Consider the following 57,671-nt stretch of genomic DNA (forward strand, 5'->3'; position numbering starts at 1 on the left):
GACGAGCCGGCCGCGCTGTGGAGCAAGCTGAACTTCCTCGCTCCGCTCGCGCTGCTCACCACCGCCGCACAGGCGACCGCCGGCGAGGTCCGCGAGTCCCGGCGGGAGGACCTGGTCGCCATCGTCGGCGAGGTCGCCGCCGTCGCCCGCGCCGAGGGTGCGCCCGCCGACGAGGAGCAGGTCGTCGGCTTCTTCGACGGCGTCCCCGAGGGCATGCGCTCGTCGATGCAGCGCGACGCCGCGGCCGGCCGCCCGCTCGAGCTCGACGCGATCGGCGGGGCCGTGGTGCGGGCCGCGACCCGGCACGGGATCGCCGTCCCGGTCACCGCCCGCTACGTCGACGAGCTGCGGGAGCGCCACCCGGGCAGCTGACCGTCCTCCAGGGTCAGCGTGAACAGCACCCGGTGCAGGCCGGGCCCGTCGTGGTCGCGGTGCACCGGGACGCCGTCCACGACGTCGTCGCCGGGGACGACGGCGAAGCCGAGGCCCCGGTGGAAGCGCACCGAGGTCGTGTTGCCCGGGCTGGTGAGGCAGGACAGCCGACGGGCGCCCCGCCCCGCGACGTGCCCGGCGAAGCGGCGGTACAGCGCACCGGCCACGCCCAGGCGGTGCAGCGCCGGGTCGACCCCGACGAAGTGCACGTAGCCGACGTCGGGCTGCGCCGAGGACACGAACCCGACGAGGAAGGCGCGCAGCTCGCCGCTGGCGTCCTCGACCACCCAGCTGCTGTCGGAGAAGTGCTCGAAGAACAGCCGCGGCATCAGCAGCGCACGCTGGCGGGCGCCGTCCGGACCGCCGAGGCCGCCCCACCACGAGTCGAGCACCGCGACGACGCGGCCGTGGTCGTCGGGCACCGGGTGGCGGGCACCCAGGCCCGACGGGAGCTCCCCGGTCACGGCACCTCCAGGGACGACGGCGCGACGTGCGCGGCCAGCCAGCGCAGGAACACCGGCTCGAGGAGCGCGGCCAGACGGGCGTAGCCGCGGGTCGAGGGGTGGTAGGCGTCGCCGGCGGCGACCTCGGCGACCCACACCGGGTCCCGAGCCAGCCCGGTGGTGTCGACGAAGGGCACCGCCCGCGCGGCGCACTCCGCCGCCATGCCGGCCGACAGGTCGGCGGCCCGGGCACTCGCGTCGGCGTCCGACACCGGCGGCGGGCCGACGACCAGTGCCGGCCAGTCGTGCGCGGCCGCGCCGTCGAGCACGCCGGCCACCGCGGCCAGCGACCGCTCGCGGGACACCCGGGCCCGCCCGTCCTGCAGCACGACGTCGTTGAGCCCGACGGCCAGGACCACGCCGTAGCGGTCGCCGTCGCGCAGCCGCCACGACGCCTCGGCCGGCCAGCGCCGGGCGACGTCGACCGAGGTGTCCCGGCGCACACCCAGGGCGTAGGCGGTCAGGTCCCAGCCTGCGCCGCGCGCCGCGGTCGCGACCGGGCCCACCCATCCCGCACCGGTCGGGTCGCCGACGCCGACGGTGAACGAGTCACCGAGGACGCACACCCGCACGTCCATCACGCCACCAGGGGACGACGCCCTCCGGGACGGCCGCCACGGCGTCGCGTCGCCACGGGGGACGCCACGACGGGACGGACGACGGTGACGGCGGTCATGGGCTCAGTATGCCCATGCGCTGTTGTGCATGCTGGACCGAGATTCCGCGGGCCCGAGGCCACGCCGCCTTCCGACGCGGATCCCAGGGGGTGCCGCACCGGGCCTGCCAGGTCCCGTGCCGTGTGCGCGCGGACGACACCGAGCCTGGGACCCCGGACGACGGGCCAGGCCTGCGCGGGGAGCACGTGGTCGCCGACGCGCTCGGTGGACGGGCACAGCGAGCGGCCAGCGGGGAGCACGGCCGCAACGTCTCCCCCGGGTCCCCGACGAAGCAGGCGATCGAGACGCCCGCGACCGGCGTCGAGACGAAGCCGACCGGGTTGACCGCGTACAGCACGCCCCGGCGGAACTCCGGCGCCTCGGGCGAGATGCGGAGCCGGTACTCGTCGACCGCGATGCCGCAGTTGGCCGTGGGAGCCGAGGATCGTGCTGAGGGAGTCGAACGTGCCGGTCTCCATCAGCACCAGCGCGATGGCCCGGTCGACGGCCGGGAACACCAGGCGGCCCGGGTTTCCCGGCGCCGGACGGCGGACCGCGGACCCGCGCCGCCCCCGGGTCAGGCGCGGCCGAGGGCGGCCGACGGCTCCTGGCGGGCGGCGTGCGACAGCGGCACGAGGCGGGGGTCGTGGAGGTCCTCGGCGCCGCACCAGGTCGGCGACCTCGGGGGCGAGCCGGCCCAGCAGGACGTCGAGGTTCCCGACGCTCACCGCGACAGTGGACCACCCCGGGGCGGACCGCCCACGTCAGACCGTCAGGAGCAGCTTCCCGGTGGTCCGGCGCCCCTCGAGGTCCTCGTGCGCCCGCCCGACCTCGGCCAGTGGGTACCGCCCGCCGATGCGGACGTCGAGCTGGCCGGCGGCGACCATCCCCAGCACCACCCCGGCCCGCTCGCGCAGCATCTGGGGCGTGCGCGTGTAGGTGCCCAGCGTGGGTCGCTGGACGTACAGCGAACCGTGCGAGGCCAGCTGCTGCAGCTGCAACGGCTCGGGCTGCCCACTGGCGGCGCCGTAGAGGATCATCCGGCCGGTCGGCCGCAGCGCGGTCAGCCCCGCGGCGAACGTCGTCCGCCCGACGCCGTCGTAGACGGCCGCCGCACCCTCGCCACCGGAGAGCTCGCGAACCCGCTCGGGGAAGCCGTCGTAGCCGACCACGACCTCGTCGGCGCCCGCTCCCCGCGCGAGCTCGGCCTTCTCCTCGGTGGAGACGGTGGCCAGCACGTGCCCGCCGCGGGCGCGCACCAGCTGGGTGAGCAGCAGCCCGACACCGCCGGCGGCGCTGTGCACCACCACCCAGTCGCCCTCGGCGACGGGGTACGAGTCGGCGGCGAGGTACTGGGCGGTGCAGCCCTGGAGCATGACGGCGGCGGCCACGTCGAGCGGCACGTCGTCGGGCACCGGGACCAGCTTGTCGCGCGGCGCGGCCACCCGGGAGGCGTAGCTGCCCGGGACGTCGAGCCAGGCGACCCGCTCCCCGGTGCCGACGACGGTGCCCGCGCCCTCCGCACCGGCGACCCGGGGGAGGTCGCCGCCGTAGGGCGGTCGGCCCTCGCGCTCGTACACGTCGCGGAAGTTGACGCCCACGGCCTCGACGTCGACCAGCACCTGGCCCTCGCCGGGCTCGGGATCGGGCACCTCGCGGACGGTCAGCACCTCGGGGCCACCGGCCCGCTCCATGAGCACTGCCTGCACATCGCCTCCTGTCGTCGGCACTGGTCGGTGCCTACCACGGACGAGGGAGCCGCGCCCCGCGAGCGGAGCGCGGGTCCGCGGTCAGACCGCGGCCGCGAGCGCCCGACGAGTGCCGGCGGCCGGCCGCCGCCCGGGAACAGGTGCCGTCCGTCGGCTCCGCAGGACCGCGCAGGTGACGACGGCGCAGACCAGCCCGAAGCCGGCCGACAGCCACACCGTCGGCTGGCCGAGCAGCCAGCCGTAGGTCGCCCACGAGGCGCACGAGCCGGCACCGAGGTACCAGCGCGCCGGGGACATCCCGGACAGGTCCTGGGTCCGGTCGAACAGGATGGCGAGGAGCTGGGGCAGTGCGGCGACGATCCCGACCAGGGTGACGACCGCGCTGAGCACGGCCGCGACTGCGGCCGTCGCCGCACCGAGGACGACGGCGGCGACGCTGCCCGCGGCGAGCGCGGCCAGGGCGGTGGCTCCGGCCGCGGTGCGCTGGAGCACCTGCCTCGAGCGCAGCCGGGGCTGGGTGTGCAGCAGGGCGGCCAGGACGGCGGTGTTGCCCGCGCCGACGACGGCGTGGGTGGCGATCTGCGGCCCGTCTCCGACGAGGAGGCCGAAGGTGAGCCAGCAGAGGTTGAGTCCGACGGCGAGCCAGCTGCCGCTCGGGGAGAGACCGAGGGTGCGGCCGTGCCGGCAGGAGAGCCAGACCTGGGGCCAGACGACGGTGATGCTGAGGGTGGCCGCGGCGAAGCCGAGGGCGGCGATCATGGTGGAGCGGGGTTCCGTTCGGGTGGACTGCGATGGGCGCGGCCACCGGCGGGCTGTCGAGCCACACGCCGGTTCGGGGCGCTCGTCGATGAGCGGCAGCGCAGGGCGCTGCAGGATGACCAGAGGAGTCATCGGCGCCCCGGACCCGTGACGGGATGCGATCCGGCGTGATCGTCCTGTGACCTCGCTCATCGCCGTGGCCGGGGCCACGTGCCCGGAAGCGCCGCGGCGGCGGCCCGGTTCCCTGCCTAGGGGCGAACGGCTGCGCCGGCTGTGCGCGGGAGGGCGAGGGCGGCGCCGAGCCCGGCGGCCAGCACCGCCGTCGTGACGGCGAAGGCGGCCTGGTACGAGACGGCGTCGGTCAGCCAGCCGGCCACGAGCGGCCCGACGATGGCACCGAGGTCGGCCGACATCTGGAAGACCGCCACCACCCGGCCGCCGCGGGCCGGGCTGACGTCGGCGACCAGCGCCGCCGGCACGCTGGCGAGGAAGGACGCAGCCAGCCCGAACACCGCCATCGACAGCAGGAAGGCCCACAGCGCCGGGGGCAGGACCAGTGCCGCGGTCGACGCCGTGGCGAGGGAGGCACCGAGGACCAGCGCCGGACGCCGTCCCCACGTGTCGGCCAGCCGGCCCGACCGCAGCAGGCCGAGCGCCTGCGCCACCGAGCCGACGAGCAGCCCGGCGCCTGCCCAGGCGACGGTCCGACCCAGTTCCTCGGTGACGTAGAGGGGCACCAGCGAGTTGCGGACGCCGAAGAGCACCCAGCCCACGCCGAGGTTGGCCACCAGCGCGGCCAGGTACACCCGGGAGCGCAGGGCCGTCCGCAGGCTGACCGGGTCGGCGGCGAGGTCCGGCCCGGTTACCGCGGGGGCTGCGGAGCGGTCGACCGTCGCGGACGGGCGCAGCAGGACCATGGCGACCGAGCCGGCCATCAGCAGGAAGGCGGCGTAGAGCAGGAAGGGCAGGCGCGGGGAGAGCTCGGTGAGCAGCCCGCCGGCCGCCGGCCCGGCGATCCCGCCGAGGATGAACCCGCCCTGCCACGTCGCCGCGGCGCGACCGCGGTGCGAGGGCGGGGCGACCCGCAGCAGCAGCGACAGCGCGGCGACGGTGAACATGGCGCTGCCCACGCCGCCGGCCGCACGCAGGACGAGGAAGAGCGGGAAGGACGCCGCCAGACCCGCCAGGCCGGTGGTGACGGCGACGATGGCGAGGCCGGAGGACAGGACGGTCCGCTCGCCGAACCGCTCGACCAGCGAGCCGCCGCCGAAGGCGGAGACGAAGCGGAAGAACGCGAAGGCGCTCACGGCGAGCCCGACGGCCGTGGTCCCGACGCCGAAGGACCGCGCGTACAGCGGGATGGCCGGTGCGACGATGCCGAAACCGAGGGCCACGACGAAGGCGACGACGGCGAGGATGCCCACCTCACGGGGCAGCTCCCCCCGCCCCCGCCACAACACGCTCCGGATGTTCGCACGGCCGCGGCCGGCGCCCGTCGAGGGCCTGGGCAGCCGCGCATCGCGCGATCGTGGCCGCGATGCTCGGTGCTCTCCGGACGTGTGGCGCGATGAGTCCCGGCCACCGGCCGGGTCAGAACGGGGAGGACGACGAGGAGGTGCGAGGTGACGGCGACCCACCCAGCTGCCCCCGGCGGGGCCTTCCAGGTCAGCAGGGTCGTCGCGGCGCCGCCGGAGGCCGTGTGGCGGGCGTGGCGTGAACCGGAGCTCGTGCGCGCGTGGTGGGGCCCGACCGGGTTCACCTGCCCGCGCGCCGATCTGCGGTTCGCCGAGGGGGAGGCCAGCGTGGTGACGATGCGCGCGCCCGGCGGCACGGACGTGCACAACCTCTGGACGTACCGGTTGATCCGGCCGTACGCGCGGATCGAGTTCGACTCCCGGTTCTGCGACGAGGACGGCAGCGCGGTGTCGCCGTCCGACGTCGGCCTACCGCCCGCCGTACCCGAGGTCGTGCCGCACGTGGTGACCCTGGCTCCCCGCGGCGACACCGGGACGTTGCTGGTGGTCGAGGAGTCCGGTTACCAGCCCGGCCCGGTGCTGGAGATGTCGCGGCAGGGTCAGGAGCAGTGCCTGGAGAAGCTGGCGGCCGCGGTCGAGGAGCGGTGATGCCGCCCGTTCCCGCTGTCGCCGGTCACCGTCGACCGACGGAACGCGGACCGGCTCGCGGAACCCCGTGTCGGGCGATCAGACCCGCCCGGCGAGGTAGTCACGGCGCCGGTCGGCGGGCAGCCGTTCGATCGCGTACCGGAGCATCGTGCGCGGCATCCGTCGGTAGCGTGGGGCGAGGAAGGTCTCGGCCCGGACGCGGTCCCGGTTCGCGACCTCCCGCAGCATCCACCCCACGGCCTTCTGCACCAGGTCCGCGGGGTCGGTGAGCAGCCGGTCGGCCAGTCGCAGGGTCGCCTCGGGACGGCCCGCCCGGACGCCGGCGAACGTGGCCATCACCGCGATGCGGCGGTCCCACACCGACGCCGACGCGGCCAGCTCGTCGAGCAGTGCCCCGTCGTCGGCCCGGTCGCGGACGAGCAGCCAGGGGCCGAGCAGGTACGGCGCCGAGGCGTCCACCAGGTCCCAGTTGTCCACCCGGTTCCGCCGGGCGAGGTAGAGCTCCACGATCCGGTCGCGCTCGCCGTCGTCCGCGCGCTCGAAGCGGTGGACGAGGACGAACAGCGCGGTGAGCCGCTCCTCGTGCCACGGGCTCCGCAGCAGCTCCTCGACGTCGGCCGGCGTCGCCGCCGCGTGCCGCCGGGCGATCCTCCGCTGCGGCGGCACCGCGATCCCCAGGAACCGGTCGCCCTCCCCGTAGCCGCCTGGCCGCGCCTGGAAGTACCGGGCCATGGCCGTGGCCCGCTCCGGATCGGCCAGCTCGGCGCGGATCGCCGCGGCGGATCCGACGTCGGGCGGGGTGCGTGCGCGCGGGCTGTCGGTCACGGCGCCTCCCGGGTGCCGGCGCAGCGCGGCGCCTTCGTGCTGGAGCTGAGGGTAGGGCAGACCTGCTGGCCCCCTTCGTCGCGCGAGACGCCACCGGCCCGGCATCCCGGGAGAGGAGCCGGGCCGGTGCCGACCTCAGTGGTCAGGAAACGTCCCGCTGGCCGAGTCCGGGACATCGCTGTCCGACTCAGCGGGACATCCCCTGGCCGTTCACATCAGCTGCAGCCGCTGGTGGAGCCGCAGCCCTCGCAGACGTAGCAGCTGCCGGCCGGGCGCATCTTCGTGCCGCAGGTCATGCACAGCGGCGCGTCGGTGGCGGTACCGGTGACCAGCTCGAGCAGCTCGGCCGAGGAGTGGGCCTCCGTGACCGGCTTCTCGACCTTCGGCTCCGGCTTGGCCGGCCCCTCGGTCGGGGCCGAGCTGCGCAGCGCCTCGAGGTCGACCTCCTCCTCCTCGACCACCGCAGCGGTCGATGCGGAGGAGCCGTAGCCCGACACCTGCGCAGCCCGCTCCTCGGCGCTGAAGATGCCGAGGGTGGCGCGGGTCTCCACCGGCAGGTGGTCCAGCGCGAGGCGACGGAAGATGTAGTCCATCACGGACTGGGCGATCCGGATGTCCGGGTCGTCGGTCATGCCGGCCGGCTCGAACCGCATGTTGGTGAACTTCTGGATGTAGGTCTCCAGCGGCACACCGTGCTGCAGCGCGATCGACAGCGAGATCGAGAAGGCGTCCATCACACCGGCCAGGGTCGAGCCCTGCTTGCCCAGCTTGAGGAACACCTCGCCGAGGCTGCCGTCCTCGTACATCCCGGCCGTCATGTAGCCCTCGGCACCGGCGACGCTGAACGACGTCGTCATGCTCTGCCGCTTCTTCGGCAGCCGGCGGCGCACCGGGTGCGACAGCGCGGTCGCCGGGGCGGCGGCCTCGACCTTGGTGTCGGCCTTCTTGGCCTTGGCGTCGGACAGCGGCTGGCCGACCTTGCAGTTGTCGCGGTAGATCGCCAGCGCCTTGAGGCCGAGCTTCCAGCCCTGGAAGTAGATGTTCTCGACGTCCTCGACGGTCGCCGTCTCCGGCATGTTGACCGTCTTGCTGATGGCACCGGAGATGAACGGCTGCACCGCGGCCATCATCCGGACGTGGCCCATCGGGGAGATGGCCCGCTCACCCATCGCGCAGTCGAAGACCTCGTAGTGCTCCGGGCGCAGGCTGGGGGCGTCGACGACGTGGCCGTGCTCGGCGATGTACTCGACGATCGCCTCGATCTGCTCGTCCTGGTAGCCCAGGCTGCGCAGCGCCCGCGGAACCGTCTGGTTGACGATCTGCATGGAGCCGCCGCCGACCAGCTTCTTGTACTTGACCAGCGAGAAGTCCGGCTCGATGCCGGTCGTGTCGCAGTCCATCATGAAGCCGATCGTGCCGGTGGGGGCCAGCACCGAGGCCTGCGCGTTGCGCCAGCCGAAGTCGGCGCCGAGCTCCAGGCACTCCTGCCACTGCGCGGTGGCGGCCCTGAGGACGTCGGCGTCGTCGGCGCCGACCGGGCGGATGGCGTCGTTGGCCGCCGCGTGCTTGCGCATGACGCGGGCGTGGGCGTCGGCGTTGCGGGCGAACCCCTCGTAGGCGCCGACGATGCCGGCCAGCTCCGCCGAGCGGCGGTAGGCGGTGCCGGTCATCAAGGAGGTGATCGCCGCGGCCAGGGTCTGGCCGCCCCGCGAGTCGTACGCGTGCCCGGTGGCCATGAGCAGCGCACCCAGGTTGGCGTAGCCGATGCCCAGCTGCCGGTAGGCGCGGGTGGTCTCACCGATCGGCTCGGTCGGGAAGTCGGCGAAGCAGATGGAGATGTCCATCGCGGTGATGACCAGCTCGACGGCCTTCACGAAGTTCCGGGTGTCGAACGTGCCGTCGTCCTTGAGGAACTTCATGAGGTTCAGCGACGCCAGGTTGCACGAGCTGTTGTCCAGGCTCATGTACTCCGAGCAGGGGTTGGACGCGTTGATCCGCCCGGTCTCGGGGTTGGTGTGCCAGTCGTTGATCGTGTCGTCGTACTGGATGCCCGGGTCGGCGCACTCCCAGGCGGCCTGGGTCACCTTGCGGAACAGGTCCTTGGCGTCGACGGTCTCGATCACCGTGCCGTCGAGGCGGGCGCGCAGCCCGAACTCCGTGCCGTCCTCGACCGCGCGCATGAACTCGTCGGAGACCCGGACGGAGTTGTTGGCGTTCTGGTACTGGACGCTGGTGATGTCCTTGCCGCCGAGGTCCATGTCGTACCCGGCATCGCGCAGCGCGCGGATCTTGTCCTCCTCGCGCGCCTTGGTCTCGATGAACTCCTCGATGTCGGGGTGGTCGATGTCGAGGACGACCATCTTGGCCGCGCGGCGGGTCGCGCCACCGGACTTGATGGTGCCGGCGGAGGCGTCGGCGCCGCGCATGAAGCTGACCGGGCCCGAGGCGGTGCCGCCGGAGGAGAGCAGCTCCTTGGAGGAGCGGATGCGGGAGAGGTTCAGGCCGGCGCCGGAGCCGCCCTTGAAGATCAGCCCCTCCTCCCGGTACCAGTTGAGGATCGAGTCCATCGTGTCGTCGACGGCGAGGATGAAGCAGGCGCTGACCTGCTGCGGAGCGCTCGTGCCGACGTTGAACCACACGGGGCTGTTGAAGCTGAAGTACTGGTGCAGCAGCATCCAGGTCAGCTCGTGCTCGAAGATCTCCGCGTCGCCCTCGCTGGCGAAGTAGCCGTGCTCGCGGCCGGCCGCCCCGTAGGTCAGCACGACCCGGTCGATGAGCTGGCGCAGGCTGGTCTCGCGCTGCGGGGTGCCGACGGCGCCGCGGAAGTACTTCGTGGTGACGATGTTGGTGGCGTTGATGCTCCACTCGGCGGGGAACTCCACGCCGCGCTGCTCGAAGTTGATCGAGCCGTCCCGCCAGTTGGTCATGACGACGTCACGACGCTCCCAGGTCACCTCGTCGTACGGGTGCACCCCGGCGGTGGTGAAGACGCGCTTGACCTTCAGGCCCTTTCCCCTGGTCGGCGCCTTGGCGGCGCGACGCGTGCGGCCCGACAAGCGATCCTCGGTCTCGGTCACGGAGCTCTCCCTGTGTTGTGGGCCCTGTTTCGAGGGCATTGCGGCGGCTGGGGAAGAGCCGCACTCTGTCTAGCGGGTGGTGCTGACGGTTCTGGCGACAGCGGCGGGCGTCATCGACCGGGGCTGGCGTCGGAGGCGGCCTGGCCGCGCCCCCCACCCCGCCGGCGGACCGGCGGGTCCTGCATGCCAGGCAGTGGCGGGGTACCGGCGGCGATGTGCCGGGCCCGCAGCTCGGTGATCTCCTTCTCGAAGTCCTCGACCGAGGTGAAGGCGCGGTAGACGCTGGCGAAGCGCAGGTAGGCGACCTCGTCCAGCTCCCGCAGCGGCCGGAGGATGGCCAGCCCCACCTCGTGGCTGGGCACCTCCGCCGCGCCCGTGGCCCGGATGGCGTCCTCGACCTGCTGGGCGAGCTGCTGCAGCTGGTCCTCGTCGACCGGCCGCCCCTGGCAGGCGCGGCGGACGCCGGCCACCACCTTGCTGCGGTTGAACGGCTCGCTCACGCCGCTGCGCTTGACGACGGCGAGGACGGCCTCCTCCACCGTGGTGAAGCGCCGCCCGCACGCGGGGCACGACCGGCGGCGGCGGGTGGTCGCCCCCTCGTCGGCCTCGCGCGAGTCGATGACGCGGCTGTCCGGGTTGTGGCAGAAGGGGCAGCGCACGGCAGATCCCCTCCCCTCGTGACGCGCTCCGGTGCTCGTCCGCCCGGACGCCACGGCGACTGCGCGAGCGGTCGGAGCGACGGGCCGGGAGGCCGGCTGTGGACCTCCCTGGGGACATCCGGTGGACGTCGTGGGGAGGACCTGAGGACCGGCCTGTGGACGGACTCACAACGGTGCAACTACTAGATGTAGGGGAACCCTAGGTCCGCCTCCACTAGATCTGCAAGCCGGAACGCAAGGCGCGTCGTCCGTCGAGACGACTTCGTGACCACCCGCGCTCAGTCGTCACAGCCGTCCCGGCGACACGCCGGGAACGCGCCGCAGCGGTCGCGCGACACGTCGGTCGGGTGTAGCGGGCAGCCGGCAGCGGCCGGCGCTCCGCAGGAGGACGGGGTGCGCATGTGGAGGCGCAGGGACGACCGGCGTCAGGCGCGGAGTGCCCCACCGGGTCGCGGGAGCCGAGGACGGGCCACGCGGTCGCCGAGGCGCAGCGGGCGGGTCAGGCAGTCGGCCTCGGTGGCACGCGGCATGAGCACCGTCGCGTCACTCGGCTCCGCGTCACTCGGCTCCGCGTCACTCGGCTCCGCGTCCCGCGTCTCCTCCGGCTGCACTGCGCCGTCGGACGCCCGGTGACGCCCGGCGCGGTGCCGGCCGGCGGACGGGCCGTGGACGGCGGGCTGCTCGGCGGTCACGTCGCCACCGTGACGGCGGCGACGGCGTCCGGCGGCCGGAGCCGAGCCGGGGACGACGCCGGCCACCCGCTGCTCACGGGCGGCGGCCTCGCTCAGCGACAGCAGCGGAGCGGCCGAGGCTCCGGGCAGCAGTTTCTCGCCGAGGCCCGCGAAGGGGTCGACGCCGCCGTCGGGGCCCAGCGCCGGCGCCGGCCGGGCCTCGGGCAGGCGCACCTCGGCCAGATCGGTCCAGGTCTCGCGGTCGACGCCGGCCACGGTCACCCGCACCCACATCCGGCACGCGCCCTCACCGTCGTGACGCCACCCCAGCAGCGAGCCCGGCCACCAGGCGCCGTCGACGAACACCTCGCAGTTCTGCGACTGCTGCGTGAAGACGGCGGCCCGGCTGCCTGAGATCGCTGACACGGACCCGACCGTAGATCGATCACCTGCCACCGAGCGTCAGCGACTCGGCACGAGGGGTTGACGAACATCGGCGCCGCCCCTTGTCGCTCCTCGACCGAGCCCTGACCGGACGACCCGGCCGTGCCGGTCAGGGCAGCTCCAGAACCTGACCGGGGACCACGACCGAGCCCTCGAGGTCGTTGAGCTCCTCGATGGCGTCGACCACCGTGCGCACGTCATGGTCGGTGCCGGCGACCTCTCCCGCGATCGACCACACCGTGTCGCCCGGCTCCACGACGACACTCCTCTCGCCGGCCAGCCGCAGCCCGCTGTCGCCTCCGCCGCCGAGGGGCGCGACCACCGAGCCGAGCGCGACGGCGCCGCCGAGCACCAGGGCGAGCACCAGCCGGCGCCCCCGACGGGTCAGGCGCAGCCGGGGGGACGCGGCGCGTCCCGGAGAGGCGCAGCCGCCGCGCACCGCGCGTGCCGGCACCGCCCGCGACGGGGTAGGAGGGCCACTCGGCTCCCGGCGCGCCGGGGCCCGGCCCGCGCCCCGGAGCGGCCCCACCGGCTCCGCGGCCCGCGACTCCGGGCCCGCCGGGCGGTCGGGGACCGGCCGCAGGTGGCCGGCGACGCGGAGTCCGGTCCCGGCCAGGCCCGGCGCGGCCAGCATCCGCGCGGCACGCCCGGACGGGACCGCGGTCCGCGCCGCCCGGTCGGCTCCGGCTCCGCGGCCGCCGTCCGGCGACACGAGCAACGGTCGCCACGGGACCTGCACCGCGGCGTCGAACTCAAGCACGGCCTGCCGCACGCTCGCCATGACCACTCCTCCTCCGTCGACCCGGGCACCGATCGAACGCACGTTCGATCGAACGCATGTCCGATGTCTACCGCATCCCGCCGACGGGGTCGACACGACACCGCACCTCGTTTCGAACACACGTTTGAACTACCGCCGCCGAGGCGCTACCGTCCCGATCAGCACCCGTCCGCCGTCGCCGCGAGGGCGTCGGCGGGGCCGGGGCCGGCCCGTCCGGCTCCCCGGGCGGGCGCAGGACGACGGGGCCGTGGCGGCACGGCCGGCGAGGAGGAGACGTGGCGGGCACCAGGGGGACGTCGGGCAGCGGTGTCCGGGGCAGAGGCGGCTCGTCGCGTCGCGCGTCGGGCAGCCGGACCGCCCCACCGGAGGCGGCCGAGGCGGCATCGGTGCGCACCTTCCCCGACCGGGGCGAGGCCGGCGACGGGCTCACCCAGCGGCAGCGGCGCGTCCTCGAGGTGATCCGCGACTCGATCGAGCGGCGCGGCTACCCGCCCTCGGTGCGTGAGATCGGCGAGGCAGTCGGACTGTCGTCGGCCTCATCGGTGGCCCACCAGCTCAGCGTGCTGCAGAAGAAGGGCTGGCTGCGCCGCGACCCGAACCGCCCGCGCGCGCTCGACGTGCGCCTGCCCGGCGACACCCCGGGCGGCCCAGCGCCCACGGTGGTCGCCCCCGCCGGCGCCGAGGAGACCCCCGTCCCCACCTACGTCCCGCTCGTCGGCCGGATCGCCGCCGGTGGCCCGGTGCTGGCCGAGCAGGCGGTCGAGGACGTCTTCCCGCTCCCCCGCGAGCTGGTGGGCGAGGGCACGCTGTTCATGCTCAAGGTCACCGGTGACTCGATGGTCGAGGCGGCCATCTGCGACGGCGACTGGGTGGTCGTGCGGCAGCAGCCGACCGCGGAGAACGGCGAGATCGTCGCCGCCATGATCGACGGCGAGGCGACGGTGAAGACCTACAAGCGGCGTGACGGGCACGTGTGGTTGCTGCCGCACAACCCCGCGTACGAGCCCATCCCCGGCGACGACGCCACCGTGCTCGGCCGCGTCGTCACGGTGCTTCGCCGGGTCTGACCCGGTCCCGCCGGCGCGGCGACGGTCGCGGGCGGCCGGCCCTCTCAGTCGCGCCGGCGGACGAACACGCCGCCGAGCCACACGATCAGGCCGGCGACGACGGCCGCGGCGACCGCGGCTGCGACCGGCGGCGGCCCGTGCCCGCCCGAGCGCAGTCCGGAGACCGTGCCCTCCGCGGACGTCGTCCCCGGCGGGGGAGCCGCCTCGGCCGGCAGCGGGACCACGGTGACGTCGCTGGGCAGGCCCTCCCCCGCCACGACGAGGCCCGAGGAGTCCCCTGTGAAGCTGATCGCCTCGCCCTGGGCCGCCTCGGGCAGCGCGACCCGGCGCGGCTCCCCCGCCAGCGCACCCACCACGTCGGAGCCGGTCAGCGACCAGACGTAGGCGTCGGTGTAGGTCCGCAGCGCGATCCACCGCTCGTCGGGCGAGACCGCGCCGCCGGTGACCATGAGCTGTCCAGCGCGACCGACCGGGCCACCCGGCGTCCCGGTGAGCACGAAGTCCACGCCGCCGACCTGGGTGAGGCCGACGGTGCCGTCCTCCACGAGGGCCGACACCGGCCGGTACACCGCGCTGGCGCCGAGCACCTCCTTGGTCACCAGGTAGGGCGTCCCGTCGGGCGCGAGCAGCAGTGCCTCGACGTCCCGTGGACCGTCGGGGTAGGCGAGCCGGTAGACGGAACTGCTGCTGTCGGCGTGCAGGGCCAGCAGCGCCACCGTCGTCCGGGTCCCGTTGTTGTCGCCGGTGTCCGCGAGCCACACCGTTCCGTCGACGGCCAGCGCCAGGTCCTCCGGGTCGTAGGGGTCCACCGGCGCGGAGTGCACGGTGACCACGGCACACGTCGCGTCGAGCACGTAGACCTCGAGCGAGTCGCCGCCGTCGTTGTGCGCCAGCATCCGGTCGCCCACCTCGACCAGCCCGGAGACCTCGGGCAGACGGGGGTCGGTCAGCTGGCAGCGCGTTCCCGGTGCTGCCGGGTCGGCCGGCTGTGCGGACACCGGCAGGGCGGAGCCGAGGACGAGCGTCAGCGCGAGACCGGTCCCGGCCGTCAGACGTCGCCCTCCGACCCCGCTACGCGGAGGACCGGCCAGCTCGGGCACCGACCCAGCGTGACACCACGACCGCGTCCAGTAGGTGAACCACGCCCAGCAGCAGGAGGCCGACGGCCGCCCCGACCACGGCGTCGGTGACCCAGTGGAAGTCCAGGGACACCATGGCCACCCCGGTGGCCACCGGGCCGGCGACGCTCAACGCCCGGGCCGTCTGCTGCGCCCATGCCGCGAGGCGGTACTCGACCACCTGCCAGCGTGCCACTCCCCACATGAGCACCGCGTTGGCGACGTGCCCCGAGGGGTAGGACGCACCGTCCCGGTGGAAGAACGACCCGGGGTAGGCCGGCGCCGTCCGGCCCGTGCCGTACTTGAACGAGTAGACGACGAGGGTCAGCAGGACCAGCGCGAGCAGCACCCGCAGCAGCGGCACCACCGTGCGGAACCGCCACCCGAGGTAGCCGACGAGCCCGGCCAGGACGATGAGGATGAAGCCGCGCCCACCCAGTTGGGTCACCGCCCACACCGGCCAGTAGGCGGCGGAGTCCTTGAGGTCCCAGGCGCTGACCACCTCGGAGACCCTCAGGTCCATCCGCTCGAGCACGCCCCGGCCGAGCAGGTCGACGGTCACCGCGACCGTGACCACGAAGGCGACCACCAGGAGCCACCGCGGCGGGCGGCCGACGGGGACGCCGGTGTCGGCGGCGTCGAGCGGGGTCGCCCCCGGACGCCGCCGCACCGCGCCGCTGGTCACGCCGGCCACGGTACCGGGCCGTGACCTGATCGTGACCTCGCTCGATCGAGCGAGCGTGTCAGCTGACGGGCGCCGCGAACCCCTCGAGGGCGGCGGCGAGGGCGCCGTCCACCCGAGCGCTGAGCCGGGTACCCCCGGCCTCGTGGGTCTCCTTCAGCACCTCGCCGTCCCGGTGCACCCGGGCCACCAGGTCGCCGCGGTCGTAGGGCACCAGCACGTCGACCTCGACCTCGGGGTGCGGCAGCCGGGCGGCCAGGATCTCTCGCAGCTGCTCGATGCCTGCACCCGTGCGGGCCGAGACCCACAGCGCACCCGGCAGGGCACGGCGCAGGGTGAGGACGTCCTCTTCGGTCATCGCGTCCACCTTGTTGACGACGATGAGCTCCGGGACGGCCGCGGCGTCGATCTCACCGAGGACGACGCGCACCGCCTCGATCTGCCCCAGCGGGTCGGGGTCGGAGCCGTCGACGACGTGCAGCAGCAGGTCGGCGGCGGCCACCTCCTCCAGCGTGGAGCGGAACGCGTCGACCAGCTGGTGCGGCAGGTGTCGCACGAAGCCGACGGTGTCGGTGAGCGTGTACTCGCGGCCGTCCGGGGACTGCGCCCGGCGCACCGTCGGGTCCAGGGTCGCGAACAGCGCGTTCTCGACCAGCACGCCGGCACCGGTGAGCCGGTTGAGCAGGCTCGACTTGCCGGCGTTGGTGTACCCGGCGATCGCCACGCTGGGGACGGCGTTGCGCCCGCGGGACGAGCGCTGCGTAGCCCGGGCGGTGGCCATGCCGGCGATCTCCCGGCGCAGCTTGCTCACCCGCGCGCGGATCCGCCGCCGATCGGTCTCGATCTTCGTCTCACCGGGGCCACGGGTACCGATGCCGCCACCGCCGGCGACGCGGCCACCGGCCTGCCGGGACAGCGACTCACCCCAGCCGCGCAGCCGCGGCAGCATGTACTGCATCTGCGCCAGCTCGACCTGCGCCTTGCCCTCCCGGCTGGAGGCGTGCTGGGCGAAGATGTCGAGGATCAGCGCGGTCCGGTCGACCACCTTGACCTTGAGGATCTTCTCCAGCGCGTTGAGCTGGCCCGGCGTCAGCTCGCCGTCGCAGATCACGGTGTCGGCGCCGGCCGCGGCGACGATGTCGCGGATCTCGGCGGCCTTGCCCGACCCGACGTAGGTGCCGGCGTCGGGCTTGTCGCGCCGCTGGCTCACCGCCTCCAGGACCTGCGAGCCGGCGGTCTCGGCCAGCGCGGCCAGCTCGCCCAGCGAGCGGTCCGCGTCGACCTGGGTGCCCTCGGTCCAGACGCCGACCAGCACGACGCGCTCGAGGCGCAGCTGGCGGTACTCGACCTCGGTGACGTCGGCGAGCTCGGTGGACAGGCCGGCGACGCGGCGCAGCGCACCGCGGGCCTCGAGCGCGTAGGAGCCGGTCGTGTCGTCCGGCTCGTCCCCCCCGTCGTCGGGGCGGGGTGCCTCCTCGGCGGGCGTCGGCGCGGCCCGCAGGGCGCGTTCCTCGGCGTCGGCGAGCACTGCGCGGTTCTGTGCGGTCGTCATCGTCTCCAGCGTGGCAGACCCCAGCACCTGGGGCATCCGAGTTGTCTCCTGCGCTCGTGTCATCGGCTGGTACAACACCGCGGCCGCGGCGGACCATCCCGGTACGCGTGGCCGGGTCGCGACCGGGTAGAGCGGAGGGCGACGACCGACCACACGAGGAGGCGCGAGATGAGCGAGACGGGCAGCAGCGCCGCAGGGACGAACGAGGAGCTCGACGACCCGGGCCGGGATCCCAAGGGCCTCAACCCGCCGCGCAACCCGCTGTCCGGCGGCCTGGGCAGCACGAGCGGCGGACCGGACCAGGACAGCGGCCGCGGTGAGCCCGAGGGCAGCCCCGGCATCGCCGGCCAGTCGATGGTGCCGGAGTCCCCGCAGGAGACGGAGAACACCCGGGACTGAACCTGAAAGTGGGCCCTCCTGCCGCCCGCCATTCGCAGGCTCGCGGCGGGACCCTGCAGGAGGGCCGTTCCAGCACGTTCCCGGGGCCGTTCCGGGACGTCACCTGGCCCGGAGCCACTCCGGGGTGAGCTCGCCGGCCGCCACCACGACCGCGGGACCGGACAGCACCGTCGTCCGCTCGTCGACGGTCACACCCAGCCGGCCGCCGGGGACGTCGACGGTGACCGTGCCCGTCGCCGCGCCGGCGGCCTCCAGCGCCGCCCAGGCCGCAGCGCAGGCGCCCGTGCCGCACGAGCGGGTCTCCCCCACCCCGCGCTCGGACACCCGCAGCCGCACGTGCCGCCCCTCCTCGACGACGTTGACGAACTCGACGTTCACGCCGTCCGGGAACAGCCCCGCGTCGACCGTGGGCGCCGTCGTGAGGTCGAGGGTGTCGACGTCGACGTCGGTGAGGCAGGCCAGGTGCGGGTTGCCCATCGAGACCGCGCGCCCGGGGAACGCCGCACCCCCGAGCTCGGCGGTGCCGGCGCCGAACGGCCGGGCCGGACCCATGTCCACCCAGTAGCCGCCGTCGGCCGCAGCGCCCACGCGCCGGGGCCCGCCCCGGGTGCCGACCCAGATGCCGTCGGCGCAGGCGTCCCGGGCGACCAGGCCCTCGGTGACCAGCACGTGGAGGAACAGCCGGATCCCGTTGCCGCACATCTCGGCGGTCGAGCCGTCGGCGTTGCGGTGGTCCATGAACCACTCGCACCGGCCGAGCGCCTCCCCGAGGACGGCGGGGGCGTCGGGCACGTGCTCGCTGCGGACGACGCGCAGCACGCCGTCCCCACCGAGACCGGCGCGGCGCTCGCACAGCCGCCGGACCATCCGGGCGTCCAGCCGGCTCTCCGGCCAGCCGGTGCCGTCGGGGTCGGGCAGGACGACGAAGTCGTTCTCCGTGCCGTGGCCGATCAGCACCCGGTGCGCTCTCACGAGCCCTCCTCGCTGGCGCTCGTCGGCCACGTCCGTGGCACTGCTGGATCCATGGGTGAGCTCGCGAAGCCGCTCACCCGTCCAGGGTACGAGCGGTGATCAGCCCCAGCGCCGCCTCCACCAGGTCGGGCCGGGCGGCGTCGAGCCAGGTGGTCGCCGGGTCGCGACGGAACCAGGAGCGCTGCCGGCGCACGAAGCGGCGGGTGGCGCTGACCGTGCGCTCCCGTGCCTCGTCGGGTGCGAGCGTGCCGTCGAGCTGGGCCAGCACCTGTGCGTAGCCGAGGGCGCGGGACGCCGTCGCCCCCTCGCGCAGCCCGTCGGCGGCCAGCGCCGCCACCTCGTCGACGAACCCCGCCGCCCACATCCGGTCCACCCGCAGGGCGACCCGCTCGTCGAGCTCGGCCGGTCCGCGGTCCAGGCCGACGACGACTGCCGGGTAGTGCGGCCGCGGCTCGGGCAGCGTCGCGCGGAACGGCCCGCCGGTGATCTCGACGACCTCCAGCGCCCGCACGATCCGCCGTCCGTTGCTGGGCAGCACCGCCGCGGCGGCGTCCGGGTCCACCGCGGCGAGGCGGGCGTGCAGCGCGGCCGGGCCGGCCTCGGCCAGCTCGGTCTCCAGCCGGGCCCGTACCGCGGGGTCGGTACCCGGGAACTCCAGCTCGTCGAGGACGGCGCGCACGTAGAGCCCGGAGCCGCCGACCAGCAGCGGCACCACCCCGGCCGCCCGCAGCCGGTCCACCTCGGCGCGCGCCAGCCGCCGGTACTCGGCCACCGATGCCGCCTGCCGGACGTGCCACAGGTCGAGCAGGTGGTGCGGCACGCCGCCCCGCTCGGCGGCGTCGGGCTTGGCGGTGCCGATGTCCATGCCGCGGTAGAGCTGCATCGAGTCGGCGTTGACCACCTCGCCGCCCAGCCGGTGCGCCAGGGCGACGCCGAGCGCGGTCTTGCCCGTGGCGGTGGGGCCCACGAGCGCGACCACGGGCGGCTGGGAGGTCATCGCAGGCGCCAGTCGGCCACCAGGTAGCCGACGCCGAAGGGTGCCTCGTGCGCGTGCAGCCGGCCGCTGACCTCCCGGCCGGTCAGCACGGCGCCGACCGCGCGCCAGGTGGGCACGCCTGCAGCCAGCAGCCGGGCGCCCTCCGCGGGGTCGAGCGCCGCGAGGGCACCCGGGTCCCCGGCGGCCAGCGCGGCGGCGACGGCCTCGTCGTGCGGCTGCGCCGCCGCGTCGAGGTGGCCGGGAGCCTTGAGCGAGCGCCGCGCCGAGCCGTCCCCCATCGCCAGGACGGCGACCGGCCCGGGCAGGCCGGCCAGCGCGGCGGCGAGGTCCTCGGGACCGACCCCGAGGCGGACGCCGCCGTACCCGGCCTCGTCGAGCAACCAGGCGCCGATCGTGTGGGCCAGTGGCGTGCGGCGCCCGCCGGGACGGGCCCGGCCGGCGAAGGGGACGTCGAGGTCGACACCGAAGCCGCGCAGGTCCCCGCCGTCGCCCTCCCCGAACCGCCCGCAGTCCTCCTCACCGCCGACAACCACGACGACCTCCGGGCGGGGGGCCAGCACCGCGTCCACCGCGGTCGCGCAGGCCGTGCGCAGGGCGGCGGTGTCCTGCGCGGCCCGCCCGGCCACCGCCGGCACCAGCAGCGGCGGGCAGGGGCAGAAGGCGACGGCGGCCGGGACCGAGCTCACCGCAGCAGTGTCCCGGATGCGTCGTGGGACACTCCGGGACGTGTCGAGCACGGAGAACGCCGGAACCCCCGAGCAGCAGCTGCCCGAGCCGCCGACGGCCGGATCCGAGGCGGTCGCCCCCGAGGCGGGGACGCCGGCCGCGCCCACCCCCGACGACGCCGCGGTAGCCGACCCGACCGCAGGGTCCACCGCGCCGGAGGCCCCCGCAGCGCAGCCCGCCGTCCCCCACCCGCCCGCAGACGCCACCCCGGCGTCCGACCCCGCCCGGTGGGGCCGCGTGGACGAGGACGGGACGGTCTACGTCCGCACGGCCGAGGGCGAGCGCGCCGTCGGCTCGTGGCAGGCGGGCGACCCGGCGGCGGGGCTGGCCCACTACGCCCGGCGCTACGACGACCTCGCCACGGAGGTGTCGCTGCTCGAGGCGCGGCTCCGGGCGCACACCGGCAACCCCGGCGAGATCAAGGCCAAGGCCCAGGCGCTGGCCGAGTCGATCCCCGCCGCCACCGCCGTGGGCGACCTCGACTCCCTGGCCGCGCGTGCCCGTGCGATGGTCGGCACCGCGGACGAGGCCGCCGCCGAGTCGCGCGCCGAGAAGGCGGCTGCCCGAGCGGCTCAGATCGCCCGCAAGGAGGCGCTGGCCGCCGAGGCCGAGCAGATCGCCGCGGAGTCGACCTCGTGGAAGGCCGCCGGGGACCGGCTCAAGGCCATCGTCGAGGAGTGGAAGACCATCCGCGGCATCGACCGCAAGACCGACGAGGCGCTGTGGAGCCGCTTCGCCGCCGCGCGCGACGCCTTCGGCCGCCGCCGCGGCGCGCACTTCGCCGCCCTCGACGCCCAGCGCGGTGAGGCCCGCGCGGCCAAGCAGGAGCTGATCGCCGAGGCGCAGCGGCTGTCCACGTCCACCGACTGGGGGCCCACCTCCGCCGCGATGCGCAGCCTCATGGACCGCTGGAAGGCCGTCCCGCGCACCGGCCGCGACGGCGACGACGACCTGTGGAAGCAGTTCCGCGCCGCACAGGACGTCTTCTTCACCGCCCGGGCCGAGTCGGACAAGGCCCGCAACGCCGAGCAGCTGGCCAACCAGCAGGCCAAGGAGGAGATCCTCGCCGAGGCCGAGAAGCTCGACCCGTCCAACGACCTGCGCACGGCGCAGAACGTGCTGCGCAAGCTGCAGGAGCGCTACGACGCCATCGGCCACGTGCCGCGCGGCGCGATGCGCCAGCTGGAGGACCGGATGCAGGCCGTCGAGCAGCGCATCCGCGGCGCCGTCGACCCCTCCCGCCCGCGGGCGGCTCCGGAGAACCCGATGGTCACCTCGATGCGGCAGGCGGTCACCAAGGCCGAGGAGCAGCTGGCCAAGGCCGAGGCCGCCGGCGACACCCGCCGGATCGAGGAGGCCCGGGCGAACCTGGCCACCCGCCGGGAGTGGCTGGCCGAGGCGGAGAAGTCGGCCTCCCGCCGCTGAGCGGGTGTACGAGGGGCCCCGTCCAGCCGGGCGGGGCCCCTCGTGCACCCCGGCCCCTTCAGGGCACCGCGCCGAGCATGCGAGGGGTGGGGGGAAGGGAGTCCGCTTCAGCAGCCCCCGGCCGGGGCCAGCGGAGCCGGGGCGCCGACCTGCGGCATCCCGAGCAGCACGCCCGGGGTGGTCGGGCGGGTGCCGGCCTCGTGCGCGTCCCCGGCACGGGTGCGCCGGTGCGACCGCAGCGGCCCGTCGGCGACCAGGTGGTGCGGCGCGGCCTGGGTCACCACGGTCTCGACCACGTCACCGGGGCGCACCTCCCCGTCGGCACCGCCGTCCGTCGCCGTGAAGTGCACCAGCCGGCCGTCGCGGGCGCGGCCCGACAGCCGCCCGGTGCGGGCGTCCTTGCTGCCCTCCCCCGCGGCGACCAGCAGCTCGACGGCCCGCCCGACCTGCGCTCGGTTCTCGGCCCAGCTGATCTCGTCCTGCAGGGCGGTCAGCCGGAGGTAGCGCTCCTGCACCACCTCCTTGGGCAGCTGCCCCTCCATCTCGGCGGCGGGCGTGCCCGGGCGCTTCGAGTACTGGAAGGTGAACGCGCTGGCGAACCGGGCCTGGCGCACCACCTCGAGGGTCTGCTCGAAGTCGGCCTCGGTCTCGCCGGGGAAGCCCACGATGATGTCCGTGGTGATCGCTGCGTCGGGCATCGCGGCCCGCACCCGGTCGAGGATGCCGAGGTAGCGCTCCTGCCGGTAGGCGCGGCGCATCCGGCGCAGGACGTCGTCGGACCCCGACTGCAGCGGCATGTGCAGCTGGTGGCAGACCGCCGGCGTCTCGGCCATCGCGGCGATGACGTCGTCGGTGAACTCCCGCGGGTGCGGGCTGGTGAAGCGGATGCGCTCCAGGCCCTCGATCCGCCCCGCCGCGCGCAGCAGGTCGGCGAAGGCCCCCTGCTGACCGAACTCGACGCCGTAGGCGTTGACGTTCTGCCCGAGCAGGGTCACCTCGAGCACGCCCTGCTCCACCAGGGCCTGCAGCTCGGCCAGGATCTCGCCGGGGCGGCGGTCCATCTCCCTGCCGCGCAGCGCCGGGACGATGCAGAACGTGCAGGTGTTGTTGCACCCGACGCTGATCGACACCCAGCCGGAGTAGGCGGAGTCCCGCTTGGCCGGCAACGTCGACGGGAAGACCTCGAGCGCCTCGGCGATCTCCACCTGCGCCTCGGCGTTGTGCCGCGCCCGTTCCAGCAGCGCCGGCAGCGAGCCGACGTTGTGGGTGCCGAAGACGACGTCGACCCACGGCGCGCGGCGCACGATCTCGCCGCGGTCCTTCTGCGCCAGGCACCCGCCGACGGCGATCTGCATACCGGGGCGGGCGTCCTTGACCGGGCGGAGGTGGCCGAGGTTGCCGTAGAGCCGGTTGTCGGCGTTCTCCCGCACCGCGCAGGTGTTGAGGACGACGACGTCGGCGTCCTCCCCCTCGGAGGCGGCGCTGTAGCCGGCGGACTCCAGGAGGCCGGAGAGCCGCTCGGAGTCGTGCACGTTCATCTGGCAGCCGTAGGTGCGGACCCGGTAGGTCCGCGCAGGGGCGGGCTGGGCGCTGCGGTCGAGATCGCTCGTCATGACGGATCGAGGGTACGGCGGGTGACGCATCCCCTCGCCGGGCTCCGTGACCAGCGGCTTCGTTACGGCTTCGTGATCGTCGGTTCCGTCCGGCGTCCTCAGCCGCCCTTAGGGTCTGCCGGGTGACCAGCCGTACTGCCGGAGAGCCTCTCGTCCGCCTGTCCGGGGTCGACAAGTGGTTCGGCGAACTGCACGTCCTGCAGGACATCGACCTGTCGATCGACCGCGGCGAGGTTGTCGTGGTCATCGGCCCGTCCGGCTCCGGGAAGTCGACGCTGTGCCGGACGATCAACCGGCTCGAGCCCATCGACTCCGGCGAGATCGCCATCGACGGTCAGCGGCTGCCCGAGGAGGGCAAGGAGCTGGCCCGGCTGCGCGCCGACGTCGGCATGGTGTTCCAGAGCTTCAACCTCTTCGCCCACAAGACCGTGCTGGAGAACGTCACCCTCGGCCCGGTCAAGGTGCGCAAGCAGAGCAAGGGCGAGGCCGAGCGGCGCGCCCGCGAGCTGCTGGACCGCGTCGGGGTCGGTGCGCAGGCGAACAAGTACCCGGCGCAGCTCTCCGGCGGTCAGCAGCAGCGCGTCGCCATCGCCCGCGCGCTGGCGATGGACCCCAAGGTCATGCTGTTCGACGAGCCGACCTCCGCGCTGGACCCCGAGATGATCAACGAGGTCCTCGACGTGATGACCGCGCTGGCCCGCGACGGCATGACGATGGTCGTCGTCACCCACGAGATGGGCTTCGCCCGCCGGGCGGCCAACCGGGTCGTGTTCATGGACGGCGGCCGGATCGTCGAGTCCGCCGACCCCGAGACCTTCTTCACCAACCCGCAGTCGGACCGGGCCAAGGACTTCCTCGCGAAGATCCTCACCCACTGAGCCCGGTAGAGAGGAACGCACATGCGCATCACCCGCTACGCCGCCACCTTCGGGGCCCTGGGCCTCGTGCTCGCCGGCTGTTCCAGCGAGGCCGGCCAGCAGGCCGCGGAGGCCACCGCGAACGCCCCCGAGGTCGCGCAGGACGTCGAGTTCCCGGCCGGGAGCACGATGGCCGAGCTCGCCGAGGCCGGGACGATCACCGTCGGCACCAAGTTCGACCAGCCCGGCTTCGGTCTGGCCAACCCGCAGGGCGTGCCCGAGGGCTTCGACGTCGAGGTCGCCAAGATCGTCGCCGGTGAGCTGGGCATCGCCCCCGAGGAGATCGAGTGGAAGGAGACGGTGTCGGCCAACCGGGAGTCCTTCATCCAGAACGGCGACGTCGACATCGTCGTGGCCACCTACACCATCAACGACGCCCGCAAGCAGCTCATCGACTTCGCCGGGCCCTACTACGAGGCCGGCCAGGACATCATGGTCGCCACGGGCAACCCGCTGGCCATCGAGGGCCCGGACGACCTCGCCGGCAAGCGGGTCTGCTCGGTGGAGGGCTCGACGCCGGCGCAGAACATCCGGGACAACTACCCCGAGGCCCAGCTGACGCTGTTCGACGTGTACTCCAAGTGCGCCGACGCGCTGCGCAACGGCCAGGTCGACGCGGTGACCACCGACAACGTCATCCTCACCGGCCTCGTGCAGGGCGGTCAGGGTGCCTTCGAGCTGGTGGGCAACCCCTTCACCCAGGAGCCGTACGGCATCGGGCTGACGAAGGGCGACGACGAGTTCCGCGGCTTCATCAACGACACCCTCGAGCAGGCCTTCGAGGACGGCAGCTGGGCCGCGGCCTGGGACCGGACCGCGGGCGCGATCACCGGCGAGCCGGCTCCCGAGCCCCCGACGATCGACCGGTACTGACCGAGCGGATCCCCTGACGCCGCCGGGCGGGACCTCCCGCCCGGCGGCGCTTCGCCGTCCCGACCCGGAGAGGAGGCGCCGTGGACTTCGTACGCGAGAACGCCGACCTGTTCCTCGATGCGTTCCTGACCACCCTCGGTCTGTCGCTGCTGGCCGGCCTGCTGGCGCTGGTGCTCGGCACCCTCCTCGCCGCGATGCGCGTCAGCCCCATCCCCCCGCTGCGCGGCCTGGCCACCTTCTACGTCGAGACCTTCCGCAACACGCCGCTCACGGTGGTCTTCTTCTTCATCATCTTCGGGCTGCCGCAGATCGACTTCGTCATCGGCTTCTTCCCGGGGGCCGTCCTGTCGGTCGGCCTCTACACCGCCGCGTTCGTGTGCGAGGCGGTGCGCTCAGGAGTCAACGCGGTGTCGGGCGGCCAGGCCGAGGCCGCGCGGGCGCTCGGGTTGACCTTCGGGCAGTCCCTCCGCGAGGTGGTCCTCCCCCAGGCGTTCCGGACCGTGGTCCCACCCTTGGGCAACGTGCTGATCGCGATGGTGAAGAACACCTCCATCGCAGCAGGCTTCTCGGTGAGCGACCTGAGCTCGCTGCTGCCCCGGTTGGTCAACGCCGACGCCGGTGACCTGACGCTCGTGCTCGTCGGCGTGGTCGTGGGGTACATGGTGATCACCGTCCCGTCGGCCCTGGCGGTCAACCGGATCGAGCACCGGGTGGCGATCGTCCGATGACGACACCCGTCCTCTTCGACCTACCCGGACCCAAGGCCCGCCGACGCATCCGCATCGGCACGGCGGTCGGCGTCCTCGTCGTCCTCGCGATCGTCGCCCTCGTGCTCGTCCGCCTGGCCGGCAACGGACAGCTGGAGGCGCAGCGCTGGGCCGTCCTGTTCGATCCGGCCAGCCAGGTGCCCCAGGCACTCGGCCAGGCCCTGCTGCGCACGCTCCAGGTCGCGATCGTCGGCATGGTGCTCGCCACTCTGCTGGGTCTCCTGCTCGCGGTCGGCCGGCTCTCGGAGCACCGCTGGGTCCGCGTGGTCGTCACCACGTCGATCGAGTTCTTCCGCGCGGTGCCGCTGCTGGTCCTGATCTTCGCGCTCTACTTCCTGCTCCCGAAGTTCGGGATCCGGCTCAGCGCGTTCTGGGCCCTCGTGGGCGGCCTGGTCCTCTACAACGCCGCGGTGCTCGCCGAGATCTTCCGCGCCGGGATCCTGTCGGTGGACCGCGGCCAGCGCGAGGCCGCCTACGGGCTCGGCATGCGGAAGACGCAGGTCATGACGCTGGTGCTGCTCCCGCAGGCGGTCCGACGCATGCTGCCGGTGCTCATCGCCCAGCTCGTCGTCCTGCTCAAGGACACCTCGCTGGGCTTCATCATCAGTTTCCCCGAGCTCCTGCGCGGAGCGCGTGGCCTGGTGGAGTTCTTCACGCTGCAGTTCGGCAACCAGTACACGTTCCAGCTCTACGTCGCCGCCGCGGTCATCTACATCGCGATCAACCTGGTGCTGTCGTGGCTGGCGCGGTACGTCGAGCGGCGCACCCGTGGCAACGAGAAGACGGCGGCCACGACGCCGACCGAGTTGCCCGCCGACGTGCAGATGGGCGGTGGCGGCGGCGTCGTCCCGGCAGTCCGGTGACACCGGCCGCCGGACGGGACGGCTGTGTCCTGCCCGGCGGTCCCGCCCGGCGGCCGGACTGCCGAGAACTGCGACGTGGACACCGCCCTTCGCCCCGCCGTGCCCCCGCTCCCGGCGCCGGTGCGCCGCCCGGCGGCACCGCTGGACCCCGCCCAGGAGTTCGTGTCGCGGCTGCGCGCCTCCGCCTCCGCACTGGCCGCTGCCGCCCGCGCTGACACCGCCGTCGTGCGGGAGGTCGTGCCGCCGGCCCGGCACCGCCGCTCGCGGTGCCGGGTGGTGCTGCGCTTCGCCGGTGGCACGGAGACCGACCTGACCTTCCTCGGGCCGGTGAGCTCCGCGGCCGCCGCACCGGAGCGGGCCTTCGACCTTCAGATTCGTGCGTGGCTGGCTTCCGAGCTCGGCCGTGGGGGGAGCTGCCTGGTGCCTGACGACGACGCAGCGGAGGGCGTCGCCGTCGACGTGACCGCCTGGTCGTCCGCCGCGCGCCGCGCGGAGTGACCAGGCGCCCGCCCCCCGGCGAGGGAGCGTTCCGGCTTCCCTGACCTGCGTTGTTGGGTCACCATGGAGACCAGCTCCGAGCCGGAGGAGCGCGGTCGCCCCTGGGAGTCGCCGCATGACCGCTCTGGCCCCGCAGCCCATCCTCACGCGATCGAGCACGACGCCGGCACCTGAGCGGGGCTCGCGGCTGTCGAACCTGCTGCGGACCACCGACCACAAGACCATCGGCCTGATGTACCTGGCCACCTCCTTCGTCTGGTTCGCCGTCGCCGGGCTGATGGCGATGCTGATGCGCGGGGAGCTGGCCCGCCCCGGACTGCAGTACCTGTCACCGGAGCAGTACAACCAGCTGGTCACCATGCACGGCACGGCGATGCTGCTGTTCTTCGCGACGCCGCTGTTTTTCGCGTTCGGCAACCTGATCATGCCGCTGCAGATCGGCGCACCCGACGTCGCCTTCCCGCGCCTGAACGCCTTCTCCTACTGGCTGTTCCTCTTCGGCTCGATGCTCGCGATGGGTGGGTTCCTCACGCCGGGCGGCCCTGCCGACTTCGGCTGGTACGCCTACACGCCGCTGTCCAACGTCACCAACAGCCCCGGTGCCGGACCGGATCTGTGGATCGCCGGCCTGGCGGTCAGCGGTCTGGGCACGATCCTCGGTGCGGTCAACTTCGCCACCACGATCGTCTGCCTCCGGGCGCCGGGCATGACGCTGTTCCGGATGCCGATCTTCACCTGGAACACGCTGATCACCAGCCTGCTGGTGCTCTTCGCCTTCCCGATCCTCACCGCCGCCCTGTTCGGCCTCCTGGCCGACCGGCAGGTGGGCGCGCTGGTGTACTCGGAGGAGAACGGTGGGCCGATGCTGTGGCAGCACCTGTTCTGGTTCTTCGGGCACCCCGAGGTCTACATCATCGCGCTGCCCTTCTTCGGCATCATCACCGAGGTCATCCCGGTGTTCAGCCGCAAGCCGCTGTTCGGCTACAAGGGCATGGTTTTCGCGACCATCGCCATCGGCGCCCTGTCGGTGACCGTGTGGGCGCACCACATGTACGCGACTGGTGCGGTACTGCTGCCGTTCTTCGCGTTCCTGACCTACCTGATCGCCGTGCCGACCGGCATCAAGTTCTTCAACTGGATCGGCACCATGTGGCGCGGCCAGCTGACCTTCGAGACGCCGATGTTGTTCTCGATCGGCTTCCTGGTCACCTTCCTCCTGGGCGGTCTGACCGGCGTCCTGCTGGCCAGCCCGCCGCTGGACTGGCACCTGAACGACAGCTACTTCGTCGTGGCCCACTTCCACTACGTGGTCTTCGGGACCGTCGTGTTCGCCGCCTACGCGGGGATGTACTTCTGGTTCCCGAAGATGTGCGGCCGGATGATGGACGAGCGCCTCGGGAAACTGCAGTTCTGGATGACCTTCATCGGCTTCCACGGCACGTTCCTGGTGCAGCACTGGCTCGGCGGCGAGGGCTTCCCCCGGCGCTACGTCAACTACCTGCCCACCGACGAGTTCACCACGCTGAACACCGTCTCGACGATCTTCTCCTTCATCCTCGGCGCGTCGCTGATCCCGTTCCTCTACAACGTCGTGCACTCGTGGCGCTACGGGCCTCTGGCGCTGCGGGACGACCCCTGGGGCCACGGCAACTCGCTGGAGTGGGCGACGTCGTCCCCGCCACCGCGGCACAACTTCACCGAGATCCCGAAGATCCGCTCCGAGCGGCCGGCGTTCGAGGCGCACTACCCGCACCTGATCGACCGTCTCGAGCGGGAGAAGCACGTCGGGCGGCGGCACGAGCCCTACGCCGGCGTCAGCGACCTCGGCCTCAGCGAGGGCGGCCGGCAGGGCAGCCGGGACCCCGACCCGACCTGAGCCGACGACCGGTCGGCACTCACCGATGTGACGCCCGTGGCCACCGCCGGCACGCCGGTCGGTCGCCGCTGTCGTCCTTCACCGGTCAGTCGGCCGCCACGGCCCGGAACCGGGTGGCCGGTCAGGGCAGCCAGGCGTCCAGGCCGTGCTCCTGGTGCACGCCGGGCTGCCCGGCGTCCTCATCGGACCGGTCCTCGTCGAGGGCTTCGCGGACCACCCACCCGGCCAGGCCGGAGCCGTAGCCCTTGCGAGCGAGCATCCCCACCAGCCGCCGCTCGGCGGTGACCCGGTCGACCCGCCGCAGGCCGGGTAGCCGGCGCTGGACCAGCCGTCGAGCCGCGTCCCACTCGTCCTGGTCGTCGACGAGCGCGACCGCCTCCTCGGCGACCTCGCCGTCAACGCCCTTGGCGCGCAGTTCCGCCTTGAGCGCACGCCGCGCCAGGCCGCGTCCGGCCTGGCGGGAGGTCACCCAGGCCCGGGCGAAGGCGGCGTCGTCGATCAACCCGACCTCGCCGAACCGGTCGAGGACGACCTCTGCGATGTCGTCGGGGATCCCGCGCTTGGCCAGCAGGTCGGCCAGCTGCTGACGGGTCTTGGGTGCACCGGTCAGCGCCCGCAGGCAGATCGAGCGGGCGACCTGCTCGGGGTCGCCCGGGTCGTCCTGGGGGTGCGGGCCGCCGGCCGGAGGTGCGGCGTCCGGACCGTCCGGGTCAGGGGACGAGCCGGAGCGCCGCCCGCGTCGACGCGTGGGAGCCGAGCGCTCCCGGGCGTCGGGCGAGCCGCCCACCGTCAGAAGTCGGGCTGGTCGGCCGTCGCGGGCTCATCCACCTTCGGACCGATGCCCAGCTTCTCCTTGACCTTCTTCTCGATCTCGTCGGCGAGGTCGGGGTTGTCCCGCAGGAAGGTGCGGACGTTCTCCTTGCCCTGACCGAGCTGGTCGCCCTCGTACGTGTACCAGGCGCCGGACTTGCGGATGAAGCCCTGCTCGACGCCGGCGTCGATCAGACCGCCCTCGCGGCTGAAGCCCTGACCCCACAGCAGGTCGAGCTCGGCCTGCTTGAACGGCGCGGCGACCTTGTTCTTGACGACCTTCACCCGGACCCGGCTGCCGACCGCCTCGGTGCCCTGCTTGAGGGTCTCGATGCGCCGGACGTCGAGGCGGACCGACGAGTAGAACTTCAGCGCGCGACCACCGGTGGTGACCTCCGGCGAGCCGTAGACGACGCCGACCTTCTCGCGCAGCTGGTTGATGAAGATCGCGGTGGTGCCGGAGTTGTTCAGCGCACCGGTGATCTTGCGCAGCGCCTGGCTCATCAGCCGGGCCTGCAGACCGACGTGGCTGTCACCCATCTCGCCCTCGATCTCGGCGCGGGGCACCAGCGCGGCGACCGAGTCGATGACGATGACGTCGAGCGCGCCGGAGCGGATGAGCATGTCGGCGATCTCCAGCGCCTGCTCACCGGTGTCGGGCTGGCTGACCAGCAGCGCGTCGGTGTCGACGCCGATCGCGCGGGCGTACTCGGGGTCGAGCGCGTGCTCGGCGTCGATGAACGCCGCGATGCCGCCGGCGGCCTGGGCGTTGGCCACCGCGTGCAGGGCGACCGTCGTCTTGCCGGAGGCCTCGGGGCCGTACACCTCGATGACGCGGCCGCGCGGCAGTCCGCCGATGCCGAGGGCGATGTCGAGGGCGATCGAGCCGGTCGGGATGACCTTGATCGCCTGTGCGGCGTTGTCGCCCAGCCGCATGACCGAGCCCTTGCCGAACTGCTTGTCGATCTGGGCGAGGGCCATGTCGAGGGCCTTGTCGCGGTCGAGCGTTGCCATGGTGCTCACCTTCGGGAAGTCGCGATGCCGTGTGTTCGAGCGGGTCGGTGTCGACGCTAGAGCGGGGGTCCGACACTTCCGGGGGATCCGGCCGACCTGTGGAGGAACGCCCGGCCTGTGGACTGCGGCACCCAATCTAGACCGAACGTGTGTTCGACTGCCAGCGTGACACGCCGCTCCCCCGGGTCAACGCTCCTTGCGCGGCACGTCGAACTCCTCGCAGATCGCCAGCCAGACGCGCCGCACCGGCAGCCCGGCCTCGATCGCCTCGATGGCGCTGCGACCACCGAGGGAGGAGAAGACGTGGTCGCGGGCGACGCTCTCGGCGCGCATGGAGCCGAACTGCTCGCGGAGCCGGGACCAGAACTCCTGCAGTCGCACGACCACGACGCTAGCGCGCACGCGCGCAGGACGGCCGGGGCCTCCGGCCTCCTACGCTGGAGCGGTGATCGGCACCGGCTCGGCCACCCTGGACCTCGTCCTCGAGATCGGGATCGCGCTGGCCCTCCTGGCCTCGCTGGTCCTGCTCTGGCGCAACTACCGGGGCCGCTGAGCCGGCACCGCTCCCCCGCGCTCCCCGGTGCGCGCCCACACCACCACCAGCGGGACCACGAGCGCGGCCGAGACCGTCGCGACCAGGCCGTAGCCACCCAGGGCCAGCAGCGGCCCGCCGGCGACCCCGGCCAGCGCGGCCCCCAGGCCCATCAGCAGGTCGGTGCCGCCCTGCGCGGCGGGTCGCCGCCCCTCGCCGACCGACTCGGTGACCAGGGTGGACCCGGCGATGAGCCCGCAGGACCACCCCAGCCCGAGCAGCAGCAGCCCGGCGCCCAGCTGCAGCGCCGCCCCGGACGGCGCCGTCCCCGCCAGCCCGGCCGCCGCCAGCAGCAGGACCGCCCCCACGGCGACGGTCGCGCGGCGCCCGGCCCGGTCGGCCAGCAGCCCGACCAGCGGGGAGAACAGGTACATGCCGGCGACGTGCACGCTGATGACCAGGCCGATGACGCGCAGCGTGGTGCCCCCGGCATGGCCCATGTGCACCGGCGTCATGACCATCACGCCGACCATCACCGCGTGGGAGACCACGACCGCGGTGAGGCCGAGCCGACCGCGAGGATCGGCCCACACCGCCCGGACGGCGTCCGTGGTGGCCCGACGTGGCCGGCCGGGGTTCGCCCCGGCGCCCCGCAGCTGCCGCGCCAGGAGCAGCGGGTCGGGGCGCAGCAGGGCGAGCAGACCCAGCGCGACGACGGCGAACACGGCCACCGAGACGGCGAAGGCGCCGGTCAGTGGCGGCAGCCCCAGCAGGTCGCCGAGCTGCTCACCGGGGCCGGCGAGGTTGGGGCCGACCACCGAGCCGACCGTGGTCGCCCACACCACCAGGGACAACGCCCGCCCCCGGCGCTCCGGGACGGCGAGGTCGGCCGCGGCGTAGCGCGCCTGCAGCCCGCAGGCGGTGGCGGCGCCGAAGGCGAACAGGCCAACGAGCAGCAGCGGCAGCGAGGAGACGACCGCGGCGACCACCGTCACGAGGGCGCCGAGGACGGCGACCGCATACCCGGCGGCCAGGCCCGCCCGCCGGCCGGCGCGGTCGCTGATCCGCGCCAGTGGCACGGCGACGACCGCGGCCCCGAGCACGCCGGCCGTCTGGCCGAGACCGGCTGCGGTCTCGGTGCCGGCCACGTCGCGGGCGAGGAGGCCGCCGACGGTGATGCCCACCGTGATGCCCAACCCGCCCAGGGCGACTCCACCGCTGAGCACGCCGAGGGTCCGGCGCTGGACGGCGACCGGGTCGACGGCCCGGGTCTGCGCGGGCACGGCAGGCCCCGCCTACAGACCCATGGAGCGGCCGACGATCTCCCGCATGATCTCGTTCGTGCCGCCGTAGATGGGCTGGATGCGGGCGTCACGCCAGGCCTTGGACACCGGGTACTCGTCCATGTAGCCGTAGCCGCCGTGCAGCTGCAGACAGCGGTCGGCCACCTTGTTCTGCAGCTCCGTCGTCCAGTATTTGGCCATCGCCGCGTCCACCGGGGTGAGCTCGCCGCGGTCCAGTTGCCGCACGCACTCGTCGACGAAGGTGCGGGCGATGGTGACCTCGGTCCGCAGCTCGGCCAGGACGAAGCGGCTGTTCTGGAAGCTGCCCACCGGCCGGCCGAAGGCAGTGCGCCCGGTGACGTACTCGACGGTCTGCGCCAGCACCGTCTCGGCCGCGGCCACCGCGCCGACGGCTATCGACAGCCGCTCCTGCGGCAGGTTCTCCATCAGGTGGGCGAAGCCCCGGTTCTCCGCGCCGAGCAGGTTCTCGGCCGGCACGCGCACCTCGTCGAAGAACAGCTCGGCGGTGTCCTGGGCCTTCAGGCCGATCTTGGCCAGGTTCCGCCCGCGGGTGAAGCCGGGCATGTCCCGCTCGACGACCAGCAGGCTCAACCCCCGCGAGCCCGGCGCCTCGGGATCGGTGCGGGCCACGACGATCACCAGGTCGGCGTTGATGCCGTTGGTGATGAAGGTTTTCGAGCCGGTCAGCACCCACGCGTCGCCGTCCCGCCGGGCCGTCGTCCGGATGCCCTGCAGGTCGCTGCCGGCGGCCGGCTCGGTCATCGCGATGGCGGTGATCAGCTCACCGCTGCAGAAGCCGGGCAGCCAGCGCTGCTTCTGCTCCTCGGTACCGAGGTCGCGCAGGTAGGGGCCGGCCACGTCGTTGTGCAGGCCGAAGCCCAGGCCGGTCGCGCCGATCCGCATCAGCTCCTCGTCGAGGACCGCCTGGTAGCGGAAGTCGCGCACACCGCCGCCGCCGAAGCGCTCCTCCATGTCGGTGCCGAGCAGGCCCTGTGCACCGGCCGAGGTCCAGACCTCGCGCGGCACGATGCCGTCGCGCTCCCACCGGTCGTGGAAGGGGACGACGTTCTTCTCGGCCCACACCCGGACCAGCTCCCGGAAGTCCTCGTGCTCGGCCTCGTACAGGGATCGGCGCATGGCGGCCAGTCTGCCGCACGCCACCTCAGGGCCCGGCCGGTCCGCGCAGGCCAGCGGAGTGTCGTACCCCTGTGGACACTGGGAGCCGTGCCCGCCCTCGACCGGTTCTCCGAGCCCACCCGGGCGTGGTTCACCGGCGCCTTCGCCGAGCCCACCGCCGCGCAGGAGGGGGCCTGGCAGGCCATCAGCAGCGGGGGTCACGCCCTCGTCGTCGCCCCCACCGGCTCGGGCAAGACGCTGGCGGCCTTCCTGTGGTCGCTCGACCGGCTGGCAGGCAGCCCACCGCCGGCCGACGAGCAGGCCCGCTGCCGGGTCCTCTACGTCTCTCCCCTGAAGGCGCTGGCCGTCGACGTCGAGCGCAACCTGCGTGCCCCTTTGGCGGGCATCGGGCAGGCCGCGGCCCGGCTGGGCCTGCCGCGCCCGGAGATCCAGGTGGGCACCCGCTCCGGCGACACCCCCGCCGAGGAACGGCGGGCCTTCGCCCGGCGGCCCACCGACATCCTGATCACCACCCCGGAGTCGCTGTTCCTCCTGCTCACCAGCGCCGCCCGCGAGGCGCTGCGCGGCGTCGAGACGGTGATCGTCGACGAGGTTCACGCCGTCGCCGACACCAAGCGCGGCGCGCACCTGGCCGTCTCCCTCGACCGGCTCGACGAGCTGCTGGAGCGCCCGGCGCAGCGGATCGGCCTGTCGGCGACGGTCCGCCCCGTCGAGGAGGTGGCCACCTTCCTCGCCGGCGGCCGACCGGTGGAGGTGGTCGCGCCCGGGTCGGCGAAGGAGTGGGACCTCTCGGTCGTCGTCCCGGTCGAGGACATGAGCGCCCTGGGTCAGCCCACCGGTGAGCTCGACGGCTCGGCCGCCGGCAACCAGCCCCGGACCTCGATCTGGCCGGCGGTCGAGGAGCGGGTGCTCGATCTGGTGGAGGCCCACCGCAGCACGATCGTCTTCGCCAACTCCCGGCGGCTGGCAGAGCGGCTGACCAGCCGGCTCAACGAGCTGGCCTACGAGCGTGCGACCGGGGAACCCGTTCCGCCGGGCACCAACGCCGCAGCGCTGATGGCGCAGGCCGGTTCCGGGGGCGGGGTCCCGGAGGGCGTGCAGCCGGTCGCCGCCGCTCACCACGGCTCGGTCTCCCGAGAGCAGCGCGCGATCGTCGAGGAGGCACTCAAGTCCGGCCGGCTGCCGGCCGTGGTGGCCACCTCGAGCCTCGAGCTGGGCATCGACATGGGCGCGGTCGACCTGGTGGTGCAGGTCGAGGCGCCGCCGACGGTGGCCTCCGGTCTGCAGCGGGTCGGCCGCGCCGGCCACCAGGTGGGCGCGGTCAGCCGCGGCGTCCTGTTCCCGAAGTACCGCGGCGACCTGGTGCAGTGCGCCCTGGTCGCCGAGCGGATGAGGTCCGGCGCCATCGAGTCGATCCGCTACCTGCGCAATCCGCTCGACGTGCTCGCTCAGCAGGTGGTCGCGATCGTATCCGAGCGGCCACGCACGGTGGACGAGGTCGCCGCGCTGGTCCGCCGGTCGGCGCCGTTCGCCTCGCTGCCGGACTCCGCGCTGCACGCGGTGCTCGACATGCTGGCCGGCCGCTACCCCTCCGACGCCTTCGCCGAACTGCGACCGCGGCTGACGTGGGATCGGGTCACCGACACCCTCACCGCCCGCGGCGGCGCACAACGCCTGGCGGTCACCAGCGGCGGCACCATCCCCGACCGCGGCCTGTTCGGCGTCTTCCTGGTCGGCGGTGAGGACAGCCGCGGTGGTCGGCGCGTGGGCGAACTCGACGAGGAGATGGTCTACGAGTCGCGGGTGGGCGACGTCTTCCTGCTCGGTTCCTCCTCCTGGCGCATCGAGGAGATCACCCACGACCGCGTGCTGGTCAGCCCGGCCCCCGGACAGCCCGGGAAGATGCCGTTCTGGCACGGCGACGCCCCGGGTCGCCCGCTCGAGCTCGGCCGCGCGCTGGGCGCCTTCCTCCGCGAGGTCGGCACCGCCACGCCGGAGGCCGGGCTCGACCGCGCCCGTGCCGCCGGCCTCGACGAGTGGGGAGCAGCCAACCTGCTGGCCTACCTCGCCGAGCAGAAGGCCGCCACCGGTCACCTGCCCGACGACCGCACACTGCTCGTGGAGCGGTTCCGCGACGAGCTCGGCGACTGGCGGCTGGTCGTGCACTCCCCCTTCGGTGCCCAGGTCAACGCCCCCTGGGCGCTCGTGCTGGCCGCCCGGCTGCGGGAGCGCTACGGCGTCGACGTCGCGTCCATGCACTCCGACGACGGCATCGTGTTGCGTCTGCCCGACACCACGGGCGAGCCGCCGGAGGCCGATCTGGCCGTCCTGGACCCGGACGACGTCGAACGGGAGGTGACCGCCGAGGTCGGCAGCTCGGCGCTGTTCGCCAGCCGGTTCCGCGAGTGCGCGGCGCGGGCGCTGCTGCTCCCCCGCCGCGACCCGCGCCGGCGCACCCCGCTCTGGCAGCAGCGGCAGCGAGCCGCCCATCTGCTCTCGGTGGCCAGCGAGTTCTCCAGCTTCCCGATCACGCTCGAGGCCGCCCGCGAGGTGCTGCAGGACGTCTACGACGTGCCAGGTCTGGTCGAGCTCATGCGCGACGTCCGGTCCCGGCGGGTGCGCGTGGTCGACGTGCAGACCCAGGCGGCCTCGCCCTTCGCCCAGTCGCTGCTGTTCGGCTACGTCGGGCAGTTCCTCTACGAGGGGGACGCCCCGCTGGCCGAGCGCCGGGCGCAGGCCCTGGCCCTCGACACCGGCCTGCTCGCCGAGCTGCTCGGCCGCTCCGAGCTGCGCGAGCTGCTCGACGCCGAGGCCCTGACCGAGGTCGAGGCAGAGCTGCAGCGGCTGCCGGCGGACCGCCATCCCCGCGATCCCGACGGCGCCGCAGACCTGCTGCGCATCATCGGCGACCTCACCGTCGCCGAGGCCGCTGCCCGAGGTGTGGGTCAGGAGTGGCTCGACGAACTGGTGGCCGCCCGCCGCGCGCTGGTGGTGCGCATCGCGGGCGAGGAGCGCCACGTGGCGATCGAGGACGCCGGCCGGCTGCGTGACGCCCTCGGCACCGCGCTGCCGGTCGGGGTGCCCGAGGTGTTCACCGAGCCGGTGCCCGATCCGCTGGGCGACCTGGTCGGCCGCTACGCCCGCACCCACGGCCCCTTCCAGCCCGGTGAGGTGGCGCAGCGGCTGGGGCTGGGCGTCGCGGTGGTGACCGCGACGGTGCAGCGGCTCGTCGGCACCGGCCGGCTGGTGACCGGGGAGTTCCGCCCCGGCGGAACCGGCCAGGAGTGGTGCGACGCGGACGTGCTCCGGTCGGTGCGCCGGCGCAGCCTGGCCCGGCTGCGCCAGGAGGTCGAGCCGGTGCCGGTCGACACGCTGGCGCGGTTCACCCCCTCCTGGCAGTCGGTGGGCAGCCGGATGCGCGGGCCGGACGGCGTGCTCGCGGTCGTCGAGCAGCTGGCGGGGGCGCTCGTCCCCGCCAGCGCACTGGAGTCGCTGGTGCTTCCGGCCCGGGTACGCGACTACTCCCCCGCCATGCTCGACGAGCTGACCAGCGCCGGTGAGGTGCTGTGGGCCGGCGCCGGCGGGCTGCCCGGGGGCGACGGCTGGGTCAGCCTCGTGCCGGCCGACCTGGCCCCGCTGCTGCTGCCCGAGCCGCTGGAGCTGCCCGAGGCCGGTCCCTCGGTGCTCGAGCACCTGGCCGGGGGGCAGGCGCTGTTCTTCCGCGGCTTGTCGGACCTGGCCGGCTCCACCGACGACACCGCCTTCGCCGACCTCGTGTGGGACCTCGTCTGGTCCGGCGTGCTGACCAACGACACCCTCGCTCCCCTGCGCACCCGGCTGTCGGGGGGCGGCACGCACAAGCGCCAGCCCGCCCCGCCCCGGGCCCGGCTGGACCGCAGCCGCTACGGGCGCACCCGGCTGGGCCGGCCGGCGATGCCGACCCGCAGCGGGCCGCCCACGATGGCCGGTCGCTGGTCCCGGCTGCCCGACCGGGAGACCAACCCCACCAAGCGGACGACGGCCCGCGCCGAGGCGTTGCTCGAGCGGCACGGGGTGCTCACCCGCGGCGCGGTGGTGGCCGAGCAGGTCGCTGGCGGATTCTCCGCGGTGTACCCGGTGCTGCGGGCCTTCGAGGAGAACGGCCGGGCCCGGCGCGGCTACTTCGTGGAGACCCTCGGCGCTGCCCAGTTCGGCACGCCGGGCTCGGTCGACCGGCTCCGCAGCTTCGCCTCACCGGACCGGGTCCCCGGGAGTGCGGTGGTCCTGGCGGCGACCGACCCGGCCAACGTCTACGGCGCCGCTCTCCCCTGGCCGGAGCGTCCCGGCGCGACGGGGGGCGCCGGCGGCGATCCGGACGGCGCCGTCGACGTCGGCGAGGGCACCGGCGGCGGACGGCGCACCGCGGGGCACCGGGCCGGGCGGAAGGCGGGCGCGCTGGTCGTGCTGGTCGACGGCGAGCTGGTGCTCTACGTGGAGCGGGGCGGCAAGACCCTGCTCTCCTGGACCGAGGACGAGACCGCGCTGAAGGAAGCCGCGACGGCACTGTCCGGGGCGGTCGCGGCGGGAGCACTCGGCCGGATGGTGGTGCAGAAGGCCGACGGCGCCTCCGTGCACGAGTCGACCCCGCTGTCGGCCGCACTGCAGGCGGCGGGCTTCGCCGCCACCCCCCGCGGCCTGCGGGTACGCGCCTGAGCGGGTCCCGCCGGCGGGCTCAGTCGCGGGCGGGGTGCAGCCAGCGACGGAACAGCCGGGACAGTGCCGGCATGGCGACGTAGCCCAGCAGCACCACCACGACGACGGCCGACAGCAGCAGCCGGGCCGGCAGCGGCCACCCCGAGAGGTGTGGCGCGACGAGCAGCTGGAAGGCCAGCGTGATGGCGAAGACGGCGGCCACGGTGAGGACCGTCAGCCGCCAGCGGGGCCCCGGCCGCCGGGGGGTCAGTGCCGTGAAGAAGCTGTCCAGACCGGCCACGCGGGCGTAGTCGACCCGGTCGGTCAGGTGCTCGACGCGCTGCAGCGCGACCTGCCGTTCGGTCGAGCGCTCCCAGCGCGCCAACGACTCGCCGTCGGCGAACCGGTAGACCAGGTGGTAGCGGGTCGAGCCCGGTCCGGGGCGCAGCAGGCTGGTGCCCAGGTTGCCCGGGAACTGCGCAGCCAGGTCCAGCACCTCAGCGGCCCAGCGCTCGAAGGCCTCCCGCTGGTCGGCCCGCACGTCACGGGCCACGGTGACCGTGACCGGCTCGGCGGCCGCGACCACCGCCTCGGGCGCGGTGACCGGGGAGTTCATCGATCGATCACGTGACTCCACGCGAGGCTCAGCACCGCGGCGCACCTGCGCCTTCCCGCCGCCGGGGTGACCTGTGCCGCGTCCGGCACTGCGGGTGCGACCAGGGGGACACTGGGCCGCGTGCCCGAGGGAGACACCGTCTGGCTGGCGGCGAAGCGGATGCACACCGCGCTCGCCGGCGCCACCCTGCGTCGCGGCGAGCTGCGCGTACCGCAGCTGGCCGCCACCGACCTCACCGGCCGCACCGTGTCCGCGGTGGTCCCCCGCGGCAAGCACATGCTCACCCGGTTCACCGACGGCTGGACCCTGCGCACCCACTACCGGATGGACGGCAGCTGGCACATCTACCGCAAGGGTGCGAGGTGGCGCGGCGGACCTGCCTTCGCCATCCGCGCGATCCTGGCGACCGACCAGTGGGACTGCGTGGGCTACCGGCTGCACGACGTCGCCATGGTGCGCACCGAGCACGAGGACCAGGTCGTCGGCCACCTCGGCCCCGACGTCCTCGGCCCGGACTGGGACCTCGACGAGGCGCTGCGCCGGCTGCGGTCGCAACCCGACGAGCAGATCGGCGTCGCCATCCTCGACCAGCGCAACCTGTGCGGGCCGGGCAACCTCTACAAGGTCGAGGGCCTGTTCGTCGGCGGCGTGCACCCCTGGATGCGGGTCGCCGACGTCGAGGACCTGCCCGGGCTGGTCGAGCGGACCCGCTCGCTGATGCTCGCCAACCGCGACCGGCCGGAGCAGAGCACCACCGGCGACCTGCGCCGGGGCCGCGACCACTGGGTCTACGGCCGCAAGGACCGTCCCTGCTACCGCTGCGGCACCCCGATCCTGCGCGGTGACCAGGGTCCGGACCTGCAGGAGCGGATCACCTACTGGTGCCCCACCTGCCAGGCCACCGACGCCCCCGTCGACCCGATGGCCCGCACCGGCGAGCCCGACCACCCGCCGCCGCTCCCCGGCGCCTCCTGAGCCGCCACGGCCCGGTCACCGAGGTGACCGGGCCGCGAGCGGTCGGCCCCGTCCCGGGTCCCAACGGCCCCGTCCAGGGACTCCCCACGGGGTTACGAGTGGCGAGGAGGACGGGGTCCTCCTACTGCTGGTCGCGGTCGGCGGGCTGGGCCGCCTGCTGAGCGGAGGACGTCGGCACCGACGACGTCCCCTCCTCCAGCGCCGGGGCCGAGTGCTGGCCCCCGGTGACCGCCGGCTGCCCCATCGACGCGCGGATCTGGTCCAGCCGCGAGGCGCCGGCGACGTCGAGGGTCGCCTTCTGCACCTCGAGCATCCGGCCCTCGACCGACGTCTGCGCCAGCTCGGCCTGACCCAGAGCGTTGGCGTAGCGGGCCTCGATCTTGTCCCGCACCTCGGACAGGCTGGGCGTGTTGCCCGGCGCGGCGAGCTCGTTGACCTGGCGCATCGACGCAGCAACGTGCTCCTGCATCTTGGCCTGCTCGAGCTGGCTCATCAGCTTGGTGCGCTCGGCCAGCGTCGTCTGCAGCCGCATCCGGCTCTGCTCCACCGCTCCGCGCGCCTGCTCGGCGGCCTGCAACGCCTCGTCGTGGCTGCGCTTGAGGTCCTCCATCGCCTGCTCGGCGGCCACCAGCTGGGTGGCGAAGGCCTGCGCGGCCTGCTCGTACTCCGCGGCCTTGGCCGCGTCACCGCCGCCGCGCGTCTGGTCGGCCAGCACCAGCGCCTGCCGCGCGGAGGCCTGCAGCTTCTCCACCTCGCCGAGCTGCCGGTTGAGACGCATCTCCAGCTGACGCTGGTTGCCCAGCACCGCCGCGGCCTGGTTGGCCAGCGCCTGGTGCCGCTGCTGCTCGGCCTCGATCGCCTGCGCGATCTGGATCTTCGGGTCGGCCTTCTCGTCGATCTTGGCGTTGGCGGAGGCCGTGAGGTACCTCCACAGCTTCACGAACGGGTTGGGCATGTGTCCTCCTGCGCAGGTAGCGGTCGTCCGCCAGGGCCTACCCGTCCGGCGTGCCGCAGCGATCGTCGTCCCCGTCATCGTCCCAGGTGCGCCCGGGGGTGAGCCAGCGGCCAGGTGTGGCGGAGTCCGGATCGCTAGGGTCGCGGGCGTGACCAGCGACCGCCAGGTGCTGAGCGTCCTCGGGGAGCTCGTCGTCGACCTGCTGCCCGACCCCGCCGTCGGCGCGGGGCCGTACGGCACGAGCCCCCACTACGTCGCCCGCCCCGGCGGCAACGCCCTCAACGTCGCGGTCGCCGCCGGCCGCCTCGGCGTCCCCGTGCGGCTGCTCGCCCGGCTGGGCACCGGTCCGCTGGCCGCCGGGCTGCGGCGGCACGCGGAGCTGGCCGGCGTCGACCTCGCCGGGTTCGTGCCGGCCACCGAGCCGGTCAGCCTCGCGGTGGTCGGTCTCGGCGCGGACGGCTCGCCGGACTACGGCTTCCACGTGCTGGGCGCCGCCGACTGGCAGTGGACCGACGAGGAGCTCGCCGCCGTCCTGCCGCCCGGGACGGCGATCCTGCACGTCGGCTCCATCTCCAGCTGGACCCCGCCGGGCTGCGAGGCCATCGCCCGGCTGGTCGAGCAGGTGGCCGCCGACGACCGGGCGCTGGTCAGCGTCGACCCCAACATCCGGCCGATGCTCGCCGACGGCCCGGTCGGGGCCGCGCTGGGCAACTCCCCCGCGTCGGTGCGCGCCCGCCTCGAGCGGCTGCTGTCGCGCGCCGACATCGTCAAGGTCAGCGCCGAGGACCTCGTCTGGCTCGAACCCGACGCCGCCGACGACCTCGACGCGACGGCGCTGCGCTGGGCCGACCGCGGCGCGGCCCTGGTGCTGCTCACCGACGGGGGGGCACCGCTGCGCATCGCCCGGCCCGGCCGCGAGCTGCTGCACCGCGAGCCCCCGCGGGTCACCGTGGCCGACACCGTCGGCGCTGGTGACTCGCTGGCGGCAGGTCTGTTCGCCGGCCTGCTCGAGGCGGGGATCACCACCCGCGCGGCGCTGGAGCAGCTGCCCGACGAGGAGCTGCTGCCGATCGTCGACGACGCCGCGTTCGTCGCCGCGCTGAACTGCACCCGTGAGGGCGCCGACCCGCCGACCCGCGACGAACTGGCGGCGGCCCGCCGGTGACCGCGCCCGACGACGTCGCGCTGGTCGGGTTCGCCGAGCTGTCGGCCACGGTCCTCCGCGCGCGCCTGCTCGCCGCGCACGACCGCTTCTGGGACGTCGACACCCGCCCGCTGCACGACCCCGTCTGGTTCGACCAGTTCGGCGGCTTCGGCACGCTGGCCCGCAGCACCGCCGGGGAGGACGTCGGCTACCTGCTCGGGGTGGTCACCGCCGACCGGCTGGCCTACCTGCACCTCCTGGCGGTGCGGGACGACCGGCGCCGCACCGGGCTGGGCCGTCGGCTCGTGCGCCGGTTCGACGACCTTGCGCTGGCCACCGGGGCGCGGGTGGTCCAGGCGGTCGCCCGGCCGGAGGACACCGCCGCGGTCGCCCTCCACACCGCGCTCGGCGCCGGCGCGTACCTGGCCCCGGGCCGCGCCGGACCGGGTGAGGACCGCTTGGTCCTCACCCGGTCGCTGACCCGCTAGGCCGTCCGGAGCCAGGCGGCGGTGTCGGGGGGCAGCTCCTCGCCGACCTCCTCGCTGGTCAGCACCGGCTCGCCGTGGCCGGCCAGGGGCACCGGACGGTCCGACAGGTTCACGATGCAGCGGAAGCGGCTTCCGCGGTCGAAGGCGAGCACGTCGTCCGCGAGGTCGTGCCAGGTCAGGGGCGCCTCGTCGGCCGGGCCCGGCAGGCTCCGGCGCAGCCGCAGCGCGGTCCGGTACAGCGACAGGGTGGACGCCGGGTCGGCCCGCTGGGCGGCCGTCGTCAGCACCCGCCACGCCTCGGGCTGCGGCAGCCAGGGGCGGACTCCGTCCGCGGTGAAGCCGAACGGCGGCCGGTCGCCCGACCACGGCAACGGCACCCGGCAGCCGTCGCGACCGCGGGCGGTGTGGCCCGAACGCTCCCAGGTCGGGTCCTGGAGCACGTCCTCGGGCAGGTCCTCGACCTCGGGCAGGCCGAGCTCCTCGCCCTGGTACAGGTACGCGCTCCCGGGCAGCGCGAGCGTGAGCAGCGCGGCGGCGCGCGCTCGCCGGAGCCCCAGGACGAGGTCGGCCGGGGAGGACGCGTCGAACCCCATGGTGGCCGCACCGCTGGCCGCCCGGCCGAAGCGGGTGACGTGCCGGGTCTCGTCGTGGCTGGACAGCACCCACGTCGGCGGGGCTCCGACCGGCGCCAGCGCGGCGAGGGTCCCCTCGATCGCCGTCCGGAGGCTCCCGGCGTCCCAGGGAGCCCGGAGGTAGTCGAAGTTGAAGCTGGTGTGAAGCTCGTCGGGCCGGACGTAGCGGGCCAGCCGCTCGGGTCCGGCGACCACCGCCTCCGCGACGAACACCCGGTCCCCGTCGTACCCGTCGCTGATCCGCCGCCAGCGCCGGTAGACCTCGTGCACCTCGTCGCGGTCCCAGTGCGGGTTGTCCACCCACCGGCTGGACTCGAACAGCGCGCCCGGGGCGTGGCCGGCGTCCGGCAGCCCGGGCAGCTTGGCCAGGGCGGGCGCGGCGTCCACCCGGATGCCGTCGACACCGCGGTCGAGCCAGAACCGCACGATCCCGTCGAACTCCTTCTGCACGACCGGGTCGTCCCAGTCCAGATCAGGCTGCTCGGGGGCGAACAGGTGCAGGTACCACTGCCCCGGCCGCCCGTCCGGCTCGCGGACGCGGGTCCAGGCCGGACCGCCGAAGGCACTGATCCAGTCGTTGGGCGGCCGGTTCCCGCCGTCCCGCCCGTCCCGGAAGAAGTACCGCGCGCGCTCGGGCGCCCCCGGCCCGCCGGCCACGGCCGCGCGGAACCACGGGTGCTCGGCGGAGGTGTGGTTGGCGACCAGGTCGACCAGGAGGCGCAGGCCCGCACGGTGGGCCTCGGCGAGCAGCGCGTCGACGTCGGCGAGAGAACCCAGACGTGGGTCGATGTCGCGGTGGTCGCTCACGTCGTAGCCGCCGTCGGCCATCGGCGAGGGATACCAGGGCGTCACCCACAGGGCGTCGACGCCGAGGTCCACCAGGTACGGCAGCCGGCTGCGCAGTCCGTCGACGTCACCGACGCCGTCACCGTCGGAATCGGCGAAGCTGCGCAGGTACACCTCGTAGACGACCGCCGCCCGCCACCACGGTCGGCGGTCGTCCGAGGCCGGCACCGTCCCGGCCTCCTGCAGGGGCGAGCCCGGACGGGGCCCGGTTCCGGGCCCCGCCCCGAGCTCGCGGAGGGTGGGGGGCAGGGGGTCCTCCCTCAGGCCGCCCCTGCCCGGGTGGCCCCGCCGCCGACCGTCGTCCCCTGGGCCTGCGCCTCCTGGACCTGCTCGACCCGGTCCTCGGTGGCCATCTGCGTCAGCCGCGCCCCGGCCTCGGCGTCGCGGGTGAGGTTATCGCCGGTCTGCGGATCGAACACGTGCACCTTGCGGGCATCGAGCCAGAACTCCGCCTCGCGCCCCTCCCGGATCCGGCTGGTGGCGTCGATGGAGACGATCGCCTGGGTGCGCAGCTCCTCGGCGTCGAGCTCCCGCGACAGGTCGCGCAGCTGCTGGCGGATCGCATCGGGTGCCTCGTAGGGGATGTAGGCGTACTGCGAGTCCCCCAGCCACTCGGTGACGTCGACCCGCGCCCGGAACAGCGAGCCCAGCGGCCGCTTGGCCTCGTCGACCAGCGACGCGTCCTCGAAGTACTCCGGCCGGATGCCGACGAGCAGGAGGTCGCGGCCACGCACGGCGGCGGCCCGGCGCTCGTCGAGCACGATCGACCCGAACGGCGTCCGGAGCTGGTCGCCTTCCACGGTGGCGGGCAGGAAGTTCATCGGCGGCGAGCCGATGAAGCCGGCGACGAAGAGGTTGACCGGCTGCTCGTACAGCTCACGCGGCGAGGCGACCTGCTGGATGCGGCCCTTGCGCAGCACGCAGACCCGGTCGCCGAGGGTCATCGCCTCGGTCTGGTCGTGGGTGACGTAGACCGTGGTGATGCCCAGCCGGCGCTGCAGCCGGCTGATCTCGGTGCGCATCTGACCGCGCAGCTTGGCGTCGAGGTTGGACAGCGGCTCGTCGAAGAGGAACGCCTCGGCCTGGCGCACGATGGCCCGGCCCATCGCCACCCGCTGCCGCTGCCCACCGGAGAGGTTGGCCGGCTTGCGCTCCAGGTGGTCCTTGAGCTCCAGGACGTCCGAGGCCTCGGTGACCCGGCGGCGCACCTCGTCGTCGGGCACCTTCGCCAGCCGCAGCGGGAAGGCGATGTTCTCGTAGACGGTCATGTGCGGGTACAGCGCGTAGTTCTGGAACACCATCGACAGGTTGCGGTCGCGCGGCGCGAGGTCGTTGACGCGCTTGCCGCCGATGATCATGTCTCCGCTGGTGATGTCCTCCAACCCCACGATCATCCGCAGCAGGGTCGACTTTCCGCAGCCGGACGGGCCGACCAGGATCATGAACTCACCGTCGGCGATGTCCAGGCTGACGTCGTTGACCGCCGGATAGCCGTCGCCGTACTGCTTGACGATGTTGCGCATCTCGATCGAAGCCATGAGATCTCGTCCCCTCGCTGGGTGGGTGGGTACGGGGGGTCAGCCCTTGACCGCGCCGTTGGTGAGGCCGGCGACGATGCGCCGCTGGAAGAGCAGCACCAGGACGACGACCGGGATGGTGACGACGACCGCCGCCGCTGCGATCGCACCGGTCGGGTCCTCGAACTGCGAGGCACCGGAGAACAGGCCGAGCGCCGCGGGCACGGGCCGCGAGGCCTCGGTCGAGGTCAGCGAGATGCCGTACGCGAAGTCGTTCCAGGCGATGAAGAAGGCGATGATCGCGGTGGTGAACACACCTGGGGCGGCCAGCGGCACGATCACCCGGCGGAAGGCCTGCCACGTGGTGGCGCCGTCGACCTGCGCGGCCTGCTCCATCTCCCAGGGGATCTCCCGGAAGAACGCCGACATCGTCCAGATGGAGATCGGCAGGGTCAGTGACAGGTACGGGATGATCAGCCCGGGCCAGGTGTCGTAGAGCCCGATCTGCCGCCACAGGTTGAACAGCGGCGTCACGATGGAGATCACCGGGAAGATCGCCACCGCCAGCGCCGTGGACAGGATCAGCTTCTTGCCCGGGAAGTCCAGCCGGGCGATCGCATACGCGGCGAACATCGACAGCACGCACGAGATGAACGTCGCGATCAGGCAGATGCCGAACGAGTTGCGCAGCGCCGGCAGGAAGAGGCCGCTCGCCGACCCGGTGAGGATCGTCGAGTAGTTCTCCCAGGTCGCCGACGTCGGCAGGAACGACTGGTTGGCGATGTCCGCCGACGCCTTGAACGACAGCGACAGGATCCAGGCGATCGGGAACAGCGCGTACAGGACGATCGCAATGCCGGCGACGATCCACCAGGTCTTCTCCCGCTGGGACATCAGCCCTCTCCCCTCGCCTGTGCCAGGTCGATCCGGAAGCCCTTGATGAAGACGAACGCGATCAGCACCACCGACAGGAACAGCAGGACCGACACCGCCGAGCCCAGCCCGATCTCCACGCGGGCGATGGTCTGCCGGTAGGCCAGGAACGACACCGACTCGGTGCCGTTCGCGCCGGCGGTCATGATGTAGATGCTGTCGAAGACGCGGAAGGCGTCCAGCGTGCGGAACAGCAGGGCGACCATGACGGCCGCCTTCATGTTCGGGATCGTCACCCGCCACATCCGCTGCCACCAGGTGGCGCCGTCGACCTTGGCCGCCTCCTGCAGCACCTCGGGCACCTGGGCGAGGCCTGCCAGCAGGAGCAGCGAGATGAACGGCGTGGTCTTCCAGATCTCGGCCAGGCAGATGACCAGGATCGACGTTCCCCAGGACCCGAACCAGTCGGTGTCGGCGCTGATCCCCGGCAGCCAGGCGAACCAGCTGTTGACGAAGCCGGTCTGGATGTCGAAGGCGAACTGCCAGGCGAACGCGGACACGACGGTGATGACGGCGTACGGGATGAGGATCGCCGCCCGGAGCACCGGCCGGATCGCCGCGAGCGCCTTGGCCATGACCAGGGCGAGGGCGAAGCCGAGCACGAGCTCGACCGCGACCGTCACCACGGTGATGAGCACCGTGACCCAGATGGCCTGCCACCACAGCGGATCGCTCAGGATCACGACGTAGTTGTTCAGTCCGATGAACGCCCGGTTCGCCGGGTCGGTCAGCCGGTAGCTGAACAGCGAGTACCAGAGCGCCTGGCCGATCGGGTACGCGGTGACCAGGAGCATCACCGCGAACGCCGGGCCGGCGAGCAGCCAGCCGAGCTTCCGTTCGGCGCGGGACCGGTCGCTGATCGTCCCGCGCGGTGACGAGACCGGCTGGGTCTTCTCCGCCGGTGGGAGGGTCGTGGTCGTCACAGCAGCTGCTCCCCTGCGAGTACGGCGCGGATCAGCTCGGTCGCCTGTTCTCCGGTGACGCCCGGCGTGACCGAGGACGCCGGGTGGTAGCTGCGCTGGAGAGCCCCGGAGACCTCGCTGTAGTAGACGGTCTGCGGGCGGGGCGCGGCCAGCTCGAGGGACTCCCGGATCTCGGGGGCCATCGGGAAGACCTCCTGGACCTCGGGGTCGTCGTAGACCGCCGCCGAGGAGGCCGGGTTGCCGTTGGTCGTGAAGTAGTAGGCCTGGTTCTCGTCGGAGACGATGCACTCCGCGGCCTGGTAGGCCAACTCGGGGGCCGCGCTGAACGCGCCCACCCCGAGGTTGATGCCACCCAGGGGCGGCGCGACCTCCTGGTCCGGGTCCACCCGCGGGTAGATCGTCCAGCCGTAGTCGTCGACCACCGACTGGTCGAGGGTCCCGGCCTCGACCGCGCTCAGCGCCCGGCCGTAGACGAACGGCCAGTTGAGCATGAACGAGGCGTCGCCGTTCTCGAAGGACTCGACGTTGGCGTCCTCACCGGAGGTCGTGAACGCCGGTCCGACGACGCCGGAGGTGCCGACCGCGTTCATCACCTCGGCGGCGCGGGTCCCCGCCTCCTCCGCGAGACCCAGCTGGATGTCGGCCGGGTCCTCGGCGTTCTCGGTGATGACCGACCCGCCGGCGGACTCGATGAGGGCGTTGAGCCAGACGGTGAGGGCCTCGGCGCGGATGCCCTGAGCGGCCAGCTGGGTCTCCTGCTGTTGCGCGGCCTCGATCAGCTGGTCCCAGGTGACCGGCTGGGTCATGTCCAGGCCGGCCGCCTCGGCGACCGACTTCTTGTACCAGAGCAGCTGGGTGTTGGCCCAGAACGGGACGCTCACCAGCTCGCCGTCCCAGCTGGCCCCCTCGACCGCGCTCTGCACGACCCCCTCGGTGACCCGCTGGGCGACGTCCTCGGGTACGGGGGCCAGGAAGCCGGCCTCGGCGAACTCGGGGATGTAGGGCGGGTCCAGGCTGATCAGGTCGATCGACGCGTCGTTGGCCGCCAGGCGCCGGACCAGCTGCTCGCGCTGCGCAGCGGACTCGCGGGGCAGCTGGGCCACCTCGATCGTGTAGGCCCCGCCCGACGCGTCGCTGCACCGTTGGGCGATCTCGGCCTGGCCGCCGGAGTCCGGGTTGATGTACCAGGTGAGGGCGTTCGCCGCGCCGGGGTCGCCGCCGCACGCCGCCAGCGTCGAGGCGAGGACTGCGGTGGCGGCGGCTCCGCCCAGTGAGCGTCTGCGCCCCCGCCGCGCGGCTCCGCCGGAGCGTCTGCCTCTGCCGTTCGTCGACACCGTCATCCGCCTCCGTTGGCGTACAGGTCCATCCGGTTCCGGGTTTCCGTACGGTTGCGCAGGCCTGGAGGGGTGTCAACTCGAACGAAACCCACCCGTTACGCACGGTCCGACGGCCGATCCGGCGGTCAGTCGCGCCCCCCGACGAAGGCCGAGGGCGTGGTCAGCTCCTTGGGGGTCCGGGGCAGCACGGTGTCGAAGTAGGAGCGTGCGGCACGCGTCGTCCCGACGTCGTGGCCGGCCTGCTCGGACAGGAACCAGCGGTGCTCGAGGATCTCGTGGAAGACCTCGGCGGGCGCCAGCCGGCCGGCCAGATCGGGCGGGATGGCGTCCACGACGGGCTGGTAGGCCTCGGCCAGCCAGCGGTAGCCGGCGACGGTCTCCGGCACGGGCGTGCCCAGCTTCTGCTCCAGGGTGGCCCGGTAGGCGCGCAGGTCGTTGAGCAGCCGGCGGGCCTGGCGCTCCTGCACCTCGAGGCCGGTCAGCCGGAACAGCTCCCGGCGGTTCTGCCCGGGCTCGGAGACGCGGGTCTCCACGCGCAGCCGCGCGCCGCCCTGCGGGTCGGTGACCAGCTCGATCTCGCCGACGTCGAAGCCGAGGTCGTTGAGCCGCTGCAGACGGGCGGCGACCCGCTGGCGCTGTTCGGCGAGCGCGAAGACCTCCTCGCGGGTCACCTCCTCCCACAGCGCCTGGTAGCGCACCGGCAGGCTGTCGGCGACCTCGATCGGGTCCACGGACGAGGGCAGCAGGTCGCCGAACTGCAGGTCCAGCAGCTCGGCGCCCACCCGCTCCCGGGCCAGGTCGACGTCGTAGCGCCGCTGCCCGGGGCTCAGCTGCGGGTACCGCTCGGAGGTCTCGGCGTCGACCAGGTGGGCGGTGAACGCGCCGGCGTCGAGCCGGAACAGCGTGTTGGACAGCGAGCAGTCGCCCCAGAAGACACCGGCCAGGTGCAGCCGGACCAGCAGCACCACCATCGTGTCGAGCAGCTGCTCGGCGGAGTGCTCGCCGTGCGGCCGGGAGAACAGGTACCGGTAGGACATCGAGTACTCGAGGTAGCGGGTGACCAGGACCGCGTCCTGCCCGCCCGGGCGGTCGACGCAGATGCCCAGCACCGAGACCGCCGGAAGGCCCTCCTCCTCGAACTGGCCGAGCAGCGCGTACTCGTGGCGGGCCAGCGGCTCGGAGATCTCCTTGAGCGCGTAGACGTGCCCACCCTGGGCGGTGAAGCGGACGACGTGCCGCGAGATGCCGCGCTGGGGGACCTCGAGCAGCAGCTCGGGGTCCCACTGCTCCAGCGGCAGGTGGAAGGGCAGGCTCAGCAGGCCAGCCCCATCGGTGGCCGGTGGCCGGAAGAGGTACCGCACGGCGCGCTCCGAGGGTCTGCGAGGACAGCGACGCCCCGGCGGGGCGGTGCCGGACCGTCACCCTCCCACGTCGCACCGGCCCGCCGCGCAGGTGGCAGGGGATCCCTCCGGAGGACCGGTCACGACGCCGGCACGAGACCGGCCAGCCGCTCCGCCGTCGCCCGGCGCACCTCCGTCTCCCCCGGCTGCGGCACGACGGCGAGCAGCCAGCGCGGCCAGCGCGGTGAGCCGGTCGAGCTCCGCGGCGAGCAGCGCGCGGGCGACCTCGTCCTTGGTTCGGAAGGGGTTGCAGAGGGTCGCCTCGGCCACCTGGCGACTGAGGCCACCAATTGCATGGTGCTGCCGCGCAGACCCCGCTCGGCGACGTCCCGTGCGGCGCCCTCCAGGAGGCCGGCGCGGGTGCGACTCATGGCGCTGCCGCTGCGGCTGCGTGCGCCGGGGACGTGCGCGGGAGCGTGAGGAGCCCACCCCGGCGGGGAGCTCGGGGAGGCCGAGAGGCGGGCGGGGTCCGTGCCGACCGCGTCGCGGCGGTCAGGCGGCCAGCGACACCGCGTCAGCCGGGCGACCGGCGGCGCGGGCAGGCGCACCGACCAGCGCCAGCGCGGGCTCGGCGGCCGGCTGCTCGCCCGACGCGGCCTCCGCGACCTCCTCGGCGGGGACGCCGGCGGCCCCGGACGCGGGGACCAGCGGGCGGACGCGGACGTCGCCGCGCAGCCCCAGGCTGACCTCGGCGAGCAGGTCGGCGAGCTCGACGTCGAGGGCGTCGCAGATGGAGGCGAGCAGCTCGGAGGAGGCCTCCTTCTGCCCCCGCTCGACCTCCGAGAGGTACCCCAGGCTCACCCGGGCGGCACCGGAGACGTCGCGCAGCGTCCGGCGCTGGCGCAGTCGGTGGCCGCGCAGGGTCGTCCCGAGCTGGGTGCGCAGCAGCGTCATCGCCGTCTCCTGTCCTGCCTGTGCGGAAGCGGGGCCTCCCAGGGAGGGAGCCGTGCGCTCACGGTACGCGGCACCACCGACGCCCACCGTGCCGCGTGGGAGGGGTCCGCTCTGGGCGTAACGCCGTGAGCAGAGGCCCTGTTCCGTGCCCGTTCCGGACCCCGCCCCGAGCCTGCGACGGGCGGGGAGGACGGGTCCTCTCTCAGGCGGCGGCGTCGGTGCGCGGGCCGGCCGGCCCGGCGGAGCGGCGGGCGGCCGCCGCGCGCATCGCGCGGAGGCTGGTGCGCCGCAGCGCCAGGGCGCGGTGGACGTAGTCCAGGCCGGTCGCCACGGTGAGCACCACGGCCGCGGCCATCACCCACCACCGCACCGTGCCGAACAGGCCGTCGAACGGGAGGGTGTAGAGCCCGATGGCCAGCGCCTGGACGACGGTCTTGGCCTTGCCGCCCCGGCTGGCGGCGATCACGCCGTAGCGGATCACCCAGAAGCGCAGCAGCGTCACGCCGACCTCGCGGACCAGGATCGTCAGCGTGACCCACCACGGCAGCAGCGCCAGCACCGAGAGGCCGATGAGGGCGGTACCGGTCAGCGCCTTGTCGGCGATGGGGTCGGCGAGCTTGCCGAACTCGGTCACCTGGCCGGTGCGCCGGGCGATCATCCCGTCGTAGCGGTCGGTGATGATCGCCAGCGCGAAGACGAGGGTGGCCCAGTAGCGCCGCTCGTCGTCCATCCCGCCGTCGGTGAACAGCAGGGCGGCGAACACCGGCACCATGGCCAGCCGCAGGACGGTCAGGGCGTTGGGCAGGTTGACCACCCGCGCCGACTGGGGCGGCGTGGCGGCCGGGTCCACCGCATCGTTCATGCGCGCACCGCGGGCACCAGGGCCGTGGCCACCAGGTCCACGCCCTCGGTGCCGACGACCTCGGCGGCGACCACCTGGCCGGCGACCGCGCCTGCGGGCACCCCGGTGACCGTCGTCGTCCCGTCGGCGTCGGGGTCCTGGTGGGCCGCGTGCCCGGCCCACGCCCCGGCGCCCTCGTCGGCGGGGAGGTCCTCGGTCAGGAGCACCTCGACCCGCTCCCCCAGCCGGTCCTCGGCGCGCTGCGCGGTGAGCTCCTCCACCAGGTCGGTGATCCGGCGGACGCGGGCGTCGATCTCGGCCTGGTCGAGCTTGCCGGGCAGGCCCATCGCCTCGGTGCCCTCCTCGTCGGAGTAGCCGAACACCCCGACGGCGTCGAGGCGGCCCGCGACGAGGAAGCGCTCGAGCTCGGCGACGTCGTCCTCGGTCTCCCCCGGGAAGCCGAGGATGACGTTGGTACGGAAACCGGCGGTCGGCGCCAGCGCGCGGGCGCGCTCGATCAGCGCCAGGAAGTCGTCGGTCCCACCGAAGCGGCGCATCCGGCGCAGCAGCGTCGGCGAGGAGTGCTGGAAGGACAGGTCGAAGTAGGGGGCTACGACAGCGCCTGGCCCGCCGCCACCCGCGATGACCTCGAGCAGGCCCGGCCGCAGCTCGGCCGGCTGGAGGTAGGCCACCCGGACCCGGGCGATGCCCTCGACCGCGGCCAGCTGCGGCAGCAGCTGCTCCAGCAGCCGCAGGTCCCCGAGGTCCTTGCCGTAGGACGTGGAGTTCTCGCTGACCAGCACCAGCTCGGTGACGCCCTGGGCGGCCAGCCACTGCGCCTCGCCGAGCACCTCCGCGGGTGGTCGGGAGACGAACGAGCCGCGGAAGGCCGGGATGGCGCAGAAGGCGCAGCGCCGGTCGCAGCCGGAGGCGAGCTTGAGCGCAGCCGACGGGCCGGAGGCCAGCCGGCGCCGCTGCAGCCAGCCGTGGCCGGGGATGGCCGGCGCCGGGCCCTCCCCCACCCGCCCAGCGGCCACGGCCGCGGGGCGCTCGACCGGGCTGAGCGGCAGCAGGGTGCGCCGGTCGCGGGGGTCGTGCGGAACCAGCGGGCGGCCGGTGAGCACGTCGTCGAGCCGGTCGCCGATCGCCGCGTAGTCGTCGAAGCCGAGCACCGTCGCCTCGGGCAGCGCGCCGGCCAGCTCGGAGCCGTACCGCTCGGCCATGCAACCGACCGCGACCACCCGGGCGCCGGAGTCGGTGGCGGCCAGGATCGCGTCGACGGAGTCCTTCTTGGCCGACTCGATGAAGCCGCAGGTGTTCACCAGGACGGCGTCGGCGCCCTCGGCGTCCTCGACCAGGCGGTACCCGCCGACGGCCAGCCGACCGGCCAGCTCCTCCGAGTCGACCTCGTTGCGGGCACACCCGAGGGTCACCACCGCCACGGTGCGGGCAGGGTCGGTCGGAGGTGTCACCGGTCCATCCTAGGCCGCTCCGCGGCCCCCACCGGGACGGCGAGGGGACGGCCCCCTGCAGGGCCCCGTCGCGAGCTCGCGGGTGACGGGGGCAGGGGGTCCTTCTTCACCCCTCGGTGCCGCGGAGGGTGTACATCACCGACTCGAGCTCGTCGGGCTTGACCAGCACGTCGCGGGCCTTGGAGCCCTCGGACGGGCCGACGATGCCGCGGCTCTCCATGAGGTCCATGAGCCGGCCGGCCTTGGCGAAGCCGACCCGCAGCTTGCGCTGCAGCATCGACGTGGAGCCGAACTGGCTGGTGACGACGAGCTCCACGGCCTGGATGAGCAGGTCGAGGTCGCCACCGATGTCCTCGTCGATCTCCTTCTTCTCGCCATCCGCGGCGCTGAAGACCTCCTCGCGGTACTCCGGCTCGGCCTGGCGCTTGGTGAACTCGACGACCGCCTCGATCTCGGCGTCGGAGACGTAGGCGCCCTGCACGCGCATCGGCTTGCCCGCGCCGATCGGCAGGAACAGGGCGTCACCCATGCCGATCAGCTTCTCCGCGCCGGGCTGGTCGAGGATGACCCGGCTGTCGGTGAGGCTGGAGGTGGAGAACGCCAGCCGCGAGGGCACGTTGGCCTTGATCAGGCCGGTGACGACGTCCACCGACGGGCGCTGGGTGGCGAGCACCAGGTGGATGCCGGCGGCACGCGCCTTCTGGGTGATCCGGACGATCGACTCCTCGACGTCGCGCGGGGCGACCATCATCAGGTCGGCGAGCTCGTCGACGATCGCGAGGATGTAGGGGTAGGGCCGGTAGACCCGCTCGCTGCCCGGGGGCGCCACGATCTCGCCGCGCTCCACCTTGCGGTTGAAGTCGTCGATGTGCCGGACTCCGGTGGCCCGCATGTCCTGGTAGCGCTGCTCCATCTCCTCCACCAGCCAGGCCAGCGCGGTCGCTGCCTTCTTCGGGTCGGTGATGATCGGCGTGATCAGGTGCGGGATGCCGTCGTAGGGCGTGAGCTCGACCATCTTCGGGTCGACCAGGATCATCCGCAGCTGGTCGGGCGTGGCCCGCAGCAGCAGCGAGGTGAGCAGCGAGTTGACGCAGCTGGACTTACCGGCGCCGGTGGCACCGGCGACCAGCAGGTGCGGCATCTTGGCCAGGTTCGCGCAGACGAACCCGCCCTCGATGTCCTTGCCCAGGCCGACCAGCATCGGGTGCGGGTCCTGCTTGGCCACCTGCGAGCGCAGCACGTCGCCGAGGCTGACCATCTCGCGGTCGACGTTGGGCACCTCGACGCCGACGGCGGACTTGCCCGGGATCGGCGCGAGGATCCGGATGTTGTCGTTGGCCACCGCGTAGGCCATGTTCTTGGTCAGCGCGGTGATCTTCTCGACCTTGACCGCGGGGCCCAGCTCGATCTCGTAGCGGGTGACCGTCGGGCCGCGCGTGAAGCTCGTGACGGCGGCGTCGATGTTGAACTGCTCGAGCACGCCGGTGATGGCCTCGATCGCCGCGTCGTTGGCCGCCGAGCCCTTCTTCGGCGGGTCGCCGGCGCGCAGCACGGAGACCGAGGGCAGCGTGTACTGGCCTTCGACCGGTTCGATGCGCAGCTGCTCGGGCTCGGTGATCGGCTCGAGCTCCTCCGGCGGCGCGGTCCGGTCGACCACCGCCGGACGGCGGGCCGGGACCGGTGGCGGCGGCGGCTCGTGGCGCACGGCCTCGGGCGCCTCGTCGAGCGCCGCGTGGTCGATGGCCGGCAGGGTCTCGACCGGGCCGGTGTCCATCAGGTCGTCCGACAGCGACTTGCGGCGGGCGCGACGCGGCGCCGGCGGCTCGGCCGGCTCCTCGTCGGTCTCCCAGTCCTCGTCGTCGTAGGCGTCCTCGTCCTCGGCCTGGCCGAGCAGGCGGTCGGCCAGCTCGCGCAGCCGCTCGGGGATCTGGTGCACCGGCGTGGCGGTCAGCACCAGCAGGCCGAAGAAGGCCAGCAGGACCAGCAGGACGACGGCGACGACGGTGCCCACGCCGGCGACCAGCGGCGTGGCCGCGGCCCAGCCGACCAGGCCGCCGGAGCCGGGCCGGTCCTGCGACGGCACGGCGCCCTCGCCGACGACCTGGGCGATGCCGAGCACCGACACCACCAGGCAGAGCCAGCCGATCGCCAGTCGGCCGCGCGCCTCGGGACGCGGTCCCCGGCGCAGCAGCCGCAACGCGGCGAGGAAGAGCACGACCGGAAGCACCATGACCAGCGAGCCGACGATCCAGCGCACGGCTCCGGCGAAGACGGCGCCGACCGGACCGATGCCGTTGCTCCAGGCGGCCGCGCCGAGGACGACGGCCAGGCCCAGGACGGCCAGGCCGACGCCGTCGCGGCGGTGCTCCGGGGCCAGCGGCTCGGCCTCCTCCGGGCGGGCGACCGAGCGGGCCAGCCCGCCGGCGCCGCGGGCGAGCAGTGACCAGCCGCCGCTGACGACGCTCCACAGACCGGGACCGGACTTCTTGGAGGCGGGCTTGCGGCCGCCGGCGGCGGGTCGCTTCGCGGGCGGGCGCTTCCGGGACCCGGTCGACCCGGAGCCCGAGCGTCCGCGCGCGGACGACCGGCCCGAGGGTCGGGTCGTCGTCGTGCGAGCAGGCATGCGTCGACGGTAATGGCCGCAGGCCCGCCCCGACGGCAGGCGACGCGTGTCCGCGTGCCAAGCGGCGGGGAACGGTTCGTCGCAGCTCGACTACAGCGTGGCGCCCTGGTCGCCGATGGAGCGGCCCGCTGGACCGGCACGCGCCGGGCGCCGTACACCCTCTGACAGGAGGAGGTGGCCGACGGCGCGGGCCCAGGGCGTGGACGGCGACGGGTTCGACGCCCAGGCGGCCCACGCCGCGCACGGCGCGGAGCTCTGCCGGTTCGCGCTGCGGCAGCGGCGACGGCGGCGCCGCCCAGGACGTCGTCCAGGAGGTGCTCCTCCGGGCCTGGCGGGCGGCCGACGGCTACGACCCGCGGCTGTCGAGCCTGCGCACCTGGCTGTTCGCGATGCCCGCAACGTCGTCGTGGACGAGGCCCGGCGGTTCGCCGTCCGGCCCTGGCAGCGGACGCTGCCCGACGGCCCGCGCACCGACGTCCCCGGCGTGGGGGCGTCGACGAGGCGGTCGTCGACGCACGGGTCGTGGAGGAGGCGCTGCGCCGGATCGGCGAGGACCACCGGACGGCGATCCTGCGGACCCACCTGCGCGGCCGGCCGCGGAGCTCGGCATCCCCGTGGGCACGCTGCGCAGCCGGGTGTTCTACGGGATGCGGGCACTACGGCTGGCGATGGAGGAGATGGGGGTGGAACCGTGAGCGGGCCGGGAGAGCACCGGGCGTCCCCTAACAGCTGGGCTGGTACGCCCTCGGCCGCCGCGCTGACGCGGGTGACCGATCCGCGGTCGATCCGCACCTCGTCCTCCCGGGGTGCCGGACGAAGCGCGATACGCAGCCGGGAGCCGCGGCGTTCGGTCAGACCTCGAGGACGGTGGGGATGATCATCGGACGGCGGCGGTAGGTGTCGGACACCCACTTGCCGATCGTCCGGCGGATCACCTGGGAGAGCCGGTGCGGGTCGGTCTCGCCGTCGGCCAGCATGCGGCGCAGGTTCTCCTCGACCAGCTGCAGCGCCGGGTCGAAGACGCTGGGGTCGTCGGCGAAGCCGCGGGCGGAGAGGTGCACCGGGCGCACGATGGTGCGCGTCGACGGCTCGATGACGACGGTGAGCGCGACGAACCCCTCGTCGCCGAGGATCCGCCGCTCCTGCAGCGACTCCTCCCCCACGTCGCCGACGTTGAGGCCGTCGACGTAGACGTCGCCGACCGGCACCGACCCGACGATCACCGCCTTGCCGTCGACCAGGTCGACGACGACGCCGTTCTCGGCGAGCAGCACCCGGTCGGTGGGCATGCCGGTCTGCTCGGCCAGCGCCGCGTGCGCCCGCAGGTGCCGCCACTCGCCGTGGACCGGCATCAGGTGCCGCGGCTTGGCGACGTTGAGCAGCGTCCGCAGCTCGCCGGCCGGGGCGTGGCCGGAGACGTGGACCCGCGCGGTCTCCTTGTGCACGACGGTCGCACCCAGCCGGGCCAGCCCGTTGATGACCTTGTAGACGGCGGTCTCGTTGCCCGGGACCAGCGACGACGCCAGCACGATCGTGTCACCGGCCTCGATGGTCACCTGGTGGTGCTCGCCGCGGGCCATCCGCCCGAGCGCCGACAGCGGCTCCCCCTGCGACCCGGTGCTG

The 57,671-nt window shown here is 73.9% G+C and carries 51 protein-coding genes (2 of these 51 cut by a window edge); 16 read left to right on the forward strand and 35 right to left on the reverse strand.

Annotation, left to right across the window (positions count from 1 at the left end; all coding sequences use genetic code 11):
* Positions 1-372, forward strand: partial view of a ketopantoate reductase family protein gene (locus ACWIX3_RS22540; protein WP_448609581.1) — the end only. The gene continues 561 nt to the left of window position 1, outside the view; 372 of the gene's 933 nt are visible here — the last part of the coding sequence; the start codon falls outside the window, past its left edge; it ends in the stop codon at positions 370-372.
* On the opposite strand, the gene ACWIX3_RS22545 is transcribed toward ACWIX3_RS22540, so the two are convergent.
* The 5 genes from ACWIX3_RS22545 to ACWIX3_RS22565 all read right to left on the reverse strand — a co-directional run bounded on the left by ACWIX3_RS22545 (position 333) and on the right by ACWIX3_RS22565 (position 5,519).
* The gene (locus ACWIX3_RS22545; protein WP_448609582.1) at positions 333-896 is read right to left on the reverse strand and encodes an N-acetyltransferase family protein; all 564 of its coding nucleotides are present in this window, start codon (positions 894-896) and stop codon (positions 333-335) included. The two genes, ACWIX3_RS22540 and ACWIX3_RS22545, sit on opposite strands and share 40 nt — an antisense overlap.
* The gene (locus ACWIX3_RS22550; protein ID WP_448609583.1) at positions 893-1,513 is read right to left on the reverse strand and encodes a GDSL-type esterase/lipase family protein; all 621 of its coding nucleotides are present in this window, start codon (positions 1,511-1,513) and stop codon (positions 893-895) included. The genes ACWIX3_RS22545 and ACWIX3_RS22550 overlap by 4 nt, the downstream gene beginning before the upstream one ends.
* A gap of 842 nt (positions 1,514-2,355) precedes the next feature.
* On the reverse strand, positions 2,356-3,300 hold the full coding sequence (locus ACWIX3_RS22555; protein ID WP_448609584.1) for a quinone oxidoreductase family protein: 945 nt from the start codon (positions 3,298-3,300) through the stop codon (positions 2,356-2,358).
* 81 nt (positions 3,301-3,381) lie between these two features.
* On the reverse strand, positions 3,382-4,059 hold the full coding sequence (locus tag ACWIX3_RS22560) for a SemiSWEET transporter (RefSeq protein WP_448609585.1): 678 nt from the start codon (positions 4,057-4,059) through the stop codon (positions 3,382-3,384).
* A 248-nt stretch (positions 4,060-4,307) separates the two neighbouring features.
* A complete protein-coding gene (locus tag ACWIX3_RS22565; RefSeq protein ID WP_448609586.1) occupies positions 4,308-5,519 on the reverse strand; it encodes an MFS transporter in 1,212 nt (403 codons plus the stop codon).
* Positions 5,520-5,681: 162 nt separating this feature from the next.
* Here ACWIX3_RS22565 and ACWIX3_RS22570 point away from each other — a divergent pair, with 162 nt between their 5' ends.
* A complete protein-coding gene (locus ACWIX3_RS22570; protein ID WP_448609587.1) occupies positions 5,682-6,182 on the forward strand; it encodes an SRPBCC family protein in 501 nt (166 codons plus the stop codon).
* Positions 6,183-6,260: 78 nt separating this feature from the next.
* Here ACWIX3_RS22570 and ACWIX3_RS22575 read toward each other — a convergent pair whose 3' ends face one another.
* From ACWIX3_RS22575 to ACWIX3_RS22595, 5 genes are all read right to left on the reverse strand, one after another.
* The gene (locus ACWIX3_RS22575; protein WP_448609588.1) at positions 6,261-7,007 is read right to left on the reverse strand and encodes a DNA alkylation repair protein; all 747 of its coding nucleotides are present in this window, start codon (positions 7,005-7,007) and stop codon (positions 6,261-6,263) included.
* A 215-nt stretch (positions 7,008-7,222) separates the two neighbouring features.
* On the reverse strand, positions 7,223-10,084 hold the full coding sequence (locus ACWIX3_RS22580; RefSeq protein ID WP_448609589.1) for a vitamin B12-dependent ribonucleotide reductase: 2,862 nt from the start codon (positions 10,082-10,084) through the stop codon (positions 7,223-7,225).
* Positions 10,085-10,194: 110 nt separating this feature from the next.
* Positions 10,195-10,743 carry a transcriptional regulator NrdR gene (gene nrdR, locus ACWIX3_RS22585; RefSeq protein WP_448609590.1) on the reverse strand — a complete coding sequence of 183 codons (549 nt, stop codon included), beginning with the start codon at positions 10,741-10,743 and terminating at the stop codon, positions 10,195-10,197.
* A 425-nt stretch (positions 10,744-11,168) separates the two neighbouring features.
* Positions 11,169-11,840, reverse strand: coding sequence for a hypothetical protein (locus tag ACWIX3_RS22590; RefSeq protein ID WP_448609591.1), 672 nt, complete (start codon positions 11,838-11,840; stop codon positions 11,169-11,171).
* A gap of 127 nt (positions 11,841-11,967) precedes the next feature.
* Positions 11,968-12,639 carry a LysM peptidoglycan-binding domain-containing protein gene (locus ACWIX3_RS22595; RefSeq protein ID WP_448609592.1) on the reverse strand — a complete coding sequence of 224 codons (672 nt, stop codon included), beginning with the start codon at positions 12,637-12,639 and terminating at the stop codon, positions 11,968-11,970.
* Between the two features lie 275 nt (positions 12,640-12,914).
* Between ACWIX3_RS22595 and lexA the strand changes: the two genes are divergently transcribed.
* Positions 12,915-13,706: a transcriptional repressor LexA gene (gene lexA, locus ACWIX3_RS22600; protein ID WP_448609593.1), complete on the forward strand. Its 792-nt coding sequence runs from the start codon at positions 12,915-12,917 to the stop codon at positions 13,704-13,706.
* Between the two features lie 44 nt (positions 13,707-13,750).
* Here lexA and ACWIX3_RS22605 read toward each other — a convergent pair whose 3' ends face one another.
* The 3 genes from ACWIX3_RS22605 to hflX form a co-directional block, all read right to left on the reverse strand.
* On the reverse strand, positions 13,751-14,704 hold the full coding sequence (locus ACWIX3_RS22605) for a hypothetical protein (RefSeq protein WP_448609594.1): 954 nt from the start codon (positions 14,702-14,704) through the stop codon (positions 13,751-13,753).
* A gap of 73 nt (positions 14,705-14,777) precedes the next feature.
* Positions 14,778-15,509, reverse strand: coding sequence for a phosphatase PAP2 family protein (locus ACWIX3_RS22610; RefSeq protein ID WP_448609595.1), 732 nt, complete (start codon positions 15,507-15,509; stop codon positions 14,778-14,780).
* A gap of 58 nt (positions 15,510-15,567) precedes the next feature.
* Positions 15,568-17,058 carry a GTPase HflX gene (hflX, locus tag ACWIX3_RS22615; protein ID WP_448609596.1) on the reverse strand — a complete coding sequence of 497 codons (1,491 nt, stop codon included), beginning with the start codon at positions 17,056-17,058 and terminating at the stop codon, positions 15,568-15,570.
* A gap of 168 nt (positions 17,059-17,226) precedes the next feature.
* Between hflX and ACWIX3_RS22620 the strand changes: the two genes are divergently transcribed.
* Positions 17,227-17,457, forward strand: coding sequence for a hypothetical protein (locus tag ACWIX3_RS22620; protein ID WP_448609597.1), 231 nt, complete (start codon positions 17,227-17,229; stop codon positions 17,455-17,457).
* A 99-nt stretch (positions 17,458-17,556) separates the two neighbouring features.
* Here the strand turns inward: ACWIX3_RS22620 and dapF are convergent, their stop codons facing one another.
* The 3 genes from dapF to ACWIX3_RS22635 form a co-directional block, all read right to left on the reverse strand.
* On the reverse strand, positions 17,557-18,429 hold the full coding sequence (gene dapF / locus ACWIX3_RS22625; RefSeq protein WP_448609598.1) for a diaminopimelate epimerase: 873 nt from the start codon (positions 18,427-18,429) through the stop codon (positions 17,557-17,559).
* Positions 18,430-18,502: 73 nt separating this feature from the next.
* Positions 18,503-19,426 (reverse strand): tRNA (adenosine(37)-N6)-dimethylallyltransferase MiaA, encoded by a 924-nt coding sequence (gene miaA, locus ACWIX3_RS22630; RefSeq protein ID WP_448609599.1) that lies wholly within the window; start codon positions 19,424-19,426, stop codon positions 18,503-18,505.
* Positions 19,423-20,112, reverse strand: a complete 690-nt coding sequence (locus ACWIX3_RS22635) for a hypothetical protein (RefSeq protein WP_448609600.1) — start codon at positions 20,110-20,112, stop codon at positions 19,423-19,425. Before ACWIX3_RS22635 ends, miaA begins: the two co-directional genes overlap by 4 nt.
* A gap of 40 nt (positions 20,113-20,152) precedes the next feature.
* Here ACWIX3_RS22635 and ACWIX3_RS22640 point away from each other — a divergent pair, with 40 nt between their 5' ends.
* A complete protein-coding gene (locus ACWIX3_RS22640; protein ID WP_448609601.1) occupies positions 20,153-21,577 on the forward strand; it encodes a DUF349 domain-containing protein in 1,425 nt (474 codons plus the stop codon).
* A gap of 107 nt (positions 21,578-21,684) precedes the next feature.
* On the opposite strand, the gene miaB is transcribed toward ACWIX3_RS22640, so the two are convergent.
* Complete coding sequence (miaB, locus tag ACWIX3_RS22645; RefSeq protein WP_448609602.1) at positions 21,685-23,190, reverse strand: tRNA (N6-isopentenyl adenosine(37)-C2)-methylthiotransferase MiaB; 1,506 nt, start codon at positions 23,188-23,190, stop codon at positions 21,685-21,687.
* A 122-nt stretch (positions 23,191-23,312) separates the two neighbouring features.
* On the opposite strand from miaB, the gene ACWIX3_RS22650 reads away from it, so the two are divergent.
* The 6 genes from ACWIX3_RS22650 (at position 23,313) to ctaD (ending at position 28,984) form a co-directional block, all read left to right on the forward strand.
* Positions 23,313-24,068 carry an amino acid ABC transporter ATP-binding protein gene (locus ACWIX3_RS22650; protein ID WP_448609603.1) on the forward strand — a complete coding sequence of 252 codons (756 nt, stop codon included), beginning with the start codon at positions 23,313-23,315 and terminating at the stop codon, positions 24,066-24,068.
* Positions 24,069-24,089: 21 nt separating this feature from the next.
* On the forward strand, positions 24,090-24,980 hold the full coding sequence (locus ACWIX3_RS22655; RefSeq protein WP_448609604.1) for a glutamate ABC transporter substrate-binding protein: 891 nt from the start codon (positions 24,090-24,092) through the stop codon (positions 24,978-24,980).
* Between the two features lie 80 nt (positions 24,981-25,060).
* The gene (locus tag ACWIX3_RS22660) at positions 25,061-25,708 is read left to right on the forward strand and encodes an amino acid ABC transporter permease (protein WP_448609605.1); all 648 of its coding nucleotides are present in this window, start codon (positions 25,061-25,063) and stop codon (positions 25,706-25,708) included.
* Positions 25,705-26,610, forward strand: coding sequence for an amino acid ABC transporter permease (locus tag ACWIX3_RS22665; RefSeq protein ID WP_448609606.1), 906 nt, complete (start codon positions 25,705-25,707; stop codon positions 26,608-26,610). Before ACWIX3_RS22660 ends, ACWIX3_RS22665 begins: the two co-directional genes overlap by 4 nt.
* A 99-nt stretch (positions 26,611-26,709) precedes the next feature.
* Positions 26,710-27,108: a hypothetical protein gene (locus ACWIX3_RS22670; RefSeq protein WP_448609607.1), complete on the forward strand. Its 399-nt coding sequence runs from the start codon at positions 26,710-26,712 to the stop codon at positions 27,106-27,108.
* Positions 27,109-27,223: 115 nt separating this feature from the next.
* Positions 27,224-28,984 carry an aa3-type cytochrome oxidase subunit I gene (gene ctaD / locus ACWIX3_RS22675; RefSeq protein ID WP_448609608.1) on the forward strand — a complete coding sequence of 587 codons (1,761 nt, stop codon included), beginning with the start codon at positions 27,224-27,226 and terminating at the stop codon, positions 28,982-28,984.
* A 121-nt stretch (positions 28,985-29,105) separates the two neighbouring features.
* Here ctaD and ACWIX3_RS22680 read toward each other — a convergent pair whose 3' ends face one another.
* From ACWIX3_RS22680 to ACWIX3_RS22700, 5 genes are all read right to left on the reverse strand, one after another.
* On the reverse strand, positions 29,106-29,771 hold the full coding sequence (locus tag ACWIX3_RS22680; protein ID WP_448609609.1) for a regulatory protein RecX: 666 nt from the start codon (positions 29,769-29,771) through the stop codon (positions 29,106-29,108).
* 2 nt (positions 29,772-29,773) lie between these two features.
* Entirely contained in the window at positions 29,774-30,808 is a 1,035-nt protein-coding gene (gene recA, locus ACWIX3_RS22685) for a recombinase RecA (RefSeq protein WP_448609610.1), read from the reverse strand.
* A 186-nt stretch (positions 30,809-30,994) separates the two neighbouring features.
* Positions 30,995-31,189 carry a DUF3046 domain-containing protein gene (locus ACWIX3_RS22690; protein WP_448609611.1) on the reverse strand — a complete coding sequence of 65 codons (195 nt, stop codon included), beginning with the start codon at positions 31,187-31,189 and terminating at the stop codon, positions 30,995-30,997.
* A gap of 156 nt (positions 31,190-31,345) precedes the next feature.
* Positions 31,346-32,623 (reverse strand): MFS transporter, encoded by a 1,278-nt coding sequence (locus tag ACWIX3_RS22695; protein ID WP_448609612.1) that lies wholly within the window; start codon positions 32,621-32,623, stop codon positions 31,346-31,348.
* Between the two features lie 12 nt (positions 32,624-32,635).
* Positions 32,636-33,781 (reverse strand): acyl-CoA dehydrogenase family protein, encoded by a 1,146-nt coding sequence (locus ACWIX3_RS22700; RefSeq protein ID WP_448609613.1) that lies wholly within the window; start codon positions 33,779-33,781, stop codon positions 32,636-32,638.
* Positions 33,782-33,868: 87 nt separating this feature from the next.
* Between ACWIX3_RS22700 and ACWIX3_RS22705 the strand changes: the two genes are divergently transcribed.
* On the forward strand, positions 33,869-38,473 hold the full coding sequence (locus ACWIX3_RS22705; protein WP_448609614.1) for an ATP-dependent helicase: 4,605 nt from the start codon (positions 33,869-33,871) through the stop codon (positions 38,471-38,473).
* A 19-nt stretch (positions 38,474-38,492) separates the two neighbouring features.
* Here ACWIX3_RS22705 and ACWIX3_RS22710 read toward each other — a convergent pair whose 3' ends face one another.
* Positions 38,493-39,068 (reverse strand): antibiotic biosynthesis monooxygenase, encoded by a 576-nt coding sequence (locus tag ACWIX3_RS22710; protein ID WP_448609615.1) that lies wholly within the window; start codon positions 39,066-39,068, stop codon positions 38,493-38,495.
* Between the two features lie 120 nt (positions 39,069-39,188).
* Here ACWIX3_RS22710 and ACWIX3_RS22715 point away from each other — a divergent pair, with 120 nt between their 5' ends.
* On the forward strand, positions 39,189-40,043 hold the full coding sequence (locus ACWIX3_RS22715; protein ID WP_448609616.1) for a DNA-formamidopyrimidine glycosylase family protein: 855 nt from the start codon (positions 39,189-39,191) through the stop codon (positions 40,041-40,043).
* Positions 40,044-40,164: 121 nt separating this feature from the next.
* Here the strand turns inward: ACWIX3_RS22715 and ACWIX3_RS22720 are convergent, their stop codons facing one another.
* Positions 40,165-40,998: a PspA/IM30 family protein gene (locus ACWIX3_RS22720; protein ID WP_448609617.1), complete on the reverse strand. Its 834-nt coding sequence runs from the start codon at positions 40,996-40,998 to the stop codon at positions 40,165-40,167.
* A gap of 148 nt (positions 40,999-41,146) precedes the next feature.
* Between ACWIX3_RS22720 and ACWIX3_RS22725 the strand changes: the two genes are divergently transcribed.
* Positions 41,147-42,163: a PfkB family carbohydrate kinase gene (locus ACWIX3_RS22725; protein WP_448609618.1), complete on the forward strand. Its 1,017-nt coding sequence runs from the start codon at positions 41,147-41,149 to the stop codon at positions 42,161-42,163.
* Positions 42,160-42,630 (forward strand): GNAT family N-acetyltransferase, encoded by a 471-nt coding sequence (locus ACWIX3_RS22730; RefSeq protein WP_448609619.1) that lies wholly within the window; start codon positions 42,160-42,162, stop codon positions 42,628-42,630. Before ACWIX3_RS22725 ends, ACWIX3_RS22730 begins: the two co-directional genes overlap by 4 nt.
* On the opposite strand, the gene ACWIX3_RS22735 is transcribed toward ACWIX3_RS22730, so the two are convergent.
* The 10 genes from ACWIX3_RS22735 to ACWIX3_RS22780 form a co-directional block, all read right to left on the reverse strand.
* Positions 42,627-44,276: a glycoside hydrolase family 13 protein gene (locus ACWIX3_RS22735; RefSeq protein WP_448609620.1), complete on the reverse strand. Its 1,650-nt coding sequence runs from the start codon at positions 44,274-44,276 to the stop codon at positions 42,627-42,629. The two genes, ACWIX3_RS22730 and ACWIX3_RS22735, sit on opposite strands and share 4 nt — an antisense overlap.
* 92 nt (positions 44,277-44,368) lie before the next feature.
* Positions 44,369-45,646 (reverse strand): ABC transporter ATP-binding protein, encoded by a 1,278-nt coding sequence (locus tag ACWIX3_RS22740; RefSeq protein ID WP_448609621.1) that lies wholly within the window; start codon positions 45,644-45,646, stop codon positions 44,369-44,371.
* Positions 45,647-45,685: 39 nt separating this feature from the next.
* Positions 45,686-46,519 (reverse strand): carbohydrate ABC transporter permease, encoded by an 834-nt coding sequence (locus ACWIX3_RS22745; RefSeq protein WP_448609622.1) that lies wholly within the window; start codon positions 46,517-46,519, stop codon positions 45,686-45,688.
* On the reverse strand, positions 46,519-47,481 hold the full coding sequence (locus ACWIX3_RS22750) for a carbohydrate ABC transporter permease (RefSeq protein ID WP_448609623.1): 963 nt from the start codon (positions 47,479-47,481) through the stop codon (positions 46,519-46,521). The genes ACWIX3_RS22745 and ACWIX3_RS22750 overlap by 1 nt, the downstream gene beginning before the upstream one ends.
* Positions 47,478-48,821, reverse strand: coding sequence for an extracellular solute-binding protein (locus tag ACWIX3_RS22755; RefSeq protein ID WP_448609624.1), 1,344 nt, complete (start codon positions 48,819-48,821; stop codon positions 47,478-47,480). The genes ACWIX3_RS22750 and ACWIX3_RS22755 overlap by 4 nt, the downstream gene beginning before the upstream one ends.
* 122 nt (positions 48,822-48,943) lie before the next feature.
* Entirely contained in the window at positions 48,944-50,179 is a 1,236-nt protein-coding gene (locus ACWIX3_RS22760; RefSeq protein WP_448609625.1) for a DUF4032 domain-containing protein, read from the reverse strand.
* A gap of 531 nt (positions 50,180-50,710) precedes the next feature.
* On the reverse strand, positions 50,711-51,112 hold the full coding sequence (locus tag ACWIX3_RS22765; RefSeq protein WP_448609626.1) for a helix-turn-helix domain-containing protein: 402 nt from the start codon (positions 51,110-51,112) through the stop codon (positions 50,711-50,713).
* 202 nt (positions 51,113-51,314) lie between these two features.
* On the reverse strand, positions 51,315-51,974 hold the full coding sequence (gene pgsA, locus ACWIX3_RS22770; protein WP_448609627.1) for a CDP-diacylglycerol--glycerol-3-phosphate 3-phosphatidyltransferase: 660 nt from the start codon (positions 51,972-51,974) through the stop codon (positions 51,315-51,317).
* Positions 51,971-53,425, reverse strand: coding sequence for a MiaB/RimO family radical SAM methylthiotransferase (locus tag ACWIX3_RS22775; RefSeq protein ID WP_448609628.1), 1,455 nt, complete (start codon positions 53,423-53,425; stop codon positions 51,971-51,973). Before ACWIX3_RS22775 ends, pgsA begins: the two co-directional genes overlap by 4 nt.
* A gap of 106 nt (positions 53,426-53,531) precedes the next feature.
* The gene (locus tag ACWIX3_RS22780) at positions 53,532-56,048 is read right to left on the reverse strand and encodes a DNA translocase FtsK (protein ID WP_448609629.1); all 2,517 of its coding nucleotides are present in this window, start codon (positions 56,046-56,048) and stop codon (positions 53,532-53,534) included.
* 314 nt (positions 56,049-56,362) lie between these two features.
* On the opposite strand from ACWIX3_RS22780, the gene ACWIX3_RS22785 reads away from it, so the two are divergent.
* On the forward strand, positions 56,363-56,743 hold the full coding sequence (locus tag ACWIX3_RS22785) for a hypothetical protein (RefSeq protein ID WP_448609630.1): 381 nt from the start codon (positions 56,363-56,365) through the stop codon (positions 56,741-56,743).
* A gap of 156 nt (positions 56,744-56,899) precedes the next feature.
* On the opposite strand, the gene ACWIX3_RS22790 is transcribed toward ACWIX3_RS22785, so the two are convergent.
* Positions 56,900-57,671, reverse strand: the 3' end of a protein-coding gene (locus ACWIX3_RS22790) for a ribonuclease J (protein WP_448609631.1). Its footprint extends 929 nt past the window's final position; 772 of the gene's 1,701 nt are visible here — the last part of the coding sequence; its start codon lies off the right edge, out of view; it ends in the stop codon at positions 56,900-56,902.

Source organism: Geodermatophilus sp. URMC 60, assembly GCF_053502585.1.

Excerpts from the sequence above, each read along its gene's own strand:
- ACWIX3_RS22595 (WP_448609592.1), bottom strand. The coding sequence starts at position 12,639 with ATGGCGAGCGTGCGGCAGGCCGTGCTTGAGTTCGACGCCGCGGTGCAG.
- hflX (WP_448609596.1), bottom strand. The coding sequence starts at position 17,058 with ATGACGACCGCACAGAACCGCGCAGTGCTCGCCGACGCCGAGGAACGC.
- ACWIX3_RS22665 (WP_448609606.1), top strand. The coding sequence starts at position 25,705 with ATGACGACACCCGTCCTCTTCGACCTACCCGGACCCAAGGCCCGCCGA.
- ACWIX3_RS22745 (WP_448609622.1), bottom strand. The coding sequence starts at position 46,519 with ATGTCCCAGCGGGAGAAGACCTGGTGGATCGTCGCCGGCATTGCGATC.
- ACWIX3_RS22720 (WP_448609617.1), bottom strand. The coding sequence starts at position 40,998 with ATGCCCAACCCGTTCGTGAAGCTGTGGAGGTACCTCACGGCCTCCGCC.
- ACWIX3_RS22620 (WP_448609597.1), top strand. The coding sequence starts at position 17,227 with ATGAGCGAGACGGGCAGCAGCGCCGCAGGGACGAACGAGGAGCTCGAC.
- ACWIX3_RS22655 (WP_448609604.1), top strand. The coding sequence starts at position 24,090 with ATGCGCATCACCCGCTACGCCGCCACCTTCGGGGCCCTGGGCCTCGTG.
- pgsA (WP_448609627.1), bottom strand. The coding sequence starts at position 51,974 with ATGAACGATGCGGTGGACCCGGCCGCCACGCCGCCCCAGTCGGCGCGG.
- ACWIX3_RS22740 (WP_448609621.1), bottom strand. The coding sequence starts at position 45,646 with ATGGCTTCGATCGAGATGCGCAACATCGTCAAGCAGTACGGCGACGGC.
- ACWIX3_RS22780 (WP_448609629.1), bottom strand. The coding sequence starts at position 56,048 with ATGCCTGCTCGCACGACGACGACCCGACCCTCGGGCCGGTCGTCCGCG.
- miaB (WP_448609602.1), bottom strand. The coding sequence starts at position 23,190 with ATGACGAGCGATCTCGACCGCAGCGCCCAGCCCGCCCCTGCGCGGACC.
- ACWIX3_RS22700 (WP_448609613.1), bottom strand. The coding sequence starts at position 33,781 with ATGCGCCGATCCCTGTACGAGGCCGAGCACGAGGACTTCCGGGAGCTG.
- ACWIX3_RS22560 (WP_448609585.1), bottom strand. The coding sequence starts at position 4,059 with ATGATCGCCGCCCTCGGCTTCGCCGCGGCCACCCTCAGCATCACCGTC.
- ACWIX3_RS22765 (WP_448609626.1), bottom strand. The coding sequence starts at position 51,112 with ATGACGCTGCTGCGCACCCAGCTCGGGACGACCCTGCGCGGCCACCGA.
- ACWIX3_RS22710 (WP_448609615.1), bottom strand. The coding sequence starts at position 39,068 with ATGAACTCCCCGGTCACCGCGCCCGAGGCGGTGGTCGCGGCCGCCGAG.
- miaA (WP_448609599.1), bottom strand. The coding sequence starts at position 19,426 with ATGACCTCCCAGCCGCCCGTGGTCGCGCTCGTGGGCCCCACCGCCACG.
- ACWIX3_RS22550 (WP_448609583.1), bottom strand. The coding sequence starts at position 1,513 with ATGGACGTGCGGGTGTGCGTCCTCGGTGACTCGTTCACCGTCGGCGTC.
- ACWIX3_RS22755 (WP_448609624.1), bottom strand. The coding sequence starts at position 48,821 with ATGACGGTGTCGACGAACGGCAGAGGCAGACGCTCCGGCGGAGCCGCG.
- recA (WP_448609610.1), bottom strand. The coding sequence starts at position 30,808 with ATGGCAACGCTCGACCGCGACAAGGCCCTCGACATGGCCCTCGCCCAG.
- ctaD (WP_448609608.1), top strand. The coding sequence starts at position 27,224 with ATGACCGCTCTGGCCCCGCAGCCCATCCTCACGCGATCGAGCACGACG.